At 70.6% G+C, this 56,115-nt stretch carries 52 protein-coding genes (1 of these 52 running past the window's edge); 23 read left to right on the forward strand and 29 right to left on the reverse strand.

Annotated elements, in window-relative coordinates:
- Nucleotides 1-123: 123 nt before the first annotated feature.
- The gene (locus ACZ48Z_RS06605) at nt 124-324 is read right to left on the reverse strand and encodes a hypothetical protein (RefSeq protein WP_328744967.1); all 201 of its coding nucleotides are present in this window, start codon (nt 322-324) and stop codon (nt 124-126) included.
- Nucleotides 325-478: 154 nt separating this feature from the next.
- Between ACZ48Z_RS06605 and ACZ48Z_RS06610 the strand changes: the two genes are divergently transcribed.
- Nucleotides 479-2,497 (forward strand): NPCBM/NEW2 domain-containing protein, encoded by a 2,019-nt coding sequence (locus ACZ48Z_RS06610; protein WP_468734686.1) that lies wholly within the window; start codon nt 479-481, stop codon nt 2,495-2,497.
- An 88-nt stretch (nt 2,498-2,585) separates the two neighbouring features.
- Here ACZ48Z_RS06610 and ACZ48Z_RS06615 read toward each other — a convergent pair whose 3' ends face one another.
- A complete protein-coding gene (locus ACZ48Z_RS06615) occupies nt 2,586-3,536 on the reverse strand; it encodes an ROK family protein (RefSeq protein WP_468734687.1) in 951 nt (316 codons plus the stop codon).
- 194 nt (nt 3,537-3,730) lie between these two features.
- Here ACZ48Z_RS06615 and ACZ48Z_RS06620 point away from each other — a divergent pair, with 194 nt between their 5' ends.
- Together ACZ48Z_RS06620 and ACZ48Z_RS06625 are read left to right on the forward strand one after the other, a co-directional pair.
- Nucleotides 3,731-4,780 carry a LacI family DNA-binding transcriptional regulator gene (locus ACZ48Z_RS06620; RefSeq protein WP_468734867.1) on the forward strand — a complete coding sequence of 350 codons (1,050 nt, stop codon included), beginning with the start codon at nt 3,731-3,733 and terminating at the stop codon, nt 4,778-4,780.
- A gap of 7 nt (nt 4,781-4,787) precedes the next feature.
- Complete coding sequence (locus tag ACZ48Z_RS06625) at nt 4,788-5,582, forward strand: hypothetical protein (protein ID WP_468734688.1); 795 nt, start codon at nt 4,788-4,790, stop codon at nt 5,580-5,582.
- Here the strand turns inward: ACZ48Z_RS06625 and ACZ48Z_RS06630 are convergent.
- Together ACZ48Z_RS06630 and ACZ48Z_RS06635 are read right to left on the reverse strand one after the other, a co-directional pair.
- The gene (locus ACZ48Z_RS06630) at nt 5,528-7,465 is read right to left on the reverse strand and encodes a serine/threonine-protein kinase (RefSeq protein WP_468734689.1); all 1,938 of its coding nucleotides are present in this window, start codon (nt 7,463-7,465) and stop codon (nt 5,528-5,530) included. The genes ACZ48Z_RS06625 and ACZ48Z_RS06630 overlap by 55 nt on opposite strands.
- A gap of 96 nt (nt 7,466-7,561) precedes the next feature.
- Nucleotides 7,562-8,878 carry a DUF6986 family protein gene (locus ACZ48Z_RS06635; RefSeq protein ID WP_468734690.1) on the reverse strand — a complete coding sequence of 439 codons (1,317 nt, stop codon included), beginning with the start codon at nt 8,876-8,878 and terminating at the stop codon, nt 7,562-7,564.
- A 189-nt stretch (nt 8,879-9,067) separates the two neighbouring features.
- Between ACZ48Z_RS06635 and ACZ48Z_RS06640 the strand changes: the two genes are divergently transcribed.
- Nucleotides 9,068-9,961, forward strand: coding sequence for an endonuclease/exonuclease/phosphatase family protein (locus ACZ48Z_RS06640; protein WP_468734691.1), 894 nt, complete (start codon nt 9,068-9,070; stop codon nt 9,959-9,961).
- 58 nt (nt 9,962-10,019) lie between these two features.
- On the opposite strand, the gene ACZ48Z_RS06645 is transcribed toward ACZ48Z_RS06640, so the two are convergent.
- The 4 genes from ACZ48Z_RS06645 to ACZ48Z_RS06660 all read right to left on the reverse strand — a co-directional run bounded on the left by ACZ48Z_RS06645 (nt 10,020) and on the right by ACZ48Z_RS06660 (nt 13,201).
- A complete protein-coding gene (locus tag ACZ48Z_RS06645; protein WP_468734692.1) occupies nt 10,020-10,982 on the reverse strand; it encodes an electron transfer flavoprotein subunit alpha/FixB family protein in 963 nt (320 codons plus the stop codon).
- A gap of 72 nt (nt 10,983-11,054) precedes the next feature.
- Nucleotides 11,055-11,843 (reverse strand): electron transfer flavoprotein subunit beta/FixA family protein, encoded by a 789-nt coding sequence (locus ACZ48Z_RS06650; RefSeq protein WP_468734693.1) that lies wholly within the window; start codon nt 11,841-11,843, stop codon nt 11,055-11,057.
- Nucleotides 11,844-12,069: 226 nt separating this feature from the next.
- On the reverse strand, nt 12,070-12,579 hold the full coding sequence (locus ACZ48Z_RS06655; protein WP_468734694.1) for a flavin reductase family protein: 510 nt from the start codon (nt 12,577-12,579) through the stop codon (nt 12,070-12,072).
- Nucleotides 12,580-12,787: 208 nt separating this feature from the next.
- The gene (locus tag ACZ48Z_RS06660) at nt 12,788-13,201 is read right to left on the reverse strand and encodes a TlpA family protein disulfide reductase (protein WP_468734868.1); all 414 of its coding nucleotides are present in this window, start codon (nt 13,199-13,201) and stop codon (nt 12,788-12,790) included.
- 75 nt (nt 13,202-13,276) lie between these two features.
- On the opposite strand from ACZ48Z_RS06660, the gene ACZ48Z_RS06665 reads away from it, so the two are divergent.
- Nucleotides 13,277-13,693, forward strand: a complete 417-nt coding sequence (locus ACZ48Z_RS06665; RefSeq protein ID WP_468734695.1) for a DUF4395 domain-containing protein — start codon at nt 13,277-13,279, stop codon at nt 13,691-13,693.
- Between the two features lie 187 nt (nt 13,694-13,880).
- A complete protein-coding gene (locus ACZ48Z_RS06670; RefSeq protein WP_468734696.1) occupies nt 13,881-14,609 on the forward strand; it encodes a lysophospholipid acyltransferase family protein in 729 nt (242 codons plus the stop codon).
- A gap of 91 nt (nt 14,610-14,700) precedes the next feature.
- Here ACZ48Z_RS06670 and ACZ48Z_RS06675 read toward each other — a convergent pair whose 3' ends face one another.
- Genes ACZ48Z_RS06675 through ACZ48Z_RS06695 form a run of 5 tightly spaced genes read right to left on the reverse strand, consistent with a single transcriptional unit; the run spans nt 14,701 to nt 19,155 of the window.
- Nucleotides 14,701-15,273, reverse strand: a complete 573-nt coding sequence (locus tag ACZ48Z_RS06675; protein ID WP_468734697.1) for a transglutaminase domain-containing protein — start codon at nt 15,271-15,273, stop codon at nt 14,701-14,703.
- 60 nt (nt 15,274-15,333) lie between these two features.
- Entirely contained in the window at nt 15,334-15,846 is a 513-nt protein-coding gene (locus tag ACZ48Z_RS06680; RefSeq protein ID WP_468734698.1) for a GNAT family N-acetyltransferase, read from the reverse strand.
- A gap of 41 nt (nt 15,847-15,887) precedes the next feature.
- The gene (locus ACZ48Z_RS06685; protein WP_468734699.1) at nt 15,888-16,958 is read right to left on the reverse strand and encodes a threonine aldolase family protein; all 1,071 of its coding nucleotides are present in this window, start codon (nt 16,956-16,958) and stop codon (nt 15,888-15,890) included.
- Nucleotides 16,955-17,704, reverse strand: a complete 750-nt coding sequence (locus ACZ48Z_RS06690; protein WP_468734700.1) for an SDR family NAD(P)-dependent oxidoreductase — start codon at nt 17,702-17,704, stop codon at nt 16,955-16,957. The genes ACZ48Z_RS06685 and ACZ48Z_RS06690 overlap by 4 nt, the downstream gene beginning before the upstream one ends.
- 53 nt (nt 17,705-17,757) lie before the next feature.
- A complete protein-coding gene (locus ACZ48Z_RS06695; RefSeq protein WP_468734701.1) occupies nt 17,758-19,155 on the reverse strand; it encodes a DUF6421 family protein in 1,398 nt (465 codons plus the stop codon).
- 270 nt (nt 19,156-19,425) lie between these two features.
- Here ACZ48Z_RS06695 and ACZ48Z_RS06700 point away from each other — a divergent pair, with 270 nt between their 5' ends.
- A complete protein-coding gene (locus ACZ48Z_RS06700) occupies nt 19,426-20,109 on the forward strand; it encodes a glycerophosphodiester phosphodiesterase (RefSeq protein ID WP_468734702.1) in 684 nt (227 codons plus the stop codon).
- Between the two features lie 15 nt (nt 20,110-20,124).
- Here the strand turns inward: ACZ48Z_RS06700 and ACZ48Z_RS06705 are convergent, their stop codons facing one another.
- Complete coding sequence (locus ACZ48Z_RS06705; RefSeq protein ID WP_468734869.1) at nt 20,125-20,661, reverse strand: GNAT family N-acetyltransferase; 537 nt, start codon at nt 20,659-20,661, stop codon at nt 20,125-20,127.
- Between the two features lie 71 nt (nt 20,662-20,732).
- Here ACZ48Z_RS06705 and ACZ48Z_RS06710 point away from each other — a divergent pair, with 71 nt between their 5' ends.
- Nucleotides 20,733-21,125 carry a VOC family protein gene (locus tag ACZ48Z_RS06710; RefSeq protein ID WP_468734703.1) on the forward strand — a complete coding sequence of 131 codons (393 nt, stop codon included), beginning with the start codon at nt 20,733-20,735 and terminating at the stop codon, nt 21,123-21,125.
- A gap of 366 nt (nt 21,126-21,491) precedes the next feature.
- Here ACZ48Z_RS06710 and ACZ48Z_RS06715 read toward each other — a convergent pair whose 3' ends face one another.
- From ACZ48Z_RS06715 to ACZ48Z_RS06730, 4 genes are all read right to left on the reverse strand, one after another.
- Entirely contained in the window at nt 21,492-21,800 is a 309-nt protein-coding gene (locus ACZ48Z_RS06715) for a hypothetical protein (protein ID WP_468734704.1), read from the reverse strand.
- A 127-nt stretch (nt 21,801-21,927) separates the two neighbouring features.
- Nucleotides 21,928-24,522, reverse strand: coding sequence for a cellulosome protein (locus ACZ48Z_RS06720; protein WP_468734705.1), 2,595 nt, complete (start codon nt 24,520-24,522; stop codon nt 21,928-21,930).
- A gap of 126 nt (nt 24,523-24,648) precedes the next feature.
- Complete coding sequence (locus tag ACZ48Z_RS06725) at nt 24,649-25,188, reverse strand: MarR family winged helix-turn-helix transcriptional regulator (protein ID WP_468734706.1); 540 nt, start codon at nt 25,186-25,188, stop codon at nt 24,649-24,651.
- On the reverse strand, nt 25,185-26,819 hold the full coding sequence (locus tag ACZ48Z_RS06730) for an FUSC family protein (protein WP_468734707.1): 1,635 nt from the start codon (nt 26,817-26,819) through the stop codon (nt 25,185-25,187). Before ACZ48Z_RS06730 ends, ACZ48Z_RS06725 begins: the two co-directional genes overlap by 4 nt.
- A gap of 161 nt (nt 26,820-26,980) precedes the next feature.
- Between ACZ48Z_RS06730 and ACZ48Z_RS06735 the strand changes: the two genes are divergently transcribed.
- The 5 genes from ACZ48Z_RS06735 to ACZ48Z_RS06755 all read left to right on the forward strand — a co-directional run bounded on the left by ACZ48Z_RS06735 (nt 26,981) and on the right by ACZ48Z_RS06755 (nt 30,438).
- Nucleotides 26,981-27,511: a DUF5134 domain-containing protein gene (locus tag ACZ48Z_RS06735; RefSeq protein ID WP_468734708.1), complete on the forward strand. Its 531-nt coding sequence runs from the start codon at nt 26,981-26,983 to the stop codon at nt 27,509-27,511.
- 124 nt (nt 27,512-27,635) lie between these two features.
- Entirely contained in the window at nt 27,636-28,307 is a 672-nt protein-coding gene (locus tag ACZ48Z_RS06740; RefSeq protein ID WP_468734709.1) for a phosphatase PAP2 family protein, read from the forward strand.
- Nucleotides 28,304-28,822, forward strand: coding sequence for a hypothetical protein (locus tag ACZ48Z_RS06745; protein WP_468734710.1), 519 nt, complete (start codon nt 28,304-28,306; stop codon nt 28,820-28,822). Before ACZ48Z_RS06740 ends, ACZ48Z_RS06745 begins: the two co-directional genes overlap by 4 nt.
- A 9-nt stretch (nt 28,823-28,831) precedes the next feature.
- On the forward strand, nt 28,832-29,524 hold the full coding sequence (locus ACZ48Z_RS06750; protein ID WP_468734711.1) for an HAD family hydrolase: 693 nt from the start codon (nt 28,832-28,834) through the stop codon (nt 29,522-29,524).
- Between the two features lie 239 nt (nt 29,525-29,763).
- Complete coding sequence (locus ACZ48Z_RS06755) at nt 29,764-30,438, forward strand: TetR/AcrR family transcriptional regulator (RefSeq protein WP_468734712.1); 675 nt, start codon at nt 29,764-29,766, stop codon at nt 30,436-30,438.
- Here the strand turns inward: ACZ48Z_RS06755 and ACZ48Z_RS06760 are convergent.
- A complete protein-coding gene (locus ACZ48Z_RS06760) occupies nt 30,426-31,928 on the reverse strand; it encodes an LVIVD repeat-containing protein (RefSeq protein ID WP_468734713.1) in 1,503 nt (500 codons plus the stop codon). The genes ACZ48Z_RS06755 and ACZ48Z_RS06760 overlap by 13 nt on opposite strands.
- Nucleotides 31,929-32,038: 110 nt before the next feature.
- Here ACZ48Z_RS06760 and ACZ48Z_RS06765 point away from each other — a divergent pair, with 110 nt between their 5' ends.
- Nucleotides 32,039-32,692, forward strand: coding sequence for a DUF305 domain-containing protein (locus ACZ48Z_RS06765; RefSeq protein ID WP_468734714.1), 654 nt, complete (start codon nt 32,039-32,041; stop codon nt 32,690-32,692).
- A gap of 63 nt (nt 32,693-32,755) precedes the next feature.
- Here the strand turns inward: ACZ48Z_RS06765 and ACZ48Z_RS06770 are convergent, their stop codons facing one another.
- Nucleotides 32,756-33,223 (reverse strand): DUF6214 family protein, encoded by a 468-nt coding sequence (locus tag ACZ48Z_RS06770; protein WP_468734715.1) that lies wholly within the window; start codon nt 33,221-33,223, stop codon nt 32,756-32,758.
- Nucleotides 33,224-33,412: 189 nt separating this feature from the next.
- Here ACZ48Z_RS06770 and ACZ48Z_RS06775 point away from each other — a divergent pair, with 189 nt between their 5' ends.
- A complete protein-coding gene (locus ACZ48Z_RS06775) occupies nt 33,413-34,750 on the forward strand; it encodes an FAD-dependent oxidoreductase (RefSeq protein WP_468734716.1) in 1,338 nt (445 codons plus the stop codon).
- 97 nt (nt 34,751-34,847) lie between these two features.
- On the forward strand, nt 34,848-36,233 hold the full coding sequence (locus ACZ48Z_RS06780) for a nucleobase:cation symporter-2 family protein (RefSeq protein ID WP_468734717.1): 1,386 nt from the start codon (nt 34,848-34,850) through the stop codon (nt 36,231-36,233).
- Here the strand turns inward: ACZ48Z_RS06780 and ACZ48Z_RS06785 are convergent.
- The gene (locus ACZ48Z_RS06785) at nt 36,156-36,506 is read right to left on the reverse strand and encodes an ArsR/SmtB family transcription factor (RefSeq protein ID WP_468734718.1); all 351 of its coding nucleotides are present in this window, start codon (nt 36,504-36,506) and stop codon (nt 36,156-36,158) included. The genes ACZ48Z_RS06780 and ACZ48Z_RS06785 overlap by 78 nt on opposite strands.
- 121 nt (nt 36,507-36,627) lie before the next feature.
- Here ACZ48Z_RS06785 and ACZ48Z_RS06790 point away from each other — a divergent pair, with 121 nt between their 5' ends.
- Entirely contained in the window at nt 36,628-37,707 is a 1,080-nt protein-coding gene (locus ACZ48Z_RS06790; protein WP_468734719.1) for an NADH:flavin oxidoreductase/NADH oxidase, read from the forward strand.
- A gap of 173 nt (nt 37,708-37,880) precedes the next feature.
- Here ACZ48Z_RS06790 and ACZ48Z_RS06795 read toward each other — a convergent pair whose 3' ends face one another.
- Both ACZ48Z_RS06795 and ACZ48Z_RS06800 read right to left on the reverse strand, forming a co-directional pair.
- Nucleotides 37,881-39,128 (reverse strand): extracellular catalytic domain type 1 short-chain-length polyhydroxyalkanoate depolymerase, encoded by a 1,248-nt coding sequence (locus ACZ48Z_RS06795; RefSeq protein WP_468734870.1) that lies wholly within the window; start codon nt 39,126-39,128, stop codon nt 37,881-37,883.
- A gap of 100 nt (nt 39,129-39,228) precedes the next feature.
- Nucleotides 39,229-39,627 carry a non-reducing end alpha-L-arabinofuranosidase family hydrolase gene (locus ACZ48Z_RS06800; RefSeq protein ID WP_468734720.1) on the reverse strand — a complete coding sequence of 133 codons (399 nt, stop codon included), beginning with the start codon at nt 39,625-39,627 and terminating at the stop codon, nt 39,229-39,231.
- Nucleotides 39,628-40,173: 546 nt separating this feature from the next.
- Here ACZ48Z_RS06800 and ACZ48Z_RS06805 point away from each other — a divergent pair.
- On the forward strand, nt 40,174-41,151 hold the full coding sequence (locus ACZ48Z_RS06805; protein ID WP_468734721.1) for a pectate lyase family protein: 978 nt from the start codon (nt 40,174-40,176) through the stop codon (nt 41,149-41,151).
- 46 nt (nt 41,152-41,197) lie between these two features.
- Nucleotides 41,198-42,001, forward strand: a complete 804-nt coding sequence (locus tag ACZ48Z_RS06810) for a pectate lyase (RefSeq protein WP_468734722.1) — start codon at nt 41,198-41,200, stop codon at nt 41,999-42,001.
- A gap of 64 nt (nt 42,002-42,065) precedes the next feature.
- Here the strand turns inward: ACZ48Z_RS06810 and ACZ48Z_RS06815 are convergent, their stop codons facing one another.
- Nucleotides 42,066-42,824, reverse strand: a complete 759-nt coding sequence (locus ACZ48Z_RS06815) for a PaaX family transcriptional regulator C-terminal domain-containing protein (protein ID WP_468734723.1) — start codon at nt 42,822-42,824, stop codon at nt 42,066-42,068.
- Nucleotides 42,825-42,887: 63 nt separating this feature from the next.
- Here ACZ48Z_RS06815 and ACZ48Z_RS06820 point away from each other — a divergent pair, with 63 nt between their 5' ends.
- Nucleotides 42,888-44,552, forward strand: a complete 1,665-nt coding sequence (locus tag ACZ48Z_RS06820) for an acyl-CoA dehydrogenase family protein (RefSeq protein WP_468734724.1) — start codon at nt 42,888-42,890, stop codon at nt 44,550-44,552.
- A gap of 137 nt (nt 44,553-44,689) precedes the next feature.
- Complete coding sequence (locus ACZ48Z_RS06825; protein WP_468734725.1) at nt 44,690-46,708, forward strand: HEAT repeat domain-containing protein; 2,019 nt, start codon at nt 44,690-44,692, stop codon at nt 46,706-46,708.
- An 87-nt stretch (nt 46,709-46,795) separates the two neighbouring features.
- Here the strand turns inward: ACZ48Z_RS06825 and ACZ48Z_RS06830 are convergent, their stop codons facing one another.
- Entirely contained in the window at nt 46,796-47,383 is a 588-nt protein-coding gene (locus ACZ48Z_RS06830) for an Rv1733c family protein (protein WP_468734726.1), read from the reverse strand.
- Nucleotides 47,384-47,668: 285 nt separating this feature from the next.
- On the opposite strand from ACZ48Z_RS06830, the gene ACZ48Z_RS06835 reads away from it, so the two are divergent.
- Nucleotides 47,669-48,754, forward strand: coding sequence for a WD40/YVTN/BNR-like repeat-containing protein (locus ACZ48Z_RS06835; protein WP_468734727.1), 1,086 nt, complete (start codon nt 47,669-47,671; stop codon nt 48,752-48,754).
- Between the two features lie 177 nt (nt 48,755-48,931).
- On the opposite strand, the gene ACZ48Z_RS06840 is transcribed toward ACZ48Z_RS06835, so the two are convergent.
- The 4 genes from ACZ48Z_RS06840 to ACZ48Z_RS06855 all read right to left on the reverse strand — a co-directional run bounded on the left by ACZ48Z_RS06840 (nt 48,932) and on the right by ACZ48Z_RS06855 (nt 54,080).
- A complete protein-coding gene (locus tag ACZ48Z_RS06840) occupies nt 48,932-49,951 on the reverse strand; it encodes an ABC transporter permease (RefSeq protein WP_468734728.1) in 1,020 nt (339 codons plus the stop codon).
- On the reverse strand, nt 49,948-51,513 hold the full coding sequence (locus ACZ48Z_RS06845; protein WP_468734729.1) for a sugar ABC transporter ATP-binding protein: 1,566 nt from the start codon (nt 51,511-51,513) through the stop codon (nt 49,948-49,950). Before ACZ48Z_RS06845 ends, ACZ48Z_RS06840 begins: the two co-directional genes overlap by 4 nt.
- A 2-nt stretch (nt 51,514-51,515) precedes the next feature.
- Nucleotides 51,516-52,664 carry a substrate-binding domain-containing protein gene (locus tag ACZ48Z_RS06850; RefSeq protein ID WP_468734730.1) on the reverse strand — a complete coding sequence of 383 codons (1,149 nt, stop codon included), beginning with the start codon at nt 52,662-52,664 and terminating at the stop codon, nt 51,516-51,518.
- 384 nt (nt 52,665-53,048) lie between these two features.
- Nucleotides 53,049-54,080: a LacI family DNA-binding transcriptional regulator gene (locus ACZ48Z_RS06855; RefSeq protein ID WP_468734731.1), complete on the reverse strand. Its 1,032-nt coding sequence runs from the start codon at nt 54,078-54,080 to the stop codon at nt 53,049-53,051.
- 558 nt (nt 54,081-54,638) lie between these two features.
- On the opposite strand from ACZ48Z_RS06855, the gene ACZ48Z_RS06860 reads away from it, so the two are divergent.
- Nucleotides 54,639-56,115 carry the 5' portion of an arabinofuranosidase catalytic domain-containing protein gene (locus ACZ48Z_RS06860; RefSeq protein ID WP_468734732.1) on the forward strand. It continues 20 nt past the right edge of the window, so only the first 1,477 of its 1,497 coding nucleotides appear in the window; the start codon lies at nt 54,639-54,641; its stop codon lies beyond the right edge, outside the window.

Raw genomic sequence — 56,115 nt, forward strand, 5'->3', positions numbered from 1 at the left:
TTTTTTTTTTCTCCCCCCCCCCCCCCCCCCCCCCCCCCCCCTCCTGCCCCCCCCCCCCCCCCCCCCCCCCCCCCCCCCCCCCCCCCCCCCCCCCCCCCCCCCCGGTCCGTGCGGTGGAACCCGTCAGCGGTTCTGCCCGAGGGCGGTCTCGTCGACGCCGTCCAGGCTGTCGCTGGAGACGGTGTGGCCGAGGGTGCTCAGGGTGTCGTCGACGTTGATGTGGTTCAGGTCCTTGCCCAGGTCCAGGGAGTGCGACGGCGTGACCGCGGCGACGACGAAGCCGGTGGCGAGGGAGGCGATGGCGAGCATGCTGCGCTTCTTCATGCGCTGATCAACGTCACCGGACGGAATGAGTCACGCTGCCGCCCCTCGCACAGCTCCCTTCACACCACAGTCCGACACGTCCTACCTTTGACGCCCACAGGGTGACGCGTACATGCAGTCATCCCACCTTCCGCTGGTTCGGAGGAACGTAACGATGCGTCACCTTCACACCCGCACAACCCGCCGAAGGCTGATCGCGGCACTCACAGTGCTGCTGTTCTCGGTACCGGGGGTGGCTCCCCTGGCCGTGGCGGACGAGGCAGGTCCACCCTCGCCCGCGCTCGCCGACGGCCTCGCCCTCACCCCGCCCATGGGCTTCAACAACTGGAACTCCACCCACTGCCGGGCCGAGTTCGACGAGTCCATGGTCAGGGGGATCGCGGACATCCTCGTCGAGAAGGGCCTCAAGGACGCCGGATACCAGTACGTCAACCTCGACGACTGCTGGGCCCTGCCGGCCCGGGACGCCGACGGCAGGCTCGTTCCGGACCCGGCCCGCTTCCCGAACGGGATCAAGGCCGTCGCCGACTACGTGCACTCCAAGGGCCTCAAGCTCGGGATCTACACCAGCGCGGGCACCAAGACGTGCGACTCCGCCGGTTTCCCGGGCGCGCTGGGCCATGAGTACAGCGACGCCCGGCAGTTCACCGACTGGGGCGTCGACTACCTCAAGTACGACAACTGCAACAACCAGGGTGTGGACGCCCGGTTGCGTTACACGACCATGCGCGACGCCCTCGCGGCGACCGGCCGGCCCATCGTCTACAGCATCTGCGAATGGGGCCAGAACAAGCCCTGGGAGTGGGCGGCCGACGTCGGACACCTGTGGCGCACCACCGGAGACATCAGCGACAACTGGGGCTCGATGCTGTCGATCCTCAAGCAGAACCTGCCCCTGGCGCCCCACGCGGGCCCCGGCCACTGGAACGACCCCGACATGCTGGAGGTCGGCAACGGCGGCATGACCTCCACCGAGTACCGCTCGCACTTCTCGATGTGGTCGGTCATGGCCGCACCGCTGCTCATCGGCAGCGACCTGCGCTCGGCCTCACCGCAGACCCTGGAGATCCTCGGCAACAAGGAGGTCATCGCCGTCGACCAGGACCCGCTGGGCAAGCAGGGCACCGTGGTCTCGTCCGCGGGCGGACGCTGGGTCGTCGCCAAGCCGATGCGGGACGGCAGCCGCGCGGTGGCTCTCTTCAACGAGACGAACGGCCCCCTGCGCATCGCCACGACCGCCGCGGCCGTCGGCCTGCCCGACGCCGAGGCGTACACCCTGCGCGACCTGTGGCGGCACCAGAGCCACAACACCGCGGGCACGATCTCGGCGACCGTCCCGGCGCACGGCACGGTCCTCGTACGGGTCGCCGCGGACCGCCGGTGGCACCGGTACCCGCCCGCCGTCGAACTCGGCCTGGACGAGAGCCCGTTGGCCGAGGCGGGCACACCGGCCCGGCTGACGACGACGGTCACCGACCTGGGCCGCACCCCGGCCCGGCAGGTCTCCGTACGGCTGACCGGCCCCGCGGGCTGGACAGTCGAGGCGACCTCGCCGACCGTCTCCGCGGTCCTGCCCACGGGCCGTTCGCTGCGCACCGGGTGGTCGGTCACCGCGCCGCCGGGGACGCCGACGGGGGCGTACGACCTGACGCTCAGGGCGAGTTACCGCTCACCGGCAGGCGTCCGGGCCGACAGCACGCTGCCCTTCACGGCGACCGTGGTGGTACCGCCGCCCTCGGGCACCTCCGGCCTCGGTGACCTTCCGTGGCTGACGGCCGCCAACGGCTACGGGCCCGTCGAACGCAACACCAGCAACGGGGAGAGCGCCGCGGGCGACGGTCATCCGATCACTGTCGGCGGGGTGGTGTACGCCAAGGGGCTCGGTGTGCACGCGGAGAGCACCGTCGAGTACTACACGGGCGGGACCTGCGAGACGGTCACCGCCCAGGTCGGCGTCGACGACGAGAAGGGTGCGAACGGCACCGTCGCCTTCGAGGTCTGGGCGGACGGCACCGAGGTGGCGTCCACCGGCACCCTCACCAACGCCATGCCGGCCCGGCCGCTCACCGCCGACGTCACCGGCGCCCGGGTGGTCCGGCTCGTCGTCACCGACGGCGGGGACGGCATCGACTCGGACCACGCGGACTGGGCGGACGCGCGCTTGAGTTGCTGACAGCGCTCGGCGACCGGGCCCGCCGCCGGACCCGGTCGCCCAGTGAACGTTTCTGCCGACAGCGGCGCTCCCTCGCACCGCCCCGGCGTCAGACCGCCGCGGCCGTGTCCGCCTGCCTCGCGAGAGCCGCCGCGGCCGCGCCGACCAGTCCCGCGTCCGTGCCCATCTGCGCGGGCGCGATCGTCAGACGCTGAACAAAGGAGAGGGTCGCGTAGTCGCCCAGCGCCTTGCGCAGCGGCTCGAAGAGGACGTCGCCCGCCTTGCCCACCCCGCCGCCGATGACGGCGATGTCGATCTCGACGAGGGTCGCGGTGGCGGCGATCCCCGCGGCCAGCGCCCGGGCGGCCCGCGCGAAGGAGGCCACGGCGACCGGGTCGCCGGCCCGGGCCGCGTCGGCCACCGCGGCGGCGGAGGTGTCGCCGTCCGGGCCCGGCCGCCAGCCGTTCTCCAGCGCCCGCCGGGCGATGTTCGGCCCGCTGGCTATGCGCTCCACGCAGCCGCGCCCCCCGCACGGGCACGGGTCACCGTCCAGGTCGACGCTGATGTGCCCGATGTGACCGGCGTTGCCGGTGGGTCCGGCGTGCAGCTGGCCGTTCAGGACCAGGCCGCCCCCGACTCCCGTCGAGACGACCATGCACAGCGCGTTGTCGTGGCCGCGGGCGGCGCCCTGCCAGTGCTCGGCGGCGGTGATGGCCACGCCGTCGCCGATCAGCTCGACGGGGAGCCCGCCGGCCGCCGCCCGGACATGCCGGACCAGCGGATAGTCGCGCCAGCCGGGCACGTTCACCGGGCTCACGGTGCCGGTGGAGGCGTCCACCGGGCCCGCGCTGCCGATGCCGAGGGCGGTGGCGCGTCCCCACAGCGGCGAGCCGGTGAGCTCGCCGAGCGTCGCCTCGACGGCGCGCATCACGCTGTCGCCGTCCTCCTGCGCGGGCGTGGCGCGTTGCGCGCGCAGGAGGATCCGGCCGTGGCCGTCCACCAGCGCTCCGGCGATCTTGGTGCCGCCGATGTCGAGCGCAGCCACGAGGTCGGTGTGCATCAGTGTCAGTTCTCCCCGTCAACCTTGAGGAATGGACAGGCCGGTCTCGCGGTGGGGGCGCAGACCGGCAGATTGCGGTGGACAGTGTCTCCCGCATCTGACAACGTTGTCCAGGCTCTATGCTCGACGCCACATCCTCATACAAAATCATGGACCGTCGCACCCCCGTCGACGACAGGACAGGACGCCGCATCGTGCCCGACACCCACAGCCGAGCAGACCGTCACTCCGCGACCCGGTACGGCAATCGCCCGACCATGAAGGACGTGGCCGCACGGGCCGGTGTAGGGCTCAAGACGGTCTCGCGCGTCGTCAACGGCGAGGCGGGTGTGACGCCGGAGACGGAGCACCGGGTCCGGGAGGCCATCGAGGCGCTCGGCTTCCGCCGCAACGACAGCGCGCGCGTGCTGCGCAAGGGCCGCACCTCCAGTATCGGTCTGGTCCTGGAGGATCTCGCCGACCCGTTCTACGGCCCCCTCAGCCGTGCCGTGGAGGAGGTCGCCCGGGCCAACGGCGCCCTGCTCATCAACGGTTCCAGCGCGGAGGACCCGGAGCGGGAGCAGGAGCTGGTGCTCGCGCTGTGCGCCCGGCGCGTGGACGGCCTCGTGGTCATTCCGGCCGGTGACGACCACCGTTACCTGGAGCCCGAGTTGAAGGCGGGCGTCGCCACGGTGTTCGTGGACCGTCCGGCGGGGCAGATCGACGCCGACGTGGTCCTGTCCGACAACTTCGGCGGTGCCCGCGACGGCGTCGCCCACCTGATCGCCCACGGCCACCGGCGGATCGGCTTCATCGGTGACATGCCCCGCATCCACACGGCCGCCGAGCGGCTGCGCGGGTACCGGGCCGCCATGGAGGACGCCGGTATAGAGGTGGCGGACGCCTGGACGTCGCTCGGGATCACCGACCCGGAGCGGGTGCGCCGGGCGGCCGAGGGGATGCTCTCCGGGCCCTCCCCCGTCACCGCGATCTTCGCGGGCAACAACCGGGTGACGGTCACCGTGGTCCGCGTGCTCGCCGAACACACCCGCCGGGTCGCCTTCGTCGGTTTCGACGACATCGAACTCGCCGACCTGCTCCAGCCGGGCGTCACCGTCGTGGCCCAGGATGCGGCGACGCTCGGCCGTACGGCCGCGGAGCGGCTGTTCCGCCAGCTGGACGGCACGCTGCTGACGCCGGAGCGGATCGAACTGCCGACGCGGTTGATCACCCGCGGTTCCGGTGAACTGTCGCCGACGGACTGAGCGGCACGTGCAGGACGGCACTCTGGAGTCCCTCGGCCTGGCCGAGGCACCACGCGATCACCCGTTGCGCTACCCGGGCGCCTGGCCCCCGGACTCCGCGCTCCTCGACGGCGACCGGCTGTTGCCCCTCGACCGCTTCACCCACGAGGACCGTGTGCCCGTCCTCGCGGTCGGCTCCAACGCCAGTCCGGGTCAACTGCGGCACAAGATGGCCGAGTTCGGGATCACCTCACCCATCCCGATGGTGAAGGCGCGGGTGAGCGGCGTCGACGTCGGCGTTTCCGCGCACGTGAGCCGCATGGGATACGTGTCCGCGTCCCCCTTCCACGCCCCGGACGCCGTACGGGAGTTGTTCGTCATCTGGCTCGACACCGAGCAGCTCGCGGTGGTCGACGCGAGCGAGGGGGTGCCGCTGCCGAACGGCAACTACGGCCGCGCCCTGCTGCCCGCGCCCGATGTGCGGGTCGAACTGCCCGACGGCGGGACGCTGCCGGGCGTGCACGCGTACGTCAACCGCCACGGCGTCCTGCACGACGGCACCGGCGCTCCCCGCACCCATCCCGGCCAGCGGGAGCTGCTGACCGAACTCCTCGTGGGATCGGCCCGGTTGAGGGAGCTGTTCGGCGTCACGCCCGAGGAGTTCGTGGCACGGGCCCGCGCCGACCGTCTGCTGTGCGAGGCGGGCACCCGACTGTTCGCCGACGAGAAGCGGGTGGCGGAGTCCGGCCTGGAGCCCTACGTGAGGGCTCAGCAGACCGGGAGTCCCGGTACCGGCTCGTCGTTGCTGCCGCCCCTGACGTAGACGTCACTGACCCAGACGCCGGTGTTGCCGCTGTCGTCGTCCGTCTTCGCCCACCAGACGTTGGTCCACTCGCCGGACGTCTCGCGCCGGCCCAGGTTCGACTGGCAGAAGAAGTAGTTGGTGCCCGCGTGGAGGACACCGGCCTCCGCGCCGGACGCGGTGTAGGACGTGGCGGTCTTCCAGACGGTGCAGTTGTACTTGCCGCCGCCGATGGCGGTGCAGGCCGGGGTCGGCGCCGGGGTGCTGGAAGCGCCGCCGTCCCCGGTGCCCCCGTCCTCGGTCCCTCCGGAGCCACCGTCTCCGGAGGTGCCGCCCGAGCCGCCGCCCGAGGTACCGCCGCCTGCGGAGTTCGCCGTGGAGGTCGCGGAGGCGGAGCTCGAGGGTCCGGAGCCGTCGTTCCCGCCGGACGTCTTCTTCGCGCCCGGGGTCTTCTTGGCGCCCTTGTCCGTCGACTTGGGGCTGCTGGAGCGATCGGCGTCGGGACGGGCGGACGTGGATACCGTGGCGCTGGTACCGGACGCGGGCGGGCGGGTGTCGGCCTCGGCGTTGCCCGTGTTGTTCAGCAGCGCCACGGCGGTTCCGGCCATCGCGAGAACCACGGTGACGGCCGCCGCGACGAGCAGCGCGCGCCCCTTGCGGCGGGGCGGGTCGGAATCACTTATGAGACCCGTCGGGGGCTGCTCCGGAGAGAGCGGGGGGCCGAAGCCCTGGACGGGGAGACCGGCCTGTCCCGGAGTACCGCTGTGAGCGGCGGGCGCCCCGAAGCCCTGAGCACCGGGCACGGCCTGCCCGGGGGTGTCGAACCCGGTTGCGGCCGCGGGCTCAGGGGGCGCAGTCGGCTGCGGCTGAGCGGACCCCGACCCCGCGCCCGCCGGTCCCGCCATCCGGAAGCCCGGCGGCAGCAGCGGAGTCTCCGGTTCGGGCTCCGGTTCCGCTTGTCCGGCCGGAGCAGCCGCAGCCCGCAGGGTCGTCGTGGCGCTGTCCGTCCTGACGCCGTCCGCAGCGGCACTGTCCGTCTCCGCCGCGTCCGCCACCGCCTGCAGCAGCTCACGGGCCTCCTCGGCGCCCGGGCGGGCCTCGGCACGCTTGTCCAGCAGACGCTCCAGGACGGGGCCGAGGGCTCCGGCGCGGTGGGCCGCGGGGAGCGGTTCGCCGACGATCGCGGTGAGCGTGGAGAACGTCGACGTGCGGCGGAACGGCGAGGCGCCCTCGACGGCCGCGTACAGCGTGGCCCCCAGGGCCCACACGTCGGAGGCCGGGCCCGGATCGGCGCCCTGGGCACGCTCGGGCGCCATGTAGTCCAGGGAGCCGACGAGATGACCGGTGCGGGTGAGCTGGGTGGCGGCGCCGTCGCCCGGATCGTCCATGGTGGCGATGCCGAAGTCGGTCAGCAGGACCCGGCCCGAGCGGTCGAGCAGGATGTTGCCGGGCTTGACGTCCCGGTGCAGCACGCCGGCCTCGTGGGCGGCGGCCAGCGCGTCCATGACCCTGGCGCCGATCCCGGCCACCTCACGCGGGTCCAGGGGGCCGCGCTCACGCAGCACCGCGTCCAGGGACGGGCCGTCGACCAGCTCCATGACGATCAGCGGACGTCCGTCGACCTCGGCCACGTCGTGGACCGCGACGACACCGGGATGCCGGACCCGGGCCGCGGCACGGGCCTCGCGCTGCATCCGCAGCCGCAAATCGGCGAGTTCGGGGCCGTCCGCGTCGGTGTAGGTGCGCAGTTCCTTGACCGCGACCTCACGGCCCAGCACCTCGTCGACGGCCCGCCAGACCACGCCCATGCCGCCACGCCCGAGCTGGGCCACGACGCGATAACGCCCCGCCAGCAGGCGACCGGTCTCGTCCTGGCCCTTTCCGTTGGTCTCCCCCGAAGACACAGCTGCCCCGTTCCTGTGAACACGTCAATGCGTGCCGTACAGACTACGGGGCAGAGGTGACAACTCCAGTCGGCGGTTGCGACTGTGACAGGTCCGCTACTTCTCCGGCTGATTCGTGGAGACGGTCAGGTCACCGCGCCGCGGTGCCGCATAGCTCTCCAGGTCGGCCCGGGTCAGACCGGCCAGCCGGGCCACCTCGGCGATGTCGAGGGCACCGCAGTCGAGGCCGCGCAGCAGGTAACCGCTGAGCGCCTTGGCGGTGGCGGGTTCGTCCATGACGTCGCCACCCGCGCGGTTGGCGTAGCGGGCGAGGCGGCCTGCGGCCTGCTCGAAGCCTTCGCGGTAGAAGGCGAACACGGCCGCGTACCGGGTGGGGATGTGGCCGGGGTGCATGTCCCAGCCCTGGTAGTAGGCGCGGGCCAGTGCCCGGCGCGTCAGGCCGTAGTGCAGCCGCCAGGCGTCGTGGACCTTCGCCGTCGGCCCGACGGGCAGGACGTTCGTGGAGCCGTCCGACACGCGTACGCCGGTGCCCGCGGCCGCGACCTGCATGATCGCCTTGGCGTGGTCGGCGGCGGGATGGTCGCTGGCCTGGTGGGCGGCGGAGACGCCGAGGCAGGCGCTGTAGTCGAAGGTGCCGTAATGGAGCCCGGTGGCGCGGCCCTCGGCGGCCTGGATCATCCGGGCGACGGTGGCGGTGCCGTCGGTGGCGAGCACGGACTGGCTGGTCTCGATCTGGATCTCGAAGCCGAGGCGGCCGGGGTCCAGCCCGTGCGCCTTCTCGAAGGCCTCCAGGAGCCGCACGAACGCGCTGACCTGCTCGGCGTACGTCACCTTCGGCAGGGTCAGCACCAGCCCCCCGGGCAGGCCTCCCGCTGCCATGAGGCCGGTGAGGAAGACGTCGAGGGTGCGGATGCCGCGGTCACGGACGGCCGCCTCCATGCACTTCATGCGGATGCCCATGTACGGCGCCGCCGTGCCGTTCTCGTACGCCTCGGCGATCAGCCGGGCCGCACGGGCCGCTGCCTCGTCCTCCTCGGCGTCCGGGCGCGAGCCGTAGCCGTCCTCGAAGTCGACGCGCAGGTCCTCGATCGGCTCGTGCTCCAGCTTGGCCCGCACACGCGTGTGGACGGGCTCGGCGAGATCGTCGGACAGCCCTAGCACGGCGGCGAAGGACGCTGCGTCCGGGGCGTGTTCGTCGAGGGCGGCGAGCGCCCGGTCGCCCCAGGAGCGGACGGTGTCGGCGGCGAAGACGTCACCGGGGACGTAGACGGTGTGCACGGGCTGGCGGGTGCCGGGGTCTCCGGGATAGCGGCGCTCCAATTCGGCGTCGACCGGCGCGAGGGAGGCGCTGATCTCCTCGCTCACGGCACCCGCGAGGCTCGTCGCCACCTGCTCCTGCTGGCCCTGACCCATCCCGCATCCTCCTGTTTTCCGCTCTACGGAATCAACAATCCGTAGAGCGAAGTTATCCGCGAAGTTTCCCGATGGTCAACACCCCGTCCACAGCGTGAGCCGCCGGGTTCATCCAGGATGCCGAGAACCCCTACGCCGTCTTCCACACTCCGGCTCGAACATTCATCCTGGTCCGTCGGGAGGGACACCATGCCGGACATCAACAGAATGACGCGTCGTATGGGGCTCAGAACCGCCGTGGCCGCCGCCGTCACCGTGCCGCTCATGGGCACGCTGCCGGCCTCCGCCGCCAGGTCGGCCAACCGCCGACTCGATGTCATGACGTTCAACCTACGCTTCGCCAGCACCACCGAACCCAACAGCTGGGCCACCCGCCGCCCGGTGATGCGCCAGCTGCTGCGCCAGGAGGCACCCACCGTCCTCGGCACCCAGGAGGGCCTCTACCAGCAGTTGCGCGACATCCACTCCGACCTCGGACCGCACTACGAGTGGATCGGCACCGGCCGCGAGGGCGGCAGCCACGACGAGTCCACGGCGATCTTCTACGACACCCGGCGCCTGGCCCCCGTCGAGCACGACACGCTCTGGCTCTCCGACACGCCCAGGGTCATCGGCTCCAACACCTGGGGTGGCGCGTTCCCCCGGATCGTCACCTGGGTCCGCTTCCACGACCGGGCCGTCGGCGGACGGGACTTCTACGTCTTCAACACGCACTTCGACCATGTGGGCCAGTACGCGCGCGAGCGGTCGGCGCAGTTCCTCGGCCAGCGGATCGCCGCGGTCGACCGCTCACTGCCCGTCGTCGTGACCGGCGACTTCAACGCCGCGGCCCGCGAGAACCAGGCGTACGACATCCTGCTCGCCACCGGACTCGTCGACACCTGGGACGCGGCGGCCGAACGCGGCAGGCTGTACGCGACCTTCCACGGCTACAAGCCCCTGACTCCCGACGGCGAACGCATCGACTGGATCCTCGCCACGCCCGGCACCACCGTCCACCGGGCCGTCATCAACACCTTCGAGATGAACGGGCAGTTCCCCAGCGACCACCTGCCGGTGCAGGCCACCGTGACCCTGGGATGAGCCGAGGCCCCCGCGACCGCGTCGGCGGTCACGGGGGCCTCGTACGCCCGGAGCGGGATCAGCCCTTGCGGGTGTTGATCTCTTCGGTGAGGGCGGGGACGACGTCGAAGAGGTCGCCGACGACGCCGTAGTCGACGAGGTCGAAGATGGGGGCTTCGGCGTCCTTGTTGACGGCGACGATGGTCTTGGAGGTCTGCATGCCGGCGCGGTGCTGGATGGCGCCGGAGATGCCGTTGGCGATGTACAGCTGCGGGGACACGCTCTTGCCGGTCTGGCCGACCTGGTTGGTGTGCGGGTACCAGCCCGCGTCGACCGCGGCGCGGGAGGCGCCCACGGCCGCGCCGAGGGAGTCGGCCAGGGCCTCGATGAGGGCGAAGTTCTCGGAGCCGTTGACGCCGCGGCCGCCGGAGACCACGATCGCGGCCTCGGTCAGCTCGGGGCGCCCGGTCGACTCACGCGGGGTACGGCCGGTGACCTTGGTCCCGGTGGCCAGCGGCCCGAAGGACACGCTCAGTTCCGAGACGGTGCCGGCGGCCGGGGCGGTCTCGACCGCGGCCGAGTTGGGCTTGACGGTGATGACCGGGGTGCCCTTGGAGATACGGGACTTGGTGGTGAAGGAGGCGGCGAACACCGACTGGGTGGCGATGGGGCCCTGATCGCCGGCTTCCAGGTCGGTGGCGTCGGTGATGATGCCGGAACCGATGCGCAGCGCGAGGCGGGCGGCGATCTCCTTGCCCTCGGCGGAGGAGGGCACCAGCACGGCGGCCGGGGACACCTCGGCGACCGCGGCCTGCAGGGCGTCGACCTTGGGCACGACGAGGTAGTCGGCGTACTCGGCGCCATCGTGGGTGAGGACCTTGACGGCCCCGTGCTCGGCCAGGGTGGCGGCGGTGTCGGCGGCGCCGTTGCCCAGCGCGACGGCGACCGGCTCACCGATCCGGCGGGCCAGGGTCAGCAGCTCCAGGGTGGGCTTGCGGACGGCACCGTCCACGTGGTCGACATAGACGAGAACTTCAGCCATGGGAATGCTCTCCTGCGGATTGCGAAGTCTGAGGGGCGGTAAGGGGGTTGAGCCTCAGCAGGCCGACGGCCCTTAGATGAACTTCTGGCTCGCGAGGTACTCGGCGAGCTGCTTGCCGCCCTCGCCCTCGTCCTTGACGATCGTGCCCGCGGTACGGGCCGGGCGCTGGGTGGCGGAGTCGACCGTGGTGTACGCACCGTCCAGACCCACCTGCCCGGCCTCCAGGTCCAGGTCGGACAGGTCCCAGGCCTGCACCGGCTTCTTCTTCGCGGCCATGATGCCCTTGAACGACGGGTAGCGGGCCTCGCCCGACTGGTCGGTCACCGACACCACCGCCGGCAGCGCGGCCTCCAGCTGCTCCGAGGCGGCATCACCGTCCCGGCGGCCCTTCACCGTGCCGTCCTGGACGGACACCTCGGACAGCAGCGTCACCTGCGGCACCCCCAGCCGCTCCGCCAGCAGCGCCGGGACCACACCCATGGTGCCGTCGGTGGAGGCCAGACCCGAGATCACCAGGTCGTAGCCGGCCTTCTCGATCGCCTTCGCCAGCACCAGCGAGGTACCGATCACATCCGTGCCGTGCAGATCGTCGTCCTCGACGTGGATCGCCTTGTCCGCGCCCATCGACAACGCCTTGCGCAGCGCGTCCTTCGCATCCTCCGGGCCGACCGTCAGGACGGTGACCTCGACGTCGTCATCGGAGTTCTCCGAGATCTGCAGCGCCTGCTCGACCGCGTACTCGTCCAGCTCGGAGAGCAGACCGTCCACGTCGTCCCGGTCGACGGTCAGGTCATCGGCGAAGTGCCGGTCGCCGGTGGCGTCGGGCACATACTTCACAGTGACAACGATCCTCAAGCTCACGCCGGCTCTCCTACTGCATCGTCATTTTTCGGCTGCCTCTTGCAGGCAGCATAGGCGCCCCAAGCGGCCGATCCCGGTCGGGGCGGGCTGCGCTCCGACCGCAATATTACTCACCAGTACACCCAGCTCCTGCCCGCTAAGCAAGCGCTTTGAACTGTGACCTTTGCAACGCAGCGTAATCGGAACCCGACAGTCCCGCACACCAGCGGATGAGGTGATGAGCCGATCAGTCGCGCAGGCCGTTGAACTGCCCCTGGTGGTACAGAAGCGGCCGGCCGGCACCCGCGGGGTCTCCGAGGTTCACCTCGGCCAGCACGATGCGGTGGTCCCCGGCGGGCACGCGGGCAACGACCCGGCAGACCAGCCAGGCGAGAACGCCGCCGAGGACAGGAACACCCTCGGGCCCCTCGCGCCAGGCGGTGGAGGCGCCGAAGCGGTCGGCGCCGCTGCGGGCGAAGGTGGCGGCCAGCTCTTCCTGGTGTTCGCCGAGTATGTGCACGCCCACGTGATCGGCCCGGGATATCGCGGGCCAACTGGAGGCACCCGTACCGATCCCGAAGGAGAGCATCGGGGGTTCGGCGGAGACCGAGCTGAGCGAGGTGGCGGTGAAGCCGACCGGGCCCGCCTCGCCACTGGCGGTGATCACGGCGACGCCCGCGGCGTGCCGCCGGAAGACGGAGCGCAGGAGGTCGGGGGAGGCGAGCTGGGGCGTACCGAGGTCGGGCGTGGCCGTCATGCGGTTGTCCTTCTGCGAGGAGTGTCGAGCTGGACCGTGGCTGCTCAACAAGCCGGACAGCGCGCGCTCGCGGTGCGGGCGAGGTCGACGTGCGCCCGCCCGAACAGAAAGAGTTCCGTAGGCATACGGTCAGGCTGACGATAGGTGCGGCACACCGTCAAGTTCGTTCCGGCATATGGGAGATGCCTCACCGTGGGCACATTCGGGGTCAAACCGCCTCCCCGATCGCTGCTATGACGTCCGCCTTCCGGGGCTGGCCGGTGGCCCGCCGTACGACTCTGCCCTCGGCGTCGAGGACCAGCACCGTCGGCGTCTTGAGGATGTCGAGTTCGCGGACCAGGTCGAGGTTCTTCTCGGCGTCGATCTCGACATGGGCCACACCCGGGACGAGGCCGGCGACCTCACCCAGCACCCGCCGGGTCGCCCGGCAGGGCGCGCAGAAGGCGCTCGAGAACTGGACGAGCGTCGCGCGCTCACCGAGCTCCCCGCCCAACTCGGCCGCGCCGAGCCTCTTGTCGTCGTCGCGCCCGCGCACCCGCACTCTCCCGCTCCGCCGCCGTTGCAGCACTCCGAAGCCGCTCGCCAGCGCGAGCACCACCACGCACACCACAAGTCCGGTCATCACCTGCACAAGCATTCACGAGACTGCAAAGATTCCCGACTCCCCCCGGCCCGTCCGTTGCGGAATGCTTGATTCATGGACATTGATGCAAGGGGGCCGCGTTTCGGCGCGGCGGTGACGACCGTCGTCCTGGCGGTCGTTCTGATCACGGGCAGTTTCTGGCTGCTGGCCTGGCAGACGCTGGCGTTCGCGCTGGGCGCGGCGGGCGGGGTGGGCCGTTCGCCGTACGGCTGGCTGTTCCGCAGGGCCGTCAGGCCCCGGATCGGGCCGCCGACCGAGTTCGAGTCGCCGGAGCCGCCGCGGTTCGCGCAGGCCGTGGGCCTCGCCTTCGCAGGGCTGGGACTGGTGGGCTACGGGATCGGGCCGGAGTGGCTCGGGCTCGCCGCCACCGGAGCGGCTCTGGCGGCGGCATTCCTCAACGCCGCGTTCGGGTACTGCCTGGGCTGCGAGATGTACCTGCTCGTGCGGCGGGTGACGGTACGCGCGGAGTAAAGGTGCCGTAAAAGCCCAAGGTGGATCACAGGGTGGAAGTGACGAGAATCTCGCCCGAGGCGGGCACGAGGACTGGCTCCCCGCTCGTTCTTGGGGCACGATCTGCGAGATGCCGTAAACCTACGGCTGCGTAACTTAATGCCGGGACTCCCCTTCCCCGGCAGAGCAGGAAGGGCTCACCCCGCCCATGGCAGAGCTTGTCTACCGCCCCGTCGTCGGATTCGCCCAGGCACTGTTCAAGGCCTGGGACCTCAAGATCGACTGCAAGGGTTCGGAGAACATCCCGCGCTCGGGCGGCGCCGTTCTGGTGAGCAATCACATCAGTTACCTGGACTTCGTGTTCAACGGCATGGCAGCGCTCCCGCAGAAGCGTCTCGTGCGCTTCATGGCGAAGGAGTCCGTCTTCCGCCACAAGATCTCGGGTCCGCTGATGCGCGGGATGAAGCACATCCCGGTCGACCGGACCCAGGGCGAGACGGCTTACGCCCACGCCCTGGAGTCGCTGCGGTCGGGCGAGATCATCGGGGTCTTCCCCGAGGCGACCATCTCGCAGTCCTTCACGCTCAAGAGCTTCAAGTCGGGCGCGGCACGACTGGCCCAGGAGGCGGGCGTGCCGCTGATCCCGATGGCCCTCTGGGGCACCCAGCGGATCTGGACCAAGGGACACCCGCGCAACTTCAAGCGCAGCCACATCCCGATCACGATGCGGGTCGGTGAGGCGATGGAGGCCTCGCGGGACAAGTACGCGGGGGCGATCACGCGGCAACTGCGGGAGCGGGTCAACGAGTTGCTGGAAGCGGCTCAGCGGGCCTATCCCGTGCGCCCCAAGGGGCCGGACGACACCTGGTGGATGCCGGCCCACCTCGGGGGTACGGCGCCCACTCCGGAACAGGTGCGGGAGACCGACGCTCGATAGCTGTTCGACTGCGGGTGCGTCGGGGACGGTCTCGCGGTTCCCGGCGCCCCCGCAGGGCGCCTCGGCGATCCGTCGGTTCGATCCGTGCTCCTCAGAGTGCTGTCGGGAGCGTTCGCCAGAGGGACGGGCGGTCGGGGGCAGCCTTGAGCGCGCTCAGGACGGCCGGGTGCGGCGCGGCGTAGAGCGTGGGGCAGTCCGTCTCGCCGGACTCCGGGTCGGGCGTGAAGGCCAGCCGCTCGCCGTCGAGGGAGAACTGGGCGTCCACACCGGGTTTGTTGCCCCGGGGGTCCTGGCGGTGCCAGGCGCCGTTGAACCGCACCGCGACCAGCCCGTGCACCACGTCGAACGTCTGGTAGCAGAGCGCGGTGGGGATGTCCTCCGCGCGCAGCAGGGCGGCCAGCGCGTGGGCCTTGGCGTAGCAGATACCGGTGCCCTGCTCCAGGACGTCGGACGCCCGCCAGGTGACGCGCGGGTCGCCGGAGTCCTGCGAGTGCGGGATGGCGTCGCGCACGAACTCGAACGCCAGGCGCGCATAGGCATACGAGTCCGCCGCCTCCTTGGCGAGGCGGGCGGCCGCCTCTCGGACGACCGGATGGCCATGGTCGATGACCTCGTCGGCGGCCAAGTAGGCGGAAAGGTCGGGGGTTTCCTGGATCAGCTCCATGCCCGCAGAGCATAGGAAGACGATCACTCCGCGTCAATTAATTTACAGTGCTCGACATATTTATGCGGCGTAGCAGTGCACGGTCACGAGCTGGGACGCGCTCCACCGCTGTTCGACCGTGGCCAGCCTCGTCCAGCCCAGCCGTTCGTACAGGGCCGCGGCCGCGGTGTCGGACGCGACCACGTCGAGCACCGGGTGCAGGCGGTGACGGCGCGCTTCCTCCACCGCTCGCCCGATCAGCAGCGCGCCGATCCCGTGTCCCCTCGCCCGCGGAGCGACGAACAGCCGGCCGACCACCGCGGCCTCTTCCCTGCTCGTGCCACTCCGCTCGCTCCACAGGGCAGGGGCCAGGTCGCCCTCCTCGCTGCGGGACAGGCTGACGTGGCCCGCCACCCGGCCGCCCGACTCGGCGACCCAGCTGCCCAGAACCGAAGCCTGCGCCAGCCATTCACCGGGCCGCGCAGGCCAGTTCACCGGGTAGCCGTCGCGCCGATGGACCTCCCCCAGCACGCGGACGCATGCCTCGATGTCGTCATAGGCCCTCGGCCGGACCCGGTGCTCCGTTCTGTCCACACCGGCATGCAAGCACAGGTGCCGTCCGGCACACACGCGCGTCAGCGCGCCATCTCCTCCTTGAGCGCGGCCACGAACGCGTCCACGTCGTCCTCGGTCGTGTCGTAGGCGCACATCCAGCGCACGACGCCCGCGCTCTCGTCCCAGAAGTAGAAGCGGAAGCGTTTCTGGAGCCGCTCGCTCACGTCGTGCGGCAGCTGGGCGAAGACGCCGTTGGCCTGCACCGGGTAGAGGATCTCCACGCCGTGGACGGCACGGACGCCCTCGGCCAGGCGCTGCGCCATCTCGTTGGCGTGGCGGGCGTTGCGCAGCCACAGGTCCTTGGCGAGCAGGGCCTCCAACTGCACCGACACGAAGCGCATCTTGGAGGCGAGCTGCATGGACAGCTTGCGCAGGTGCTTCATGTGGGAGACCGCGTCCTGGTTGATCACCACGACGGCCTCGCCGAACAGCGCGCCGTTCTTCGTCCCGCCGAGGGAGAGGATGTCGACGCCGACGGCGTTGGTGAACGTCCGCATCGGGACGTCGAGGGAGGCCGCCGCGTTGGCTATGCGGGAGCCGTCCAGGTGGACCTTCATGCCGTGGGCGTGGGCATGGTCGCAGATCGCGCGGATCTCGTCCGGCGTGTAGAGCGTGCCGAGCTCCGTGCTCTGGGTGATCGAGACGACCTGGGGCATGGCACGGTGCTCGTCGTCCCAGCCGTACGCCTGCCTGTCGATCAGCTCCGGGGTCAGCTTGCCGTCGGGCGTCGCGACGGTGAGCAGTTTCAGGCCGCCCATCCGTTCGGGGGCGCCGCCCTCGTCGACGTTGATGTGCGCGCTCTCCGCGCAGATCACCGCGCCCCAGCGGTCGGTGACCGCCTGGAGCGCGACGACGTTGGCGCCGGTGCCGTTGAAGACCGGGAAGGCCTCCGCCGTGGCCCCGAAGTGGCTGCGGATGATCCCCTGGAGGTTCTCGGTGTAGTCGTCCTCGCCGTACGCGACCTGGTGGCCGCCGTTGGCGAGGGCCAGGGCGGCGAGGACCTCCGGGTGGGCGCCGGCGTAGTTGTCGCTGGCGAAGCCCCGGCTGTCCGGGTCGTGGTGACGCCGGGCGTCGGTCTTCGCAGGGTTCACGGCTTCTCGGTGAGCCACAGACGGTTTCCGTTCACTTCTCCGGCGGGCTTCTCCCAGACTTCGGCGATGGCCGCCGCGAGGTCCTTGACGTCCGTGAAGCCCGCGAACTTCGCGTTGGGACGCTCGGCGCGCATCGCCTCGTGCACCAACGCCTTCACCACCAGGATGGTGGCCGCCGAGGTGAGCTCCGCACCGGCCCCCGCCTTGCGGAAGAAGTCGGCCATGGCGAGCGTCCAGGCCTCGGCGGCCGCCTTGGCGGCGGCGTAGGCGGCGTTGCCCGCGGTGGGCCTGGTCGCGCCCGCCGCGCTGATCAGCACATACCGGCCCCGGTCACTGCGCTGGAGCACCTCGGAGAAAGCGAGGGACGTGTGCTGCACGGTGCGGATGAGCAGCAGCTCCAGGAAGTCCCAGTCGTCGAGGCTGGTCTTGACGAAGGTCTCACTGCCGCGCCAGCCGCCGACGAGGTGGACGACGCCGTCGACCCGGCCGAAGTCCTTCTCGATGCCGGCGGCCCAGTCCCGCGTGGACTTCAGGTCGAGCAGGTCGACGGGTTCCCCGGTGACGGTGGCGCCGCCGCCCGCGTCCCGGGCCGCGCCCACCGCCTCCGCGAGCCGGACGGGATCGTTGTCCGCGCCGACGACGGTCGCGCCCGCCTCGGCGAGCCGGACGAGTGTCGCGCGCCCCGCGGGCCCGCCCGCTCCGGCCACCGCGATCACCGCACCGCTGAGAGCTCCGTTCCCCGCCATGTTCTTCGCCTCCTGCTGAGCCGTGTTCCCGGTCGCGCGCGAGTCCGTGCCGCTCACGCGGCGGCCCGCGCGGCACTCTCCGCGGTGATGCCCCTGGTGGAGGCGATCACGTTCTTCAGCTTCTTGGAGAGGGCCTCATAGAACATGCTCAGCGGAAACTCGTCCGGAAGCACGTCATCGACGAGTTTCCGGGGCGGCAGGGACAGGTCGAGGGCGTCGGGGCCCTTGGCCCACCTGGAGCCCGGGTGCGGGGCGAGGTACTGCGAGACCAGGTCGTACGCGGCGAACCAGTGGACCAGCTTCGGGCGATCGATACCCGCCCGGTAGAGGTCCTCGATCTCGGCGCACAGCTGGTTGGTGACCTGCGGGGCGCGCTGCCAGTCGATGAACAGCTTGTTGTCGGTCCAGCGGACGACGTCGTGCTTGTGCAGGTAGGCGAAGAGGAGCTGGCCGCCGAGGCCGTCGTAGTTGCGCACCCGCTCGCCGGTGACCGGGAAGCGGAACATGCGGTCGAAGAGGACCGCGTACTGCACGTCACGGGCCTGCGGGACGCCGTCGGCCTCCAGGTTCACGGCCTCCCTGAAAGCCGTGAGGTCACAGCGCAGCTCCTCCAGGCCGTACATCCAGAAGGGCTGGCGCTGCTTGATCATGAACGGGTCGAAGGGCAGGTCGCCGTGGCTGTGGGTGCGGTCGTGGACCATGTCCCACAGGACGAAGGCCTCCTCGCAGCGCGTCTGGTCGTGGACCATCGCGGCGATGTCCTCGGGCAGTTCCAGGCCCAGGATGTCGATGGCCGCGTCGGTGACCCGGCGGAAGCGGGCGGCCTCGCGGTCGCAGAAGATGCCGCCCCAGGAGAAGCGCTCCGGTGCCTCACGTACGGCGATGGTCTCCGGGAAGAGGACGGCGGAGTTGGTGTCGTAACCGGCCGTGAAGTCCTCGAACTTGATGCCGCAGAACAGCGGGTTGTCGTAGCGGGTGCGCTCCAGTTCGGCCAGCCAGTCGGGCCAGACCATGCGCAGGACGACCGCTTCGAGGTTGCGGTCGGGGTTGCCGTTCTGCGTGTACATCGGGAAGACGACCAGGTGCTGGAGGCCGTCGGCGCGGCCCGCGGCGGGCTGGAAGGCCAGCAGGGAGTCGAGGAAGTCGGGCACCTCGAAGCCGCCCTCGGCCCAGCGCCGGAGGTCCTTCACGAGCGCCGCGTGGTAGTCGGCGTCGTGCGCAAGAAGCGGGGACAGCTCCTCGACGCTGTCGACGACACGCCGTACGACAGCCTCGGCGTCCGCACGCGCGGGCGCTCCCTCGGCCTCGAAGTCGATCGACCCGTCCTTGGACTGCCATGGCCGGATCCGCTCCACGGCATCCTTGAGCACAGGCCATGCCGGGTGCTCCACCACCCTGGTCATGGGGGGAACGTGGTCCCCCGACGCCGCCTGCGCAAGAATTTCCGTCATGTCCCATCCTCCACGGGAGAACCTCTCGTATGGAGACCGTATACATACGAGCTTCCGTCCAGCAAGAGCGGACTCGGGAAGTTATCCTGCGCAACCCAATGGTCACCGAAGTTTTTCCTGCCGAGTGCCATGAACACGGCGCTTGCGGGTATCCGGGGCAACCGCACCGCACGTCACCGGGATCCCCGTGTACACAGGGGTCCATCACACGGTGTAGCCGTTAGGCTGCGGCTCTGCACCGAGCCGCCGTCGACGGAAGCGAGTTGAACCTTGAACTTCCTTACCATCGGTCATCGCGGGGTCATGGGTACCGAGCCCGAGAACACCCTCCGTTCGTTCACCGCCGCCCAAGAGGCCGGCCTCGACGTCATCGAACTCGATCTGCACCTCAGCAAGGACGGCGCGCTCGTCGTCATGCACGACACCGACGTGGACCGCACGACCGACGGCACCGGCCCGATCGCCGAGAAGACCCTCACCGAACTGCGCGCCCTGGACGCGGGCCGCGGGGAGCGCGTCCCGGTGTTCGAGGAGGTTCTGGACGCCGTCCGGTCGCCGCTCCAGGCCGAGATCAAGGACATCGCGGCGGCCCGGGCGCTGGCCGAGGTCATGCTCCGGCGGGACCTCGTCTCCCGGGTCGAGGTGTCCTCGTTCCACGACGAGGCGGTCGCCGAGATCGGCCGGCTGGTGCCCGGCGTACGGACCGCGCTGATCGGCAGCCGGTTCGGCCCCGACATCGTGGAACGCGCCGTCGAGGCCGGAGCGGGGACCGTCTGCCTGAACATCCGCCGGCTGACCCTGGAGGTCGTGGAGGCGGCCCGCAAGGCCGACCTGAAGATCATCGGCTGGGTCGTCAACACCCAGGACCATCTCCGGCTGGTGCGGGCCCTGGAGCTGGACGGCGCCACGACCGACTACCCGGAGATCAAACGCACCGGCCGCTTCACCGCCTGAACCGGGGCAGGAACGTCACACCAGCGGCTTGACCAGCAGCTCGAACCGCAGGTCGTCGCGCTGCGGGATACCGAAGCGCTCGTCGCCGTACGGGAAGGGCGTCATCTCTCCCGTACGGCGGTAGCCGCGCCGCTCGTACCAGGCGATGAGGTCGTCGCGCACGGAGATCACCGTCATGTGCATCTCGGTGACGCCCCAGGTGTCGCGGGCGATCCGCTCCGCCTCGGCGATGATCACCTTGCCGAGGCCGCCGCCCTGGAGGGTTGGGCTGACCGCGAACATCCCGAAGTACGCGTGGCTGCCCCGGTGTTCGAGCTGACAGCAGGCGACGATGCGCCCGTCCCGTTCCACCGTCAGCAGTCGGCTGTCGGGTGACTTGACGACCGCGAGCACGCCCTCCGGGTCCGTCCGCTGTCCCTGGAGGATGTCCGCCTCGGTGGTCCACCCGGCCCGGCTGTCGTCCCCGCGGTACGCCGACTCGACGAGCGCGACGAGCGCGTCCACGTCGGCGTCGGTGGCGTCACGGAAGGTGAGTCCGGCGGTGGTCTCCATGGTGCGCATCTCCACTTCTCGGGCACGGCTCGGGCACGGCCGAGAGTAATGCCCCGGATAGGCTCGCCCGCATGGTGCACGTACTGAGCGGCCGCGTCCTGCTGCGGCCCACCGATCCGGAGCGCTCCCGGGTCTTCTACGGCGATCAGCTGGGCCTCGCCGTATACCGCGAGTTCGGTACCGGGCCGGAGCGGGGCACCGTCTACTTCCTCGGCGGCGGTTTCCTGGAACTGTCCGGACGGTCACAGGCTCCGCGGGCCGCGGACGTACGGCTGTGGCTCCAGGTCGCGGACGTGACCGCGGCGCACGAGGAGCTTCTGGCCAAGGGCGTCGAGATCGTCCGGCCGCCGGTGAGGGAGCCGTGGGGGCTGGTCGAGATGTGGGTGGCGGATCCGGACGGGACGCCGATCGTGCTGGTGGAGGTCCCGGCGGACCATCCGATCCGCTACCGGCCCGGGATCTGAGCCCGCTCGGGCTGCTCTCCTACTGGCAGGCGGCGACCCGGTCCAGGGAGGCAGGGCCTGTCGGCGAATGCCCCGCAAGGTCACATGCCAGTCCTCGGCAGGCTCGTAGTCGAACCAGTCGAACCAGTCGAAGCGGACGGTGCCGACCGAGGCGTACACACCGATGACCCGGCCGGTGAAGCCGTAGGCGACCTCGGTGGAGGGGGACCGGCCGTCGAAGGCGGCGAGTTCGGCGAACACGCCCTCCCCGTCCTCCACCCCGAGGGTGACGGTGTGTGGTCCCCGGCGGGGGCCGGTGGCCTTCCGGACGACCGGCGCCGCCCGCCCCGAGGAACAGGACGGGCGGCGCCACACAGCAACCGGAACTTATCCCGGGAACGGCTTGCTCGAGTCGTCGTCAGCCTTGATGCAGGCCTCGAGCCGCTTCTGCAGGGCGGACGCGTCGCTGAGCGCCTTCTTGGCCGCAGCGGTCTCCCCCAGCTGCTTCAGCTTCTCGGCCTTGTTCTTGAGACTGGCGATCTGCTGGCGCATCTGGGCCGGGTTGCAGGTGATGGCGGCCTTGGCCGACACCACGCCCTGGCCGGCCGAGACGGCGGCGTGGGCGGGCACCGAGGTGATGAAGAAGCCTCCGACGATGGCCGCGGAGACGGCCAGCGCGGAAAAGCGCTTGGTCATGAGTTGTATCCCCCAAGTAGGGCTTGAGATGGTCGGATTGGATCTTACAAACATTTTGGACCCGCCAGTAACAAGCATGGCCTCACCGGCAGTTCCACGGACGACGCCGCACTCCCGAGGGTCTCCGTCAGGAAGGCCCGTCCCCCGGGGCCAGCGGTGTCACCGTGATCCGGTCGATGACGGGGGCGTACGCGGAACGTCGGCCGTGTTCGTTCGCCGTGCCGCCGGCGAAGTCGGGGAGTGCCTCGGCGGTGAAGGTGAGGGTGTTCAGGCCCGGGTTCAGGGTGACGGGCACGGACAGGTTCCAGAAGTTGTTGAAGTGGAAGGTCGTCGGGAACAGGACGCGGTGCGCGGCGCCGCCGTTGACGGAGACGTCGGCGTGACGGCAGACCGGGTCCGGGTTGTAGTGGGTGGAGGGGGGCTGCTCCCCGTTGGAGTAACGGATCGTCAGCGCGTGGCGCCCTGAGCTCTCCGCCGTGACCGTCAGGGTGAGCGCGTTCCCGGGCCCGGCGCCGACGCCGTCGACCGCCTTGCCGCCGGTGGCGTACGGGTATCCGGTCACCTTCGCCGCGCCGGTCGGGACGCCGTCCTCGGCGGGGTAGGCGGTGGCGGGCAGCAGGCCGCGCGAGGGGCCGATCCGCACCCGGTCCACGATCAGCCGGTCCGATGTGCCGGTGACGGTGATCCGGTTGATGCCGCCGGCCAGGAAGAGCGGTACGGCACCGCGCTCGACGCGTCCGATCTCCTCACCGTTGACGCTGAACACGCCCTCTCCGGGCCCGAGCAGGTCGACGGTGACGGAGGCCTCCCCGTCGTCGGCCGCGTACGTCCAGAAGGTGACGGTGCCGCCTCGCGGGAGCACGGCGACTCCGGGACCCGAGGCGCCCCGGTGGGCGTGGCTTACCCGGGCGCCGCCGCCGAGGTCCGCGAACTCGGCGTCGTACAGGGCGGTTTCGTCCTCGTCTCGCAGCACCAGGTCCAGTTTGTCGATGCACGCGTCGCCCTTGGTGACCCCGAGGTCGGGGTCCTGGGCGGCGAGGGTGAGCCGGTGCCGGCCGGCGGTCAGCGGGACGCGGGTGTCGGTGTGCCCCCACACGGCCGGCTTGTAGCCGAGCGGCAGCCGCAGTTCGCGCGGGTCCTCGCCGTCGACGCGCAGGAAGACGTTGGTGGGCCCCGCTTCGCGCACCAGGTCGGCGAGGTTGTGCGAGCCCGCGAAGACGACGAGGTCGTAGGTGCCGTCCTGCGGGACCTCGACGTCGAAGGCGAGCACGCCGTCGGAGCCGGTGCGCAGACCGCCCACGTGGTAGCCGCCGGAGGTGGCGAACCGGTCGACGGTGGACGGGGAACCCTCGGGCCCGTTCTTCGAGTAACCGCTGCCCGTGTAGGTGGCGTCCTCGGCCTCGTAGGTCCGCCTCCAGCGCACCGAGGGCGGCAGGGCCGCGGCCCCGTTGCCGCCCGGCGACAGGATCACCTGGTAGGCGGACATCTCGTCGAGCCCGGTCAGACGGATCGTCACCTTCCCGTCGGACACCGTGACTTCCTCGTCCCGCAGCCTCAACGGCTGTGCGCTCGCTCCGACTTGGCCCGTCCAGGGGATCTCCACGAGCCGTACGTGGACGGCGGCACCGAACACCTCCGCGTCCACGCCCGCGAAGACGAGGTCCGCCGCGCCGCCCGCCCCGCCGAACAGGGCCCGCGCCTGCCGCTTCTCCCGGTCGAGGGTGGCGACGCCCTGGAGGGTGTACTGCACGTTGGGATGCGGGGCGACGACCCGGACGGTGTTCCCGGTCAGCTGTCCGTAGGCGTTGTACAGCCACCACTGGCCGTTGGCCTTGTTCGCCTCCACCGCCGAGTCGTTGAGGTTGCCGGCGATGTTCCAGTAGGCGAGGTCGGCGTCGACCTTCGACTCCTCGATCGCGGCGATCCACTGGATCATCTGGCCCGGCACGGAGACGTGGTAGTTGTGCGCGTACTCGTTGATGTTGACCGGGAGCGGACCGATGCCCAACTCGCGCTCCAGATCACGGTACTTGGCCACGTTGGTGCGGACCTCGGCCGGTGAGGACAGCTCGTGCCAGGTGACGATGTCGGGCAGCACGTCGTGGGCCTTGGCGAACTCCAGGAAGTCCCTGACCTCGGGGTACAGGACGCAGGTGTTGGGTCCTGCCACGCGGGCGTCCGGGTCGAGGTCCTTGATCAGGTGATACGCGGCTGCCCAGGCGGCGAAGTAGTGGTCCGGTTCGGTCCGCCAGGACACCTGGTCGTAGCTCCACTCCCCCTCGCCGAACATGTTGCCCTCGGGCTCGTTGAAGGGCACGTACACGACGTGCGACTTCAACTCCCCCAGCGTCAGGACGTGTTCGACCTGGCGCTGGATCACGTCCAGGTGCCCGGCGAGCCGCTCCTCGCCGGTGGCGCCGGGCCACTCGTAGGGAAAGCCGCGGTAGTAGTCGGGCAGGTAGACGTAGACGTCCCGGCCGCCGGCCGCGACGAAGGGCGGCAGGATCTCCAGGGCGTCACCGCCGGGGTGCTGGATGCCGTCCTGGGCCTTGGTGGTCACCGTGCGCGGATACATGCCCTCGACCACGATGCGGCTGGGCACGCCGTCGCCGTACAGACCGTAGAGGGTGCCGCTCGCTCCGCCGTGGAAGGGGCCGGTCTCGGTGCCGAGGTCGATGGTGAGGGTGTCGGGGGCGGGGCCTTCGGCTGTCACGGCATCCATCCTTCGTTCGATATTCCGTACACCGGTCGATGATCCGCACCGACCTGGACGAACGTAGGAAGCGCGGGAGGGCCGCGTCAACAGGCGACCCAATTCCGGAACCTCCGAAACCGCAGGTCGGGGCGGTCAGGTGCGCAGTACTCCCAGGCTGCCCTCCAACCGGCCGAGCAGTTCCCCGAGCCGGGCGGCGAGTTCGTCCCGCGCCTCCGGGGGCAGGACGGACAGCACGGCCGTCTCGTACGCCAGTTGTTCGGGCAGGATCCCGTCGACCAGGTCGCGGCCCGCGTCGGTCAGCCGGACGTGGGCGACACGGCGGTCGCGGGCGTCGCCCCGGCGCTCGACCAGGCCCCGCTCGGTCAGTTGCTTGAGTCGCTTGGTGACGGCGGCGCCGGAGGAGAAGGTCTCGCGGGCCAGGTCGCCCGGGGTCAGCTCGTGCCCGGTGCGGCGCAGGGCGCCGAGCAGGTCGAACTCGGGGCGGCTGAGCCCGGCGCGGCGCAGGGGGGCGTCCTCGGCCTGCTGGAGGAGGGCGGCGCAGCGGTTGACGCGGCCGATGATCTCCATGGGGCCGGTGTCGAGGCCCGGGTGGACGGTCTGCCACTGCCGGACGACCGCGGCGACGGTGTCGTTCCTCGTCGTGCCCGCCTGCCGTCCGTTCGGTGCCGTCATGGACGTACGCCCTCCGCTCTGTGGTGCCGGACCGTCGCGGCGAGCGTACGGTGTCCGGCCTGCTCGGCGCGCACGACCCTCTCCTGGGGCAGGGCCCGCTGCCACCATTCGCCGGATGCGGCCTCGACGGTGGCGCGCAGATCGGTCAGGGCGGCGGCGAGAGCGCGGCGGGCGGCATCGAGGGCGCCGGGGGCGGGGTGCGGTGCGGCGAGGAGGAGGGTGGTGTGTTCGCGGGCGTCTTCCACGGCGTCCAGCGCGTGTTCGATGCGGTCGCCCGCGCGCCGGTTGGTGACGGCTATGGCGGCCGCGAATCCGACCAGGGCGCCGACGAGGGTGTCCACGACTCGCTCGGTGATCAGCCGGCTCGGCTCCTGCTGTCCGGCGAACTCGGTGATGAGCAGGGCCATCGGGGTCACGCAGACGCTGCCGAGCCAGTAGTTGCGGCCCATCAGCGCCTCGGCGCCGAAGTTGAGGGCGAGACAGCACAGGACCAGGGCGGCGGGCCCGACATGGGCGAGCGGGACGACGGCGGCGAACACGAGGACGCCGACGAGGTTGCCGACGACGCGCTGGACGCCCCGGCTCCAGGTGAGGGTGACGTTGGCCTGGTAGAGGGAGGCCGCGGTGACCAGGGCCCAGTAGGGGCGGCCGACGCCGAGCGCGAGGGACACGTACCCGGCCAGGGCACAGCCCAGAGCGGTGCGCACGGCGATCGGGGCGAGCGGGCCGAGCGCGCGCCACCACGGGCGGTCGGGAGCCGTCAGTTCCACGTCCACGCCGAGGAGTTCGTCGTCCTGGGCCTGCCCGCCGCGCGGTGTGCCGTCGTCCGCCGCTCGCGGCACCGGTCCTGTCCCGCGCAGTTCGCGGGCCCAGGCACGCAGACGGCGCGGGTCGGTGTCGGCCGGGGCGGCGAGGGCGACCTCGGCGCGGACGACGAGGCGTTCGAGGGCTCGCCGGGTTCCGGTACGGGCACCGGCGGCGAGGAGGGTCTGCCAGGCGGCCTGGACGGCGGCATGGGCGGTTCCGCTGGTACGGGGATACCCGTCGCCGTCGGCCTGCACCTCGGCGTGGGCGGCGACCGCGTTCAGGGCGTGGGCGGTGGCCCGTCGCTCCGGGCCGTGCGGCCGGAACAGTACGGGTGCCATGCCGACCAGCCAGGCCCATGCGCCCGTCGCCAGGGCCAGCGCGAGGTGGCCCGGGACCTGGGCGAGGGTCTGCGGGGCGAACAGGGAGGCGGAGCTGATGAAGGTGAGGACCACGTGGCCCGGCGGGCCGATCCGGGTCGCGTCGCACAGCGTCTTCTGTACGGCTGCCACCAGCGCGCCGACGGTCACCAGGAGCACGGCGCTGCCGGTGAGCGACGCCGCGACCAGCCCCGCAGCGAGACCGGCGACCATGCCGAGCACCACCGCGGCCAGAGCGCGGGCCCGGGCCGCGTAGGGGCGGTTGTGGGCGTACAGCGCGCACAGGGACCCGGCCATCGTGTACATCGCCAGGTCGAGCCGGCCGAGGGCCAGCAGGGTCAGGTTGGGCGGGGCGACCGCGACGACCACGCTCAGGGCGGGCTTGAACCAGATGTCGGAGGGCCTGCCGAGGCGCAGTACACCGGCCAGCGGGAGACGAGTGTTCATGACGCCCGACCTTAGCAGGTGTTTTACTCGTAAAGCATTTCACCACGGCTGCTCCGACCTGCGGTGCTCCGTCGCACGCTCCCCGCGTACACCCTTGCGCTCGATTGCGCGCCGCATGGCCCGGGCAGTCCTTGACCGACCGTCGAGCGGGGGTGGTGGGCGTGCACGGACCGGCTTCTTCCGGCTGGCTGCTGGTGGCACTCTGCGCGGCGACCGGGGCGTACTGCCTGCTGCGGATGCGCAGCAGGGTCGAGGAACAGCGCCGGGCCGCGGGCGGCGAGGCACTGATGGGCTTCGGGATGGCCGCGATGGCCGTACCGGCGGCCGTGTTCACCCCGCCGTCCTGGGCCTGGCCGCTCTACGCGGCCGTGTTCGGCGGAGCCGCGCTGCGCGCCCTGTGGTCGGCGCGCACGAGCTCCCATCATCTGCACCACCTGGTGGGCGCCTCGGCCATGGTCTACATGGCGGTGACGATGGCGGCCTCCCCCGGACACCACGGTGGCTCGGGAGTCCCCTTCGTGACGGGGACCCTGCTCCTCTACTTCGCCGGATTCGTGCTGCTGTCCGGCGTCCGCCTGATACCGGTGACCGCCGGCGGCGCGACCGTGGGCTGGGGTGACCGGCCCGAACTCGCGCGCGCGTGCCGGCTCTCCATGGGCATCGCGATGGTGGCCATGCTGGTGACCCTCTGAACGAGCGGCGGGCACAGGCGCTCGTTCGGCAACAGCCGTACATGGGCTGACCCGCGCGGTACAAAAGCCGGGCCGCACGCACCGGAATTGGCCTCGGAGCGCACCGGTCGGCGAGGATCGAACCATGCACACCCCGTCCGTCGACTCCCCGCCCCGTTCACCGGAGCACCGGACCGCGGCTCGCGTCACCGGTCTCCTGGCCCTGTGCTCGGTGCTGCTGCTCGTGCTGGTCGCGACCCGGTGGCACCCGCTGCTCACCGTCGACAGCGACATCGCCGACACCACCCACCGCTGGGCGGTCGACGAACCAGGGCTCACCCACGCCTTCCGCATCCTCACGGACTGGGTCTGGGACCCCTGGACGATGCGCATCCTGTGTGCCGTCGCGGCCCTCTGGCTGGTGTGGCGGCGCAACGCCCGCTGGACCGCCGCATGGCTGGTGGCCACATGTGCGCTGGGCACACTGGTCCAGCAGATCCTCAAGGCGGCGGTCGGCCGCGAACGTCCCGTCTGGCCCGACCCCGTCGACACCGCGCACTTCGCGGCCTACCCGTCGGGCCACGCCCTGACGGCCACGGTCGTGTGCGGCCTGCTCCTGTGGCTCCTCCACCACCACGGCGCCGGCCGTGCCCTGTGGTGCTCGGCCCTGGCGCTGACCGTGATCTCCGTCGTGGGCGTGGGCCTGACCCGCGTCTGGCTGGGCGTCCACTGGCCCTCCGACGTCCTGGGCGGCTGGCTCCTGGGCGCGATGCTGGTGAGCCTGGCGGTGCTGGTCCATCAGCGGTACCGGCCGTGAACGACAACCCGACACGGACCTACGGGTACGTGGGTCCACCCGGTCTGCGCTCTGCGGTACGGCCGGACAGCGAGGGCCGGCCCATCCGTTCCGCCGCCGACCTCGCCGCCTGGCTGTCCGGTCGCGGGCCGGCCGAGCGGTCGGAGCCCTTCACCTTCGTCGTCGCCCTCGACGGCCTGCTGCGACTCGCGCCCCGCCGCAGTGAACATGTGGCCTGTGCAGGCGGCGTGGACGTGCTGGGCGCCGGGGAGATGGGATTCACCCGGGCCGCCGGCCGTTGGGCGGTCGACGAGGTCACCAACCACTCCACGGGCTACTGCCCGGACATCGACTCATGGCGGGCGGTCGGGTGTGCGCTCGACCGGGTCGGCGTCGCGCACCCCGGACGGTTCACGCACGAGGTGGTGTTCCGGCGCTGCGAGGGGTGCGGGGAGCGGTCGATCGTGCGTGAGGACGACTTCGTCTGCGTGTTCTGCGGGGGCGAACTCCCCATCGGCTGGAACGCGGGCCCATAAGATCATCGTATGGCTGCTGTGCTGTTCGACTTCTCGGGAACCCTCTTCCGGATCGAGTCCACCGAGTCCTGGCTGCGGGCCGGTCTCGACGCGGCGGAACTGTCCCTCTCCGAGGGCGAGTTGATGCGGGCCGCCGAGGAGTTGGAGCGCGTGGGAGCGCTGCCCGGCGGGGTGGCGCCCGGGGTTCCGATCCCGGACGAGGTCGCCACCGTATGGGGAGTCCGGGACGAGAGCGCCGCACTGCACCGGGCCGCCTACACCGGGCTCTCGCGGCAGGTCCCGCTGCCTGATCCGGCCCTGCACGACGCGTTGTACGACCGGCACATGTCCCCCGCGGCCTGGCAGCCGTACCCTGACGCCGTCGAGGTGCTGCGTGCGCTGCGCGAGCGCGGGATCAGCGTGGGCGTGGTCAGCAACATCGGCTGGGACCTGCGGCCGGTCTTCCGCGCGCACGGTCTCGATCCGTACGTCGACGCGTATGTGCTGTCGTACGAGCACGGCATCCAGAAGCCGGACCCCAGGCTCTTCAGGACCGCCTGCACGGCGCTCGGCGTGGAGCCCGCGGACGTGCTGATGGTCGGTGACGACCGGCGGGCGGACGGCGGCGCGGCGGCCCTGGGCTGCGGGGTGCACTTCGTCGATCATCTGCCGGTGGCGCGGCGTCCCGACGGGCTGCGGCCGGTTCTCGAGCTGGTCGGTTGAGACCCTGGAGGCGAACCCGGTCGACGCCCGGGATCGACCTCGGAAAAGTTGTCCGAAAACCGGGCGCCCGCCCCGCCGGAAAGGTCGCCTGAGGACACCATTGGGGCGTTTGCCCGCCCACCCTGGACGATCCCCCGCGTCGCCCAGAGCAGGCGGCAGCCCCGACCAGGCCTTTCGCGGGCCGATCAGGACGTCCTGAGTATAGTTGGCTGATAGCCAGTCAACACAGGAGTTCCAGCATGTCCCCGCGCAGCGCCTCGGTCAACGAAGAGTTGCGCCGTCGTTCCCGGGAGCGGTTCCTGCAGGCGGCCCTCGAACTCGTCTCCGAGCGCGGTTACGAGGCCACGACCCTCGGCGACATCGCGGACCGGGCCGGTTCGGCGCGCGGTCTGGTGTCGTACTACTTCCCCGGGAAGCGCCAGCTGGTGCAGTCCGCCGTGCACCGGCTCATGCACCGCACGCTGGAGGAGGCACTGGAGCGCGAGCCGCACACCGAGGACGGCCGGGAGCGGATGGCGCGGGCCGTCGACGCGATCCTGGGCCTGACCCGGGACCGGACGGTGCTGATGCGCCAGCACATGGCGGGACTGCTGGACACCGACGGCTTCGTGGAGTGCCCGGAGCAGCAGCGCCTCGCCGAGCTGCTCCGGGACACGATGGAACGGCACGGTTCGCAGGAGGTCGACAGCGAGTACCCGATGCTGCGCTCACAGCTCATGGGCGCGGTCTACGCGATGGTCGTACCGAACGTCCCGATGCCGCTCGCGACCCTGCGCGCGGAGTTGTTCACGCGCTACCGCCTCGACTGGGAGCAGGGCGTCCCGCCGGGCGCCGAGGCACCCGACGGGACGTGCGACAAGGATCTGTCGCGTTTCTTCGAGACGGGCCGGGAGTCCGAGGGTCAGTCGAAGTAGTCCGGCTGCGTCTGGACGTTGAGCTCCTTGAGCCGCACCTTCCTGGCCGGATCCGTGCGCCGGTCGCTGAGCTTCAGGACGTCGAAGCCCTTGGCGATGTCGTTCGAGTAGATGTAACCGTTGTAGTAGTACGCCGACCACGCTCCGCCGGTCTGCATGGTGGTGGTGTTCAGCGGGCCGCGTTCGAAGTAGCCGATCTCCTTGGGCTTCGCGGAGTCGGTGAAGTCCCAGACGGAGACACCGCCCTGGTACCAGGCCTGGACCATGAGGTCCTTGCCCTTGACCGGGATCAGCGAACCGTTGTGCGCGACACAGTTCTCGGTGTCGGCCTGGTGGCGGGGGATCTTGAAGTAGCTGCGGAAGACGAGCTTGCGCTTGTCGCCCTTGCCGACGATGTCGTAGATGCCGTCCGCGCCGCGGTTCGGTCCGATCGCCGCGTTGCAGGTGGCCGCGCCTCCGCCGCCCAGCTCGTCGGTGAAGACGACCTTGTTTGCCTTCTGGTTGAAGGTCGCCGAGTGCCAGAACGCGAAGTTCACGTTGTCCTGGACGCGGTCGATGACCTTCGGGTTCGCCGGGTCCTTGATGGAGAACAGGATGCCGTCACCCATGCAGGCGCCCGCCGCCAGGTCCTTGTCCGGGAGGACCGTGATGTCGTGGCAGCCGGTGGTCTTGCTGACGCCCGGGTTGGTGGGCGAACCGGGGTTGCCGCCGCCGTCCGGACCCTCACCGGGGAAGAGCACCGGGAAGTTCACGACCGCCGCCTTCTCGGGGGCGTTGCGGGGCACCTTGATGACGGAGATGCCGTCGTGCGGCGGCTGGCAGTCCGGGTACGTGGCGCTCGGCGAGTACGAGGAGACGTAGAGGTAGACGTTCCTGCGCTCGGGCACCAGCGTGTGGGTGTGCGAGCCGCAGGCGGTCTCCACGGCGGCGACGTACTTCGGGTTCCTCTTGTCGCTGATGTCGAAGACCTTCATGCCCTCCCACGACGACTTCTCGGTCGCGGGCTGCGTGGTGCTGCTGCAACTGCTGTCGCTGCGCGAGGAGTCGGTGGACAGGAACAGCAGGTTCCCGGAGACGGAGATGTCGTTCTGCGAGCCGGGACACAGGACCTGGGCGATCGTCTTCGGCGCCTTCGGGTTGCTGATGTCGAAGACGCGGAAGCCGTCGTAGTTGCCGGAGAAGGCGTATCGGCCCTGGAAGGCCAGGTCTGAATTGGTGCCGGGCAGCGCGTCCTTGGGGATGTTGACGAGGTGCTCGATGTTGTCGGAGTGGACGATCTCGTCCTGGCCGGGTATCTCGCCGTCGGCGATCGCCGCCCGCACCTTGGCCTCGGTGCTCTTGGACACTTCCTTGCTCGCGGCCGGACCGTCCCCGGGGTCGGGGGTCGCGACGGCCGGTCCGGCGGTCAGCAGCGCGGCCAGGAGACCTGCGGCGGCCGCGGCAACTCCCAGGCGTCTGTGCCGGGTTCGGGGGTTTCTCGACAGGATCACTGTTTCCTCCCTGTGCGATTCTTGTAGAACGCTTCACGCACCCCCGCAGTATCGTCTTCACCATGCACAGATCAATAGAGGGCAACGAGACTGCAATGAAGGGACCATGGATGACTCCTGCGCTCTTCCGCCGCGCGCCCGGCGCGACGGTCACCCTGGTCGCTCTGGCAGCCCTCGCCCTCGGGGCCTGTGACTCCGACGCGGATCCCAAGTCGGCCTCGGCCACCGGGCCTTCGGTACTGGTGCCGGGCATGCCGGGCGAGGCGAACCGCACTCTGTCGGCCCAGGACGCGCAGGAGCAGCGGGACGACGACGACACCCCCAACTCGGCGGACGTCTCGTACGCGCGGATGATGATCGAGCACCACACCCAGGCCCTGGAACTGACCGAACTGGCGCCGGAGCGTGCCGAGTCGGCGAAGCTGAAGGCCCTCGCCGAGCGGATCTCGGCCGCCCAGGGGCCGGGGATCGACGCGATGAGGGCCTGGTTGAAGGAGCACGGCCAGTCCGCGAAGAGCGGCACTCACGAGCACGCCTCGATGCCGGGCATGGCGACCGAGGCTCAGCTGAGGAAGTTGCGCGCGGCGAAGGGGACGGCCTTCGACCAGCTCTTCCTCACTCTGATGATCACTCACCACGAGGGAGCGATCACCATGGCGACGGACGTCAAGGGGCACGGCAACAACATCCGGATCGAGGAGATGGCCGACGACGTGGTCGCCCAGCAGACGAGCGAGATCAACCGGATGCGGAACATGCTCTGAACGAGCTCCCGGCCCCAGCACCGCAGCGCTCCGAGAGCCCGGTGTTCCGGCCAACCGCCCTGTTCAGCGCCGGGCGTGACGTGGTGTCAGGAAACCGGCGTCGCGTGCCTGGGAGATGAGTCTGAGCGTCTTGCGGCGGCTGTGACCCGTCGCGCACATCACCGCGAGGACCGGGTCGACGCCGTCCTCCTGAGCGGCCCGGTACTCCTGCGCGATCAGCCAGCGGCCCTCCATGCCACGCGGCCAGGCCGGGCGAGCGCGGCGCGGCCCTGGCCCCGCCCCGGATTCCGCCTCCGCCCCGGGCTCCGTTCCGCCGGCCTCGAAGAGCGGCCCCTCGATCCAGTCCGCGAGGGCGCCCAGGTCGTCGAGCGACAGCGCGGGCATCGCCCGTACGTCCTCCAGGCAGACACCTCCTTCGGACACCACGGCGAGCGCGTCGACCTGCGCGCCGTCGGAGAAGACCAGCCGGACGTTGAACCACGCCACGGCGCCCTCGTCCTCCCGCACTTCCCACGCGGGCCACACGGACACGTTGCCGTCCGTCGGACAACGATCAGAAAGATTAAGAAACGATGCTTCTAGCACACACGCAACGTAACCGCATGATCACATTCCATACGAACGGACACGCACGTCGGGACGGCCCCGGCACCCTGTCAGAGCAGCACCGGCGGTGCGATCCTGGAAGGGTCAGCGACTCCTCTGGTAAGGAGTTCCGCCGTGTTGCGTGTCGCCGTCGTCGGCTCCGGGCCGAGCGGGTGCTACACCGCCCAGAGCCTCGTCCAGCAGGATCCCGGCGTTTTCGTCGACGTCCTGGACCGGCTGCCCTGCCCGTACGGTCTGGTGCGCTACGGCGTGGCACCGGACCACGAGAAGATCAAGTCGCTCCAGAACACCCTTCGAGGAGTCCTGGAGCATGAGCGGGTGCGGTTCCTCGGCGGGGTCGAGATCGGTCCGGGCGGGGTGCCGGCCGGGCGGCTGCGCGAGCTGTACCACGCCGTCGTGTACTGCGTGGGTGCCGCGACCGACCGGCATCTGGGGATTCCGGGCGAGAACCTGCCGGGCAGCTGGTCGGCGACCGAGTTCGTGTCCTGGTACAGCGCGCACCCCGACTCGGCGGCCGGTGGATTCGTGGCCGGTGTCCGGTCGGCGGTGGTCATCGGGGTGGGGAACGTCGCGGTCGACGTGACGCGGATGCTGGCGCGTGGGGTGACGGAGCTCAGCCCCACCGACATGCCGCAGCCGGCACTGACCGCGCTGGCGGACAGCCGGGTGTCGGACGTCCACATGGTGGGGCGGCGCGGCCCCTCCCAGGCCCGCTTCACCACCAAGGAGCTGCGCGAGCTGGGCTCGCTCCCGGACACCGAAACGGCCGTGGACGCCGAGGAGTTGGCGCTGGACCCGGCATACCTCGACCCCACTCCCCTGGCCGCGCCGCAGCGGCGGAACGTGGAGGTGCTGCGCGGCTGGGCGGGAGCCGGTGCACGGCCTTCGCCGCACAGGATCTCGCTGCGCTTCTTCCTGCGTCCCGTCGAACTGCTCGCCGACGGCGGCCGGGTGGGCGCGGTCCGCTTCGAGAGGACGGCGCCGGACGGACACGGCGGCGTGACCGGAACCGGCGAATTCGAGGAGATCGAGGCCCAGTTGGTGCTGCGTTCGGTGGGCTATCTCGGAGTCCCGCCGGCGGACCTGCCGTTCGACCCCGCCACCGGAACCGTGCCCCATCTCGCCGGTCGGGTGCTCCGCGAGGGCGTGGTCGCACCGGGCGAGTACGTGGCCGGCTGGATCAAGCGGGGCCCGACCGGCGTCATCGGCACCAACCGGCCGTGCGCGAAGGAGACGGTGACGTCACTCATGCAGGACGCCGCCACGCTCGTACACAAAGACCTGCCGGACGACCCGCCGGACGCGCTGCGGGCGGCGGGGATCGAGCCGGTGGACTGGACGGGCTGGTGCGCGATAGAGCGAGCGGAAGCGGAGCTGGGAGCCTCACTCGGCCGGGGTGTGGTGAAACTCCCGGACTGGCAGTCCCTCATGAACGCCGCGCACGGCCATTAGGGGCACAGGGAACCGCGGAAGCAGCCCCCGCACCGGGCAACGAACCGGCAACACCCCGGCAATCAACAATCTGTTCAATACATCTACGGTCTCGGACATGGCCCAAACCACCCCTGTGCACCCCGTGGACGACGTACCCCCGGTGCGCCAACTCGCCGCCTTCGGTCTCCAGCACGTCCTCGCGATGTACGCCGGTGCCGTGGCCGTCCCCCTGATCGTCGGCGGCGCGATGAAACTGTCGGCCACCGACCTGGCCTACCTGATCACCGCCGACCTCCTGGTGTGCGGCATCGCCACCCTCATCCAGTGCATCGGCTTCTGGCGTTTCGGCGTACGCCTGCCGATCATGCAGGGGTGTACCTTCGCGGCCGTCTCCCCGATGGTCCTGATCGGGACGACGGGCGGCGGACTGCCCGCGATCTACGGCTCGGTGATCGTCGCAGGGCTGGCGATCATGCTGCTCGCACCGGTCTTCGGGAAACTGCTGCGCTTCTTCCCGCCACTGGTCACCGGCACGGTGATCCTGATCATCGGCCTCTCACTGCTGCCGGTCGCGGGGAACTGGGCCGCGGGCGGCGTCGGCTCCGCGGACTTCGGTGCGCCGAAGAACATCGCGCTGGCCGTGTTCGTGCTGGTGGTGGTGCTGGGTGTGCAGCGGTTCGCACCGGCCTTCCTGCGCCGGATCGCGGTACTGATCGGCATCGCGGTCGGCCTGGCCATGGCGATCCCCTTCGGGTTCACGGACTTCAGCGGGGTCGGCGACGCGCACTGGGTCGGGATCAGCACGCCGTTCCACTTCGGGGCGCCCACGTTCGAGTTCTCGGCGATCGTGTCGATGCTGGTCGTGGCGCTGGTGACGATGACGGAGACCACCGGTGACCTGATCGCGGTCGGCGAGATGACCGGCCGGAAGGTCGGACCGCGCTCCCTCTCGGACGGCCTGCGCGCCGACGGCCTCTCCACCGTGCTCGGCGGCGTCTTCAACACCTTCCCCTACACGGCGTACGCCCAGAACGTCGGGCTCGTCGGCATGACCCGGGTGCGCAGCCGGTGGGTCGTCGCCACCGCCGGCGGCATCCTGGTCCTGCTGGGACTGCTCCCCAAACTGGGCGCGGTGGTCGCGGCCGTACCGGCGCCGGTGCTCGGCGGGGCGGGCCTGGTGATGTTCGGGACGGTGGCGGCGAGCGGTCTCAGGACCCTCACCCAGGTGGACTTCAAGGGCACCGACAACCTGACGGTGGTGGCCGTCTCGGTGGCCATGGGTGTGCTGCCGGTCGGTGTTCCGACGATCTACGCGAAGTTCCCCGACTGGTTCCAGACGGTGATGAACAGCGGGATCAGCGCGGGCTGCCTGACGGCGATCGTGCTGAACCTGCTCTTCAACCACCTGCCCTCAAAGACCGGTTCAGCTCCCGAGGCGGCCGGCCTGGCGGGCGGCGGCGTCGAGAAGGGTGTCGAGGAGCCCCGGGAAGAGGTCGTCTAGGTCGTCCCTGCGCAGGCCGTTCATCTTGGCGGTGCCCTGGTAGTTCTGCCGGAGCACCCCGCTCTCGCGCAGCACCCGGAAGTGGTGGGTGGTCGTCGACTTGGTGACGGGCAGATCGAAGTGCGAACAGGAGAGCTCGTCGCCGACCGCGGCGAGCTCTCGCACGATCCGCAGACGCATCGGGTCGGACAACGCGTGCAGCACGGATTCCAGCCGGATCTCCGCACTCGCCGGATGCGGCAGATCACGGCTGCTGACGGCGGGGGTGGTCACGGCGGCTCCACTCGCTCGGGGTCCTCCATTGTACGAGAGGCATCGTAGTTTGACATCCGACGTACTACGATGCCTATCGTACGAGTCGATCCCATCGGTCCCGTGACGAATGGAGCCCGCCGTGAGCCCACTCTTCGAGCCCTTCACCCTGCGCGACGTGACGATCCCGAACCGGGTGTGGATGGCGCCGATGTGCCAGTACTCGGCCGCACCGGAGGGACCGGACACAGGGGCGCCGAACGACTGGCACTTCACGCACCTCGCGGCACGCGCGGCCGGCGGCACGGGCCTGATCGTCACCGAGGCCACCGCGGTCAGCCCCGAGGGCCGGATCTCCCCCCAGGACCTCGGCATCTGGAACGACACCCAGGTCGAGGCGTTCCGCCGCATCACCCGCTTCCTGGTCTCCCAGGGCACGGTCCCGGCGATCCAGCTCGCCCACGCAGGGCGCAAGGCGTCGACCGACCAGCCATGGAAGGGCGGCGAGCCGCTCGCCGCGGAAGCGGGGGGATGGCAGCCGCTGGGTCCCAGCGCGGTGGCCTACGACGAGGACCACCCGGTACCGACAGAGCTGACGACAGATCAGATCGCGGAGGTCGTCGGCCAGTTCGCGGACGCGGCCCGTCGCGCCCTCGCCGCCGGATTCGAGATCGCCGAGATCCACGGCGCCCACGGCTACCTGATCGGCAACTTCCTCTCCCCGCACTCGAATCGGCGGACCGACGAGTACGGCGGGTCCTACGAGAACCGCACCCGGTTCGCTCTGGAAGTCGTCGACGCGGTTCGCGCGGTGTGGCCCGACGGCAAGCCCCTCTTCTTCCGCATCTCGGCGACCGACTGGCTGGAGGAGGGCGGCTGGACGCCGGACGACACCGTCCGCTTCGCCCGCGACCTCCAGGCCCACGGCATCGACCTCCTCGATGTGTCCTCCGGCGGCAACGCGTCCGGTGTCAGCATCCCGACCGGCCCCGGTTACCAGGTCCCCTTCGCCGCCCGCGTCAGGGCGGAGACCACTCTTCCGGTCGCCGCGGTCGGCCTCATCACGGATGCCGAACAGGCGGAGAAGATCCTGGCCAACGGCGAGGCGGACGCGGTGCTGCTGGGCCGCGAACTGCTCCGCAACCCGTCGTGGGCCCGGCATGCGGCACGGGAGCTGGGCGGGGACGTACACGTGCCGGACCAGTACCACCGGTCGGTCTGAGCGGAGACTCCGCCGGTCACTGTGGGCTCAGGAGGGTCGGCATGAGTCGCGTGCCGTCACCGGGCACGGCAAGTGTGGTGTCCGCGCTCCTGAAACGCCGTCCGGCGGGACTCCGGCGCGCGCTGCGCCGGAGCATCCCGCCGGAGGGCCACGACGGTCGGTGGTGATCAACTCTACGTGCAGGCCTTCCCGTTGAGGGTGAAGGCGCCCGGGGACGCACTGTTCCCGCTGTGGTTCGCCTGATAGCCGATGGAGACGCTCGCGTTCGGCGCGATCGTGCCGTTGTACGACGCGTTCGTCGCCGTCACCGCTCCGGATGCCGGTGCGTACGTGGCGCCCCAGCCGTTGGTGATGACCTGGCCGGCGGGCAGGGTGAAGGCGAGTTGCCAGCTGCTGATGGTGGCCGTGCCCGTGTTGGTGAGGGTCACGGAGGCCGTCAGGCCGGTGTTCCACGCGTTGGTCGTCGCGGTCACCTTGCAGGCGCCCGGCGGGGGTTGGGGTGCCGGGCCCGAGCTGTCGAGGCCGAAGAAGGTGAGGGCGCGGGCCGCCATGCCGTTGGCGTAGAGGTTGTGGCCGACGCCCTGGAGGCTGATCGCCTCGACGGGGGCCCGGTCACCGGTGGCGCCGTAGCGGGTTCGGGTCCAGCCGGAGACGGGCGAGTCGGTGACGGCGGGCGTCTGGCCGACTCCGAGGACGTTGGTCCACTGCTTGATCTCCTCCCCGAAGTTGGGGTAGCGCAGCACATCGTCCTCGGTGCCGTGCCACACCTGCATGCGGGGTCGGGCGCCGGTGTAGCCGGGGTAGGCCGCGCGGACCAGGTCGCCCCACTCCTGCGGGGTGTGGGTGACGGTGCCGCCCGAGCACGCGCTGTTCCACTCCGAACCGTCCGTCGTCGCGAAGCAGCCGAAGGGGACGCCCGAGAAGGCCGCGCCCGCCGCGAAGACGTCCGGGTAGTCGCCGAGCAGGACGTTCGTCATCATCGCGCCGGACGAGATGCCGGTGGCGTAGATCCTGCCGGTGTCGGCGGAGTAGGCGTCGACCGTCCAGTCGATCATCGACTTGATGCCGACGGGGTCGCTGCCGCCGCCCCGTTTCAGTGCCTGGGGCGAGGACACGTCGAAGCACTTGCTGGACCGGGTGACCGAAGGGTAGATCACCACGAAGCCGTAGGTGTTGGCCAGTTGGGCCCACTCGGTGCCGTTGTACATGGCCGGGCCCGAACCCGTGCAGTAGTGCACGGCCACCACGACCGCGGGGTGCGCGGTGACGTTGTCCGGCACGTACAGGTACATCTGGAGGTTGCTGGGGTTCGTGCCGAAGCCGGTCACCTCGGTGAGGGTCGCGGTGGGGACCGCCTCGGTGCGGGCCGAGGCCGCGGGCGCGGTGAGGAAGGCTGCCGCCAGTAACGACAGCAGGGCCATCAGTACCGAACTCAGCGGTCTGCTCGTCGTGGTGCGGGGGGTGGTGGACACGGCCTTGCCCCTTTCGTTCAGCAGGAGGAATGGGACTGGGTCAACAGCGTTATCTGCCAGTGGAGTTGGGCGTAGCCGCGATCGGCGCGGGATCGGGGCCCTGGTACAGGAAGCGCAGCCGGCACCGGTCGATCGGGATGGCCTCGTCGACGCCGTGGCGGATCATCCCGCCGTGGGGGAAGTTCTTGGTCCGTGCGGGCAGGTCGTCGTCGAACGTCACGTTGTTCGAGCGGGTTAACGCGTTCGTCCTGGCGTCGGCCGACGGCGCCCATGTGCCGCTCAGGCTGTCGGTGGCCCGGACGCGTAAGTACCGCCGCCCGGAGGCCCGTGCCTCGACCGGCATCGGATACGCACCGCTGCCGCCGGGACTCCACGCGCCGGCGGTGGTCGCGGTCGTCAGGCAGACGGGACCGCGGTACGTGTGCCGGAGGACCGCGGAGTCCTTCACGGGGTCGATCGGCTGGTCGATCGGGTGGTCGGCTTCGGGTTCGGCACTGATCAGCGGGCCCGTCGAGGCGCAGCTGACGGAGCCGGGCAGCCGGTCCGCACGGTCGTTCGCGGCGGCCGGTCCGGGGGGGGCCGGGCCGTGTGTCCCAGGGCGAGCAGGGTGAGCGTCAGGCCGCCGACGAACGTACATCTGGGTGGAGTCGCCACCGAGTCACCCCTCTCAGAAGTTCTCGGAATCTCGCGGAAGGGAAGCGTCCGGCGAGCATCGTGGCATGCACATGGCCGCCGTGGAAGCGCTCCCACACGTCGAAAGAATTCGCTCGCATTCGCCCGCGCATCCGCCGCCCGGGTGGCCGAATGTCTTCTGCGCAAAGCGTTGACTAGAAAGCGCTTGCCCCCTACGTTCCGTTCAGTGATGTGACCGACCCGCGCCGCACAGGCTGGGCATCACCGCTCTGCACCGCGCATGTCGTTTAGCATGACGAACATTCTTCACATACATGTTCGACCAAGCACCATGCAGGCACCACGAAGGGAACGCACCCGCATGCGTACTCGCCCCCCACGTACACACACGCAAAGATCCGCCCTGGCTGCCGGTGCGGCCGCGCTCGCGACGGCGGCCGCACTGGCCGTCCCGCAGCCGGCCGGGGCCGCCGAGACCTCCCCCATCGGTTTCGGCGCCGGAACAACCGGCGGCGGCAGCTCTTCCGCGGTCACCGTCTCCACGCTGAGTGCCTTCAAGACCGCCGTCACCGGCAGCACGGCGAAGGTCGTGAAGGTCAGCGGCCTGATCACCCTGAGCGGCTCGGTCGACATCGGCTCCAACACCACGGTGCTGGGCGTCGGTTCGTCGTCCGGGTTCACCGGCGGCGGGCTGCGGCTGAAGAAGGTCACGAACGTCGTCGTCCGCAACCTGAACATCAGCAAGCCGCTCGCGCCCGCCGACGGCATCGAGGTGCAGGCCTCGACGAAGGTGTGGATCGACCACAACTCCTTCTCGGCGGACCGCGATCACGACAAGGACTACTACGACGGCCTGCTGGACATCAACCACGCCTCGGACAACGTGACGGTGTCCTGGAACACCTTCAAGGACCACTTCAAGGGTTCGCTCGTCGGCCACAGCGACAACAACGCGAGCCAGGACACCGGCCACCTGAAGGTGACCTACCACCACAACTGGTTCAACAACGTCAACTCGCGCATCCCCAGTCTGCGCTTCGGCACCGGGCACTTCTACGACAACTACGTCGTCGGGGCCGAGACCGCCGTCCACTCGCGCATGGGCGCCCAGATGCTCGTGGAGAACAACGTCTTCCGGAGTACCGGAGTCGCTGTCACCACGAACCGGAACAGTGACGTGGACGGTTACGCCAACCTGCGCGGCAACGACCTCGGCGGAGCCGCCACCGAGGTCTCGCAGGTCGGCACCTTCACCACCGCTCCGTACGGCTACACCGCCGAGCCCGCCTCCTCCGTCGTCGCTTCGGTGACCGGCGGCGCGGGCGCCGGAAAGCTCTGATCTCCCCCCACCCGTCCACCCCCGACATGGAAGAAGGATTCGGGACATGACTTCTTCGGCACGTCCACGCGCGCGTACGCGCGCACTGACCGGCGCCGCGGCCGCACTCGGCCTCTCGGTTGGCATGATCATGACTCTCAATGCGCCGACGGCCACCGCCGCCACCTGGCCCACCGCCAACGGCAGCCAGGCGGTCTCCTCGACCATCAACCTGTCCGGAACCAAGGACTACGCGATGAAGCGCCTGTACGGCACGGGCGACCTGGGCACCGACAACCAGGACGAGGACCAGGGGCCGATCCTCAACCTGGCCGCGGGCACCGTCCTGAAGAACGTCATCATCGGCTCCCCCGCCGCCGACGGCATCCACTGCGCGGGCAGCTGCACCCTCCAGAACGTGTGGTGGGAGGACGTCGGCGAGGACGCGGCGACCTTCCGCGGGTCCTCGTCGTCCAACGTGTACACCGTCTCCGGCGGTGGCGCGAAGTCGGCGAGCGACAAGGTGTTCCAGTTCAACGGTGCCGGGACGCTCAACATCTCCAACTTCGCGGTGCAGGGCTTCGGCACCTTCGTGCGCTCCTGCGGCAACTGCTCGACGCAGTACAAGCGGACGATCAACCTCAACACCATCGAGGCGACCTACTCGGGGAACAAGCTCGTCGGCATCAACACCAACTACGGCGACAGCGCGACCCTGAAGAAGATCACGATCGTCGGCGACTCCGGCAAGAAGATCGTCCCGTGCCAGAAGTACATCGGGAACAACTCCGGCAAGGAGCCGACCACGAACGGCTCCGGCCCCGACAGTACTTACTGCAAGTACGCGACGTCCGACATCACCTACAAGTAGCCCCTTCGCAGGTGAAGGCGGCCGTACGAAGCGTCCCCGCACGGCGCTTCGCACGGCCGCCGTGTCATGTGCGGACCGGAGCCTGGGGCACGATGTCCGACAGCGTCCGCCGATAGGCCGCGTACGCGGACCGCAGCCGGGTCCCCGGCCAGTCGGGCGGCAGGAGCCCGGGCGGGAGCACCGGATCGGCCAGCAGATGGCGTACGACCGCCGCGAAGACCGTGAGCCGGTCCGCGGGCCGGTCCGCGCGGGCGGCATGGGCGAGCAGCGCCCGGGATTCCGCCGCCCAGTCGTCGAGGGGCCACAGCGCGGCGGCCAGTTCGGGGCCGGGGCGGTCGGGGCGGGCCGTGTAGCGCTGGGCGACCGCGTCGAGGCCGTCCGGGAGCGGCCGGACCAGGTTCGCGGGGCGCAGCCAGACGCCCTCACGGAGTTCGCCGAGCCGGAGCGCGGTCAACCGCGCGCGCAGCTCGGCGCGTTCGGCCGGTTCACGACCCGTCGCGGTGATCACGGCCATCTCCCAGTCACCGCTCCACGCGCGCGTGCGGGGATGCACGGCCTCGTCCTGCCGGCGCCGGCGGGCGAGCAGGCGGTCGCTGAGGCCGTAGACGGAGTCGGCGCGCCGCAGGTCACCGGCGGCCACCATCCGGCTGAGCGCGGCTCGCAGCGTGGAGCCCCCGACCCCGAACGGCTCCACCGCGCGGACCAGGTCCTTCACGGGCATCTGCGGCGGATTCGCGCCGAGCAGCAGGCTCAGCACGACCGACCGGGCGGACAGTGGCCGCAGATCGACCTCCCCCGACTGCACCGGCACGTTCCTCCGCATGGTCACGTACTGTACGACCCTCCTCGTATTGCACTATTGCCACAGTCGCAGCAGAAGCGCAACATGAGCTTCATGGCCTCCATACCCGCGTCCGGACAGTCCGCCACCCACACCGTCACCAATCAGCCCCCTCCCCTCGCGCCGTACGACGCCTCCGACGACCCCGTCCTGCTGGAAGGGCTGCGCCGTGAGGGCGCCGGCTGGGCCGAGGAGGGTCTTCGGCGGCTCGGTCTGCGGGCGGGGAGCGCCGAGGCCCAGGAGTGGGCGGATCAGGCCAACCGGCACGAGCCGGTGCTGCGGACCCACGACCGGTACGGCAACCGTGTCGACGAGGTCGACTTCCACCCGAGCTGGCACCACCTGATGCGGACCGCCGTCGCCGAGGGGCTGGCCGGCACCCCGTGGGCGGAGGACCGGCCCGGGGCCCATGTCGCCCGCACCGCGGGCGGGTTGGTGTGGGGACACACGGACGCGGGCCACGGCTGTCCCACGTCGATGACGTACGCGGCGATCCCCGCGCTGCGCAGGGAACCGGCGCTGGCGAAGGTCTACGAACCCCTGCTGACGGGCCGCGAGTACGACCCCGCGCTCATGGTGCCGACCGGCAAGCGCGGCCTGCTCGCGGGCATGGGGATGACCGAGAAGCAGGGTGGTTCCGACGTCCGGACGAACACCACGGCGGCCACACCGGCCGCCGAGCCGGGCGTGTACACGCTGCGCGGGCACAAGTGGTTCACGTCGGCGCCGATGTGCGACGTGTTCCTGGTGCTGGCGCAGGCACCTGACGGGCTGTCCTGCTTCCTCGTACCCCGCATCCTGCCGGACGGCACCCGCAACACCTTCCGCATCCAGCGTCTCAAGGACAAGCTCGGCAACCGGTCGAACGCCTCCTCCGAGCCCGAGTTCGACGGCACCGTGGCCTGGCTGGTCGGCCCCGAGGGCCAGGGCGTCAAGACCATCATCGAGATGGTGAACTGCACCCGGCTGGACTGCGTGATGATGTCGGCGACCCTGATGCGCAGGACCCTCGTCGAGGCGGGACACCACGCCCGCCACCGCGGCGCGTTCGGGGCCCGGCTGCTGCACCAGCCGCTGATGCGCAACGTCCTGGCCGATCTCGCGCTGGAGTCCGAGGCCGCCACCACCCTGACGCTGCGGCTGGCGGGCGCCGCCGACCGTGCCGTGCGCGGGGACACCGGGGAGCAGGCCTTCCGCCGTATCGCCACCGCGGTCGGCAAGTACTGGGTCACCAAGCGGGGCCCGGCCTTCACGGCGGAGGCCCTCGAATGCCTCGGCGGCAACGGCTACGTCGAGGACTCGGGCATGCCCCGGCACTACCGGGAGGCACCGCTGCTGTCGATCTGGGAGGGGTCGGGGAACGTCAACGCCCTTGACGTCCTGCGGGCGTTGCGCCGCGATCCGGACACCGCCCAGGCTCTGTTCGGCGAACTCGCCCTGGCGCAGGGGGCGGACGCGCGTCTGGACGCGGCCGTCGCCCGGCTCAAGGACCTGTTGGCCACGGCGTCCGAGGCGGGTGCGCGACGGCTGGTGGAGCACATGGCCCTGACGCTCCAGGCCTCCCTCCTCGTCCGGCACGCCCCGTCCGCGGTCGCCGACGCCTTCTGCGCGACGCGGCTCGGCGGTGACTGGGGACACGCCTTCGGCACGCTGCCGGGCGCCGTGGACATGGGCGCGGTCCTGGAGAGGGCGCTGCCCGGCACCGACTGAGGGCGCTCCGGGGCCGCTTGGCGAGAACCGGACCACCTCCCTGTCCGGATCGCTCACAGTCACAGCCTGATTCCGCTTCGTTGTCAGTCCTGTGGTGCAGACTCCGATCAGTTGACACTTCGCCTGGGGAGGACAACGTGTTCACGGGGATGGACGAGGTCGACTGGGCCTCACTGCGCCACGCGTACGGCAGTGCGGAGGATGTGCCCGGACTGCTGCGGGGGCTCGCCTCCACGGACCCGGTAGAACGGGAGACGGCCCTCGACGGGATGTACGGCGCGGTGCACCACCAGGGAGACGTGTACGACTCGACGCTCGCGTGCGTTCCCTTCCTGCTCGCGCTCGTGGCGAGCGGACAGGTGGCGGACCGGGCCGGCATCGTCGAACTCGTCGTCAGTATCGGAGCGGAGGGCGAGGATCCGGACGGCGGCGTCGAGAGCGGTCTCCACGCACGGGCCCGGGTCGGCGTGCGCGCCGGCGCCGATGTCTTCGTCCGGCTGACGGGGGACGCCGACCCCTTCGTCCGCCGGGTCGCCCCGGAGGCGCTCGTCCGGTTCCTCGACGAACCGGCCCGGGTGCTCGGCCTGTTGCGGGAGCGCTTCGCACTGGAGCGGGACGACCGGGTCCTGCTCGGCCTCACCGAGAGCCTGGGCCTTTTCGTACGGCGGCATCCCGGGCACGCGGCCGAGGCACTGGAGGTGCTGACGGACCGCAGCCGCGCGCCGTACGGCCCCGGGGTCCGGCTCGCCGCCCTCGGTCAGCTCGCCGAGTGCGCTCCCGACCGGCTTCCGCCCGACCTGGTGCAGGTCGCCGTCGGGCTGCTGAGGGAGCGGTCCGCGCGGCGCACCCGACGCGACGGGGTCGACTGCCCCCACTCCGACACCCTCGTGGGCCGGCTGCGGCGACTGCGGCCCTCGGACGAGGAGGGCTCGCAGTTGCTGCGGACCCTGCACCGCGGGCTGGGTGACCGGCTCGATGCGCGCAAGGCCCTTCTCCAGGGGCAGTTGACCAGTCCGGATGCCGTCGACCGGTGCAACGCCGTGTGGATGTCGGTGGGGCTCTTCCGTGAGTGGCGCGCCGACTGGAGCGAGCCTGTCGCCCTGATCGGTGCCCAACTGCACTCCGACGAGGGCAGGTTGCGCGATGCCGCGGTGTCCGTCCTGGAGGATCTCTTCGGCCTGGCCGCTCCCGCCGCCGACGACCTGGCGGCCCTGGTGACCTCCCGGCCCGACCTGTGGGTACGGCGGTGGGAGCACGGGGCGCCGGCCCTGGGCGGGCCTCTCAAGGCCCTTGCCAGGAGCGGGGATTCACGCGCCACGCCGGCTCTTTCCCAGGTGCTGGCCGGACGGGTCGTCCCCGACGACCTGGGGCAGGTCGTCGGCCATCTCGGCCCGGCCGGGGCCCCGCTCGCGCCGGCTCTGCGTCGCAGGCTGGAACAGATCCCGCCGGACTCCCCCAGAGTCTTCGAACGCGCTGTACCGCTGCTCTCGGCCCTCACTGCGCTGGGCGACGAGGGGGCCGTACCGGAGGTGCTGCGACTCCTGCGGGGGATGCCGGTGGGGTTGCGGCTGCGGGACACCGTGGTCGAGTCGGCGCTCCACGCACTCGGCACGTTCGGGGCTGCGGCGGTGTCCGAGGTCATACCGGTGCTGCGTGAGCTGTTGGAGACGGAGCATGCGGCCACCGCCGCGGGAGCGCTGTGGTCCGTGGAGGGGGACGTGACGGCCGTACTGCCCGTGCTGATCGGCGAGTTGGAGGAGGGACGGCCTCGGCGACGGGGCGCCGCGGAGGCTCTGGCACGGCTCGGCCCGGCGGCGGGCCCGGCGCTGCCGAGCTTGCGGCGGATGCTTGGGACCGCGGATCTGTGGGAGCGGGTGTCGGCCGCGGGTGCGGTCTGGCGGATCGGCGGCGACAAGGACCTGGCCGGACCGGTTCTGCGGGCCGCGTGGACGGAGAGTCCGCACACGCGCCGGACCGTCACCGCCTGCCTTGCCGCCCTGGGGCCCGCCGGAGCGCCACTTCACGATCTTCTGCGCGCGGAGCTGGCCGCTCGCCGACGGCATCTGGCGTCGCCGTCCGGTGGGTACGGCAGCCATGACGTGCTGGTCGACGAGCAGCTGGTGCAGGCCTGCGGGGAGGTGCTGACGGCCGCATAGAACGCGAGCGGTGACAGCGGCGGGCCGGTCGTGAGCCACCGACGGTGGGTCACGACCGGCTCACATCACGCGGCCCGCCCGCCGTTCCTACCTCCCATCGGCCCGCCTTCCGCCCCACAGCGGCCCGAAGTACGCCCAGTCCGCGTTCCACTGGTCGAGGCGGCGGCGTTCCATACGGCCACGGAGGACTCGGCCACCCACGAACGGGACGGCCCCGGTGCTCACCCCGACCAGGATGCCGATCATCGCGGCGCGGATCTGGGCCTGGCCCTCGGTGGCGGGCTGGGTCATCAGACGGCCCTGGGCGTCGGTCCAGACGGTGACCGGGGTGCCCTGGACGCTGCCGGGGTCGACGCGGACCTGCCCCGTGTGAGCGGACCCGTCGGCCCCGGCCCAGGCCACCTCGCCCCACACCCGCTCGCCGCTCGACGTGCCCGGGTCGGCAGTACCGGGCGCCTGCTCGGACAGCCGGGCCACCACGGGCCGCCACTCGACGCGCTCCAGCGCCAGCTGGTGCTCGACGGACCGGCTGACCGCCAGACCCGCCACCACCCCGGCCAGCACGGTGAGCAGCCAGGCACCGAGCACGACCCACGCCTCGACGGTGTCGGCGCGGCGTCTGAGCGGATTGCGCCGCCACCGCCACAGCCAGACCTTGTGACCACGGAACGCCATCGAGGGCATCCTCCTCATGAGCGACGGGCGCATGAACATGCCGGACCGACCTCCCATACGGGAGAGCCGACCCCGATGCTCACGGCTCACGGCGAGTTCTCCGTCACGACGGTCCCATCGGTCGGCCGCCGCCGCGGAAATCTTGCCGAAAGCCGCCCCCAAATCGCGGCGGCCCGTTACCCTCGCCGCCCTGACCTGGGGTGAAGCCCTTTCCAGAGGTGACTGTCAGTGCCGGGGTGCAGACTGGCCAATGTCTGGGACAAAGACGTCACGGAGGAGATCGGCATGACCGAAAAGCTGCTTGCCGTGGGGACGCGCAAGGGCCTGTTCATCGGGCGCGAGCGCGGCGGCACCTGGGAGTTCGACAAGAGCCCGTACTTCAACGCGCAGGCCGTGTACTCGGTCGCGATCGACACCCGGGGCGAGCGCCCGCGGCTGCTGGCCGGCGGTGACAGCGCGCACTGGGGCCCGTCCGTGTTCCACTCCGACGACCTGGGGCGCACCTGGACGGAGCCCGCCCAGCCCGCGGTGAAGTTCCCGAAGGACACCGAGGCCTCACTGGAGCGGGTCTGGCAGCTGCACCCGGCGGCGGCCGAACCGGACGTGGTGTACGCGGGCACGGAACCGGCCGCGCTGTACCGCTCCGAGGACCGCGGGGAGAGCTTCGAGCTGGTCCGGCCCCTGTGGGAGCATCCGACCCGTTCGAAGTGGGTGCCGGGCGGCGGTGGTGAGGGCCTGCACACCGTCCTGACCGACAAGCGCGATCCGCGCGCGGTGACGGTGGCAGTCTCCACGGCCGGGGTGTTCCGCACCAGGGACGGGGGTGCGAGCTGGGAGCCCGCCAACTCCGGTGTCGCGGCGGTCTTCCTGCCCGACCCGAATCCGGAGTTCGGCCAGTGCGTGCACAAGGTCGCGCGGGACGCGGCCGACCCGGACCGGCTGTACCTCCAGAACCACTGGGGTGTGTACAGAAGCGACGACGCGGGGACGCACTGGACGGACATCGGCGAGGGTCTGCCGTCCACCTTCGGCTTCGCGGCGGCCACCCATCCCCGCCGCGGCGACACGGCGTACGTCTTCCCGATCACCGCCGACTCGGACCGTGTCCCGGCCGACCGCCGCTGCCGGGTCTTCCGTACATCGGACGCGGGCAGGAGCTGGGAGCCGCTCAGCGCCGGGCTGCCGAAGGAGGACCACTACGGCACGGTGCTGCGGGACGCGCTGTGCACGGACGACGCGGACCCGGCCGGCGTGTACTTCGGCAACCGCAACGGCGAGGTGTACGCCTCGGCCGACGACGGCGACAGCTGGCGGCAGTTGGCCTCGCATCTGCCCGACGTGCTGTGTGTGCGGGCGGCGGTGGTCGCGTGACCCGGACCGGTCACGGGCAGGCCCCGGCCACCGGTTGACCTCCGGCTGGTCGCCGGGTGGAGGTCGTCGTCGGCCTCCACCGCGCAGAGAGAGGCAGTCGGCATATCGATCGGCGTGCGGTCTTCCGAGGACACCCGGACGGCTGGTGCGCCCGGTTCGGCGGAGTCGGCGGCCGTGCTAGCTCCGGCTCCTGCCGAAGTAGCGGGCGCGCGCCCGGTCGAGCAGGATGGCGACGCCGAGGACCGCACCCTGGACCACCTGCTGGTCGTACGGGCTGACCTTGAGCGCGAGCAGACCGTTGGTGATGAACTCCAGCAGGATCGCACCGGCCGCGATGCCGGCGATACGGCCCTCGCCGCCGGAGAGTGACATCCCACCGACCACCGCGGCGGCGATCGCGGTCAGTTCCCAGCCCGCCCCGACCGAGGGGTCGGCCACGTTCATACGGCCGATCACCAGAATGCCGACCAGACCGGCCAGCGTCGCGCTGGCGACGTAGGTGGAGGTGATCCGGCGGGCGGTCGGGATTCCGGCGAGGCGGGCGGCCTCCTTGTTGCCGCCGACCGCGTAGATCTGCCGGCCCACGTAGGTGCGCTCCAGCACGAACCAGGCGGCGGCCGCCGCGCCGACGAAGAACAGTGCGGGGACCGGCACCCGGCCGACGTAGTACTGGCTCAGGTTGCTGAACATCGGGTCCAGGTTGTTGATGGGCGAGCCGCTGGTGATCGCGAGCGCTGTGCCCTGGGCGACGGTGTAGGTGACCAGGGTGATCACGAAGGGCGGCACGTTCAGTCGGGTGACCATGAAGCCGTGCCAGAGTCCGACCACGCCGCAGATCACCAGCGTGAACAGGATCGCCAGAGGCGCGGGCATGCCCTCGTCGACGTTCATCCAGCCGGCCAGGATGCCTGCCAGACCGGCCAGCGCGCCCACCGAGAGGTCGATGCCACCGGTCAGGATGACCAGCGACTCGCCGATCGCCAGGATGCCGACCTGCGACAGGTCACGCCCCATCACCTGGAGGTTGCCCACCGCGGTGTAGGTGTCGGCGTTGGCCGCGATCCCGACGAACACCACCACACAGGCGATGATCACACCGGCCTCCGGAGAGGCGGCGAGCCTGCGGGCGAGACTCGACACGGCCGGCCGGGAACGCGGCTCGACCTCGTCGGGGGCGAGCGTGCTCTGCGCGCTCATGCTGTGGCTCCGTTCGTCACTTGGTGCTCATCGAGGGAGGTGGTGCCGGCCGCGGCCGTCATGATCCGTTCCTTGGTTGCGTCGGCCCGGTCGATGACCGTGGCCACCCGCCCGTGGTTCATCACCGCGACGCGGTGGCAGATCCACAGCAGTTCCTCCAGTTCGGAGGAGGCGACCACCAGTGCCATGCCCTGCTCGGCGGCCCGGTCGATCAGTTTGTAGATCTCCGCCTTCGCGCCGACGTCCACGCCGCGGGTCGGTTCGTCGAGCAGCAGCAGACGCGGTTCGGCGGCGAAGGCGCGGCCGAAGATGGCACGCTGCTGGTTGCCGCCGGACAGTGAGCCGATCGGCTGCTCCACCGACTGCATCCGCACGTTGACGTTCTCGGTGATCTTCCGTGCCTCGGCGCGTTCCTGGCCGGGACCGAGCAGGCCCCGGGTGCTGATCCGCTTGAGCACCGAGACGAGGACGTTCGCCCGGATCGACGCGAACAGGACGAGCGACTGCTCCTTGCGGTCCTCGGGGATCAGTGCGATCCCGGCCGCCACCCCGTCCCCCGCGCCACGCGGGCGGTAGGGCTCGCCGCCCAGCAGCATCCGGCCGCCGGTCGAGGGCTGTGCTCCGGCGATCGTGTGGACCAGGCGGCTGCGGCCCGAGCCCATCAGCCCGGCCACACCGAGGATCTCGCCCTCGCGCACCTCCAGGTCGACCGGTCCGAGACCGTCCGCGGTCAGTCCCTCGACCCGCAGCAGGACCGGGCTCGTCGCCGGTGGTGCCTTCGGTTCGCCTTGTGCGACCTCGCCGCCGACCATCTCGCGGATCAGCCGCTCCTCGGTGGCCTCGGCCGGTTCGAGGTCGGCCACCAGCCTGCCGTTGCGCAGCACGAGGACGCGGTCGCTGATGTCCCGCACCTCGTCGAGCCGGTGCCCGATGAACAGCACCGTGCCACCGCGTTCGGCGAGTTGCCGGGCGAGGCCCAGCACCATCTCGGCCTCGACCGGGCCCAGGGAGGAGGTCGGCTCGTCCAGGATCAGCAGCTTGGGCTCCCGGCCCCAGGCCTTGGCGATCTCGATCATCTGCCGGGTCGGCACCGGGAGGGTGCGTACGTCCCGGCTCACCGGGATCGTCGCGGCGGACAGTCCGATCTCGGCCAGCATGGCCTCGGCCTCGGTGCGCTGCGCCGCACGGTCCACCAGGAACCGGCGCTTCGACTCGCGCGGGCGGCGGCCGAGGAGCAGGTTCTCGGCCACCGAGAGCTGTCCGACCAGAGGGAACTCCTGGGAGACCATGGCGACGCCGAGGTTCCCCGCCGCCTCGGTCGACCCGGCGAGAAGGGGCTCGCCGTCGATCAGGATCTCGCCGCCGTCCCGGTGGACCGATCCGGCCAGGGTGCCCATCAGGGTGGACTTCCCGGCGCCGTTCTCGCCGACCACGCCGACCACCTGCCCGGCGTACAGGTCGAGTTCCGGCAGGTCCAGGACGCGTACCGGGCCGTAGGACTTGTGGACTCCCCGCAGCCGCGCGGTGATCGCGCGGCCCGGGGTGTTCTTGGTGGCCGTCATGCTCAGCCGATCCCGAGCTGCGACTCGAGGGACTGGTAGGCGCTCAGGTCGGACTTGGTCACCAGGCCCACGCCGGAGCTCAGGGTCGAACCGTCCTTCTCCAGGTAGGGCTTGACGAGCGCCATCGTCCTGTCCTTGCCCAGCACCTTCTCCGCGGCCAGGATGTACGCCCCGGTGTAGCCCTGCTGGTACGGCATCTGCACGACGGTGCCGGAGATCACGCCGGACTTGATGAACTTCAGGGTCTGGGCGTCGGAGTCGTCGGAGACGATGTGCACCGAAGCCGTCTTGCCTGCCGAGGTGACGGCCTGGGCCAGCGCGGGGCCGTCGTAGGAGTAGACACCGTAGAGGCCGTTGACATCGGGGTTGTTGGCGAGGATGGTCTCGGCGTCCGAAGTCGCCGTGCCGGCCTGGAGATTGTCGTTGACCTTCTGCGCGACGGTGATCTTGGTGCCCTTGAGCGCGGCCTCGAAGCCCGCGATGCGCTGGGTGGCGTTGGAGGCGGTGAGCGAGCCGACTAGGATCGCCACCTTGCCCTTGCCGCCGAGCACCTGCTTCATGGCAGTGCCCGCCTGGAAGCCGGCGGTGTAGTTCGGGGTCCCCAGGTACAGCGAGGCGGCGTCGGTGCCGGGCAGCGGCGAGTCGATCGCCAGAACGCCGATGCCCTTCTGGACGTCGGTGTGGATGGTTCCGGCGGCCGAGGTCGGGTCGATCGCCGAGATCGCGTAGCCGGTGACGCCCTGCGAGCGCAGGGTCTCCAGCTCCGAGTTCTGCTCGGTCAACTTGCCGCCCGGCGGGGCGAAGTAGGTGCACTTGCTCTTCGCGATGCCGAGGTCGGAGCAGCCCTTGAGGAAGCCGACCTGCCCGGCCTTCCAGTAGTCGGCGGCGACGTTCACGACCATCGCGATGTCGACCTTGGACAGGTCCTTGCCGGCCAGGGCGGACTTCAGCGCCGCGTCGAGCTTGGCGAGGTTCGTCTGGTTGAAGGTGACCGAACCGGCCAGGGCGACCGGGGCGGCGCTGGAGCCGGCCGGGCCGGAATCCGCCGAGGAGGAGCTGCCGTCGGCGTTCTTGGAGCAGCCGGCGGCGGTGAGGGAGATGAGCACCGCGGTCGCGGCGACGATGGTGCGGGACCTTCTGCTGCGGAGCATGGCTGATCAGCGCCCTTCTAGGCGTGTCGGAGTGGCAGAGCCCACGGCCGGGGAGGCGGGGTGGGCGGATCGGGGATCACGGCATGGCGGGCAGGTCGGCGTACGCCGGTGCGGCCGGGGCCGGGGGTGTGTGATGGTCCGCTCGGGAGCGAAACGTGGCTCAGGAGGGGTTCGTCGCCGTGGTGATCGCGGACGGGAGCCGCGGACGGCGGTGCGGGAATGCCGTCGGAGACGTCGGGACTTCAGGTCAACTGCTGTGGGCTGCAGCCGGATTGACGCTGGTGACAGCCTCCTGGCAGGGGGCGCGCACAATGCTGCCGTGATCGCAGCCCGTTCAGTGGGCGGTCAGGGTAACTCGTCGCAGCCCATGTCGGACTCCTTCTTTCAGGGGCGGGGGCGGGTCGCCGAGGTCCGCACCACGAGCGTGGGCGGGATGACGATGTGAGGTGTGTCGTCGACCGTCGGGAGCCCCGTGTCGGGGTCGCCGACGATCTGGACCAGCATGTGCAGGGCACGTCGGCCGAGTTCGTCGAAATCCTGGCGGACGCTGGTCAGGGAAGGACCGAAGTACTCGGTCTCCGGCATGTCGTCGAACCCGACGACGCTGATGTCCTCGGGGACCCGGAGCCCGGACTGCTGCAGGGCCCGCAGCAGTCCGAGAGCCATGTGGTCGTTGGCGCAGAACACCGCCGTGACATCGGGGTCGGCGGCGAACCGTCGACCGAGCACGTACCCGGTGCGGGCCGTCCAGTCCGCGCCGACGAGCGGTTCGCTCACCGGAGCGCCCCGCTTGTTCAGGGTGTCGCGCCAGCCGGCCTCGCGCTCCTGCGCGTCGAGCCAGGAACGCGGCCCGACCAGGTGGTGCACCGTCCGATGGCCCAGGTCGAGAAGGTAGTTGGTGGCGAGTTCGGCACCGGCTTCGTTGTCCACGGCGACCGAGGCGAGTGCGGTGTGGGTGCCGCAGCCGACCGCGACCAGCGGAACGTCCGACGGCACGTTCGCCAACGCACCGACCGCCGCGCTCTGCGGCGCGATCACGATGATTCCCTCGACGCCTTGGTCCCTGAGCCGGTCCACGGCGTCCAGCACCGAACGCCGGTCGAGCGTGCCGACAGCGGCCACGGTGACGAAGTAGTCGTGCTGTCTGGCCGCCTGCTCGATGCCGTAGAGCATGCAAGCCGGGCCGTACAGCGTGGTGTTGAAGCTGATCACACCCAGGGTGCGGGTGCGGCGGGTGGCCAGCGTGCGGGCGGCGGCGTTGGGGCGGTAGCCGAGGTCGCGGACCGCGACGAGCACCCGGTCCCGGGTGCTGCGCCGCACGTTCGGATGGTCGTTGAGGACCCGTGAGACGGTCTGGTGCGAGACGCCTGCGAGCCGGGCCACATCGGCCATCACCGGTGCGCGATCCCCGTCCATGGCCCACCTCCTCGCGCTCCGAAAATCTGCCGATGAAGCGCTCACTTCCGGTCGGAGCAGCGCGCCGTGACGAATTGTTAACGCCAACATTCCGTGGGGGCAAGGCTGGCCGGACCCCTCCGTTTCGCGATCCGGCAACAGCAAAGACGGGGCAAGTGACTCGCTGACCTGGCCGTTCAGCGCCATGCCGGATCCCGCACGGCGTGTCTGCGGACCCGGGTAAACAGACTGCACAGCTTTTGTTTCCGCACTCTTGACTGTTCGACACTGTTGACCCGGCATTCATCCGGCCGTAAAAAGAGCGGGGTCGCAAGACCAGCCGTTCGTTCCCCCACGAAGCGAGAACGGCACGCGCACACGTCCTCAGCCCGGACCGATTCGCCGCTCCGAACTGCGGCGAAGCCCTCGGCAGCACTGCTCGACCAGAGCAGCACGCAGTCCGGCCCGCCCCCCATCGCCCTTCGCGTGCACCCGGAGACAAAGAAGTGCCGCACCCGAGGGTCGGAGTTGTTAGCGCTCACATTTGATCGACGGAAGAGGTTCACAGTGAAAGGTCGAGTGACAGACCGACGCCTGAGAGGGCTCCTGCTGAGCGTGGGAGCAGCCCTCACCCTCCTCGCGGGCGTCCTCGCCGGGGTCGTCGGTGTCGCGGGCACCGCCCAGGCCGCTTCGTCCCTGCCCTGCGACATCTACGCCTCCGCGGGGACACCGTGCGCCGCGGCGCACAGCACCACGCGGGCGCTCTACGCCTCGTACAACGGCTCTCTCTACCAGGTCAAGCGTGCCTCGGACTCCGCCACCACGAACATCGGCGTCCTCAGCGCCGGCGGCTACGCCAACGCCGCGGCACAGGACTCCTTCTGCTCCGGCACGACATGCGTCATCACCAAGATCTACGACCAGAGCTCCAACCACAACGACCTCACCGTCGAGGGGCCGGGCGGCAACGGCGGACAGGACGTCGGCGCGATCGCCAACGCCCTGCCGGTCACGGTCGGCGGCCACAAGGCGTACGGCATCTTCGTGAACGCCGGCGTCGGCTACCGCGACAACAGCACCACGGGCATCGCCACCGGCAGCTCCCCCGAGGGCGCCTACATGGTGACCAGCGGCCACCATGTGAACAACCGGTGCTGCTTCGACTACGGCAACGCCGAGACGTCCGGCAACGACACCGGCAACGGCCACATGGACGCGATCAACTTCGGCACGGAGTGCTGGTTCTCGTGTTCCAACGCCGGGTCGGGCCCCTGGGTCGAGGCGGACCTGGAGAACGGGCTGTTCTTCGGAGGCAACGGAGCCAACTCGAACAACAAGGGCAACTCCAGTGAGTTCGTCACCGCCCTGGAGAAGAACAACGGCACGACCACCTACGCCATCAAGGGCGGCAACGCCCAGTCCGGCAGCCTCACCACCTGGTACAACGGGGCTCTGCCCAACCTCGGCGGATACACCCCGATGCACCTGGAAGGCGCCATCGTCCTGGGCACCGGCGGTGACAACAGCAACGGCTCCGACGGCTCCTTCTTCGAGGGCGTCATGACGTCCGGATATCCGACGGACGCCGCCGACAACGCCGTACAGGCCAACGTCACCTCCGTCGGCTACAGCACCCCGGCCGCGACCTTCCCGGTCGCCGGCACCGCCTACCGCCTGACCAACGTGAACAGCTCCAAGGTCCTGGACGCAGTGAACTGCGGGACGGCCAACGGCACCGCGATCGACCAGTGGGCCTCGCTCGGCAACACCTGCCAGCAGTGGAAGTTCGCCAGTGCCGGCAACGGCCACTACACGATCACCAACGTGAACAGCGGCACGGTCCTGGACGACACGAACTGCGGGCAGTCCAACGGCACGGCCGTCCAGCTGTGGGCCTCGCTCGGCAACAACTGCCAGCAGTGGGACGTCACCGCCGTCGGCAGCCACTACACCATCAGCAACGTCAACACCGGCATGGTGCTCGACGTGACGAACTGCGGAACGGCCAACGGCACCGCGGTCCGCCAGTGGCAGGAGCTCGACAACACCTGCCAGC

The organism is Streptomyces sp. NPDC031225 (assembly GCF_055570355.1).

Excerpts from the sequence above, each read along its gene's own strand:
- ACZ48Z_RS06605 (WP_328744967.1), bottom strand. The coding sequence starts at position 324 with ATGAAGAAGCGCAGCATGCTCGCCATCGCCTCCCTCGCCACCGGCTTC.
- ACZ48Z_RS06610 (WP_468734686.1), top strand. The coding sequence starts at position 479 with ATGCGTCACCTTCACACCCGCACAACCCGCCGAAGGCTGATCGCGGCA.
- ACZ48Z_RS06615 (WP_468734687.1), bottom strand. The coding sequence starts at position 3,536 with ATGCACACCGACCTCGTGGCTGCGCTCGACATCGGCGGCACCAAGATC.
- ACZ48Z_RS06635 (WP_468734690.1), bottom strand. The coding sequence starts at position 8,878 with ATGGGTCAGGGCCAGCAGGAGCAGGTGGCGACGAGCCTCGCGGGTGCC.
- ACZ48Z_RS06640 (WP_468734691.1), top strand. The coding sequence starts at position 9,068 with ATGCCGGACATCAACAGAATGACGCGTCGTATGGGGCTCAGAACCGCC.
- ACZ48Z_RS06645 (WP_468734692.1), bottom strand. The coding sequence starts at position 10,982 with ATGGCTGAAGTTCTCGTCTATGTCGACCACGTGGACGGTGCCGTCCGC.
- ACZ48Z_RS06655 (WP_468734694.1), bottom strand. The coding sequence starts at position 12,579 with ATGACGGCCACGCCCGACCTCGGTACGCCCCAGCTCGCCTCCCCCGAC.
- ACZ48Z_RS06660 (WP_468734868.1), bottom strand. The coding sequence starts at position 13,201 with ATGACCGGACTTGTGGTGTGCGTGGTGGTGCTCGCGCTGGCGAGCGGC.
- ACZ48Z_RS06665 (WP_468734695.1), top strand. The coding sequence starts at position 13,277 with ATGGACATTGATGCAAGGGGGCCGCGTTTCGGCGCGGCGGTGACGACC.
- ACZ48Z_RS06670 (WP_468734696.1), top strand. The coding sequence starts at position 13,881 with ATGGCAGAGCTTGTCTACCGCCCCGTCGTCGGATTCGCCCAGGCACTG.
- ACZ48Z_RS06675 (WP_468734697.1), bottom strand. The coding sequence starts at position 15,273 with ATGGAGCTGATCCAGGAAACCCCCGACCTTTCCGCCTACTTGGCCGCC.
- ACZ48Z_RS06690 (WP_468734700.1), bottom strand. The coding sequence starts at position 17,704 with ATGGCGGGGAACGGAGCTCTCAGCGGTGCGGTGATCGCGGTGGCCGGA.
- ACZ48Z_RS06695 (WP_468734701.1), bottom strand. The coding sequence starts at position 19,155 with ATGACGGAAATTCTTGCGCAGGCGGCGTCGGGGGACCACGTTCCCCCC.
- ACZ48Z_RS06705 (WP_468734869.1), bottom strand. The coding sequence starts at position 20,661 with ATGGAGACCACCGCCGGACTCACCTTCCGTGACGCCACCGACGCCGAC.
- ACZ48Z_RS06710 (WP_468734703.1), top strand. The coding sequence starts at position 20,733 with ATGGTGCACGTACTGAGCGGCCGCGTCCTGCTGCGGCCCACCGATCCG.
- ACZ48Z_RS06715 (WP_468734704.1), bottom strand. The coding sequence starts at position 21,800 with ATGACCAAGCGCTTTTCCGCGCTGGCCGTCTCCGCGGCCATCGTCGGA.
- ACZ48Z_RS06720 (WP_468734705.1), bottom strand. The coding sequence starts at position 24,522 with ATGGATGCCGTGACAGCCGAAGGCCCCGCCCCCGACACCCTCACCATC.
- ACZ48Z_RS06725 (WP_468734706.1), bottom strand. The coding sequence starts at position 25,188 with ATGACGGCACCGAACGGACGGCAGGCGGGCACGACGAGGAACGACACC.
- ACZ48Z_RS06730 (WP_468734707.1), bottom strand. The coding sequence starts at position 26,819 with ATGAACACTCGTCTCCCGCTGGCCGGTGTACTGCGCCTCGGCAGGCCC.
- ACZ48Z_RS06740 (WP_468734709.1), top strand. The coding sequence starts at position 27,636 with ATGCACACCCCGTCCGTCGACTCCCCGCCCCGTTCACCGGAGCACCGG.
- ACZ48Z_RS06750 (WP_468734711.1), top strand. The coding sequence starts at position 28,832 with ATGGCTGCTGTGCTGTTCGACTTCTCGGGAACCCTCTTCCGGATCGAG.
- ACZ48Z_RS06755 (WP_468734712.1), top strand. The coding sequence starts at position 29,764 with ATGTCCCCGCGCAGCGCCTCGGTCAACGAAGAGTTGCGCCGTCGTTCC.
- ACZ48Z_RS06765 (WP_468734714.1), top strand. The coding sequence starts at position 32,039 with ATGACTCCTGCGCTCTTCCGCCGCGCGCCCGGCGCGACGGTCACCCTG.
- ACZ48Z_RS06780 (WP_468734717.1), top strand. The coding sequence starts at position 34,848 with ATGGCCCAAACCACCCCTGTGCACCCCGTGGACGACGTACCCCCGGTG.
- ACZ48Z_RS06795 (WP_468734870.1), bottom strand. The coding sequence starts at position 39,128 with ATGGCCCTGCTGTCGTTACTGGCGGCAGCCTTCCTCACCGCGCCCGCG.
- ACZ48Z_RS06805 (WP_468734721.1), top strand. The coding sequence starts at position 40,174 with ATGCGTACTCGCCCCCCACGTACACACACGCAAAGATCCGCCCTGGCT.
- ACZ48Z_RS06810 (WP_468734722.1), top strand. The coding sequence starts at position 41,198 with ATGACTTCTTCGGCACGTCCACGCGCGCGTACGCGCGCACTGACCGGC.
- ACZ48Z_RS06815 (WP_468734723.1), bottom strand. The coding sequence starts at position 42,824 with ATGCGGAGGAACGTGCCGGTGCAGTCGGGGGAGGTCGATCTGCGGCCA.
- ACZ48Z_RS06820 (WP_468734724.1), top strand. The coding sequence starts at position 42,888 with ATGAGCTTCATGGCCTCCATACCCGCGTCCGGACAGTCCGCCACCCAC.
- ACZ48Z_RS06830 (WP_468734726.1), bottom strand. The coding sequence starts at position 47,383 with ATGGCGTTCCGTGGTCACAAGGTCTGGCTGTGGCGGTGGCGGCGCAAT.
- ACZ48Z_RS06835 (WP_468734727.1), top strand. The coding sequence starts at position 47,669 with ATGACCGAAAAGCTGCTTGCCGTGGGGACGCGCAAGGGCCTGTTCATC.
- ACZ48Z_RS06840 (WP_468734728.1), bottom strand. The coding sequence starts at position 49,951 with ATGAGCGCGCAGAGCACGCTCGCCCCCGACGAGGTCGAGCCGCGTTCC.
- ACZ48Z_RS06845 (WP_468734729.1), bottom strand. The coding sequence starts at position 51,513 with ATGACGGCCACCAAGAACACCCCGGGCCGCGCGATCACCGCGCGGCTG.
- ACZ48Z_RS06850 (WP_468734730.1), bottom strand. The coding sequence starts at position 52,664 with ATGCTCCGCAGCAGAAGGTCCCGCACCATCGTCGCCGCGACCGCGGTG.
- ACZ48Z_RS06855 (WP_468734731.1), bottom strand. The coding sequence starts at position 54,080 with ATGGACGGGGATCGCGCACCGGTGATGGCCGATGTGGCCCGGCTCGCA.